The sequence below is a fragment of the Burkholderia sp. PU8-34 genome (assembly GCF_053427725.1).
The window spans coordinates 1-56,246 of the sequence record NZ_JBSAXC010000016.1; the positions used below are offsets into that span (position 1 = coordinate 1).

At 67.5% G+C, this 56,246-nt stretch carries 53 protein-coding genes and 1 tRNA gene (1 of these 54 running past the window's edge); 15 read left to right on the forward strand and 39 right to left on the reverse strand.

Annotated features, from left to right (window positions below; genetic code table 11):
* Positions 1–199: 199 nt before the first annotated feature.
* Both ACV22Z_RS28390 and ACV22Z_RS28395 read right to left on the reverse strand, forming a co-directional pair.
* Positions 200–724, reverse strand: a complete 525-nt coding sequence (locus ACV22Z_RS28390) for a cytochrome b (RefSeq protein WP_448079574.1) — start codon at positions 722–724, stop codon at positions 200–202.
* On the reverse strand, positions 724–1,806 hold the full coding sequence (locus ACV22Z_RS28395) for a catalase family peroxidase (protein ID WP_448079575.1): 1,083 nt from the start codon (positions 1,804–1,806) through the stop codon (positions 724–726). The genes ACV22Z_RS28390 and ACV22Z_RS28395 overlap by 1 nt, the downstream gene beginning before the upstream one ends.
* A gap of 160 nt (positions 1,807–1,966) precedes the next feature.
* On the opposite strand from ACV22Z_RS28395, the gene ACV22Z_RS28400 reads away from it, so the two are divergent.
* Positions 1,967–2,482 (forward strand): sigma-70 family RNA polymerase sigma factor, encoded by a 516-nt coding sequence (locus ACV22Z_RS28400; RefSeq protein WP_448079576.1) that lies wholly within the window; start codon positions 1,967–1,969, stop codon positions 2,480–2,482.
* Here the strand turns inward: ACV22Z_RS28400 and ACV22Z_RS28405 are convergent.
* The gene (locus ACV22Z_RS28405; RefSeq protein ID WP_448079577.1) at positions 2,436–3,545 is read right to left on the reverse strand and encodes an RNA-guided endonuclease InsQ/TnpB family protein; all 1,110 of its coding nucleotides are present in this window, start codon (positions 3,543–3,545) and stop codon (positions 2,436–2,438) included. The genes ACV22Z_RS28400 and ACV22Z_RS28405 overlap by 47 nt on opposite strands.
* Positions 3,546–3,634: 89 nt before the next feature.
* Here ACV22Z_RS28405 and ACV22Z_RS28410 point away from each other — a divergent pair, with 89 nt between their 5' ends.
* Complete coding sequence (locus tag ACV22Z_RS28410; RefSeq protein ID WP_448079578.1) at positions 3,635–4,390, forward strand: anti-sigma factor family protein; 756 nt, start codon at positions 3,635–3,637, stop codon at positions 4,388–4,390.
* 1,140 nt (positions 4,391–5,530) lie between these two features.
* Here ACV22Z_RS28410 and ACV22Z_RS28415 read toward each other — a convergent pair.
* Positions 5,531–5,992, reverse strand: a complete 462-nt coding sequence (locus tag ACV22Z_RS28415; protein ID WP_448079579.1) for a GNAT family N-acetyltransferase — start codon at positions 5,990–5,992, stop codon at positions 5,531–5,533.
* A 68-nt stretch (positions 5,993–6,060) separates the two neighbouring features.
* Complete coding sequence (locus ACV22Z_RS28420; RefSeq protein ID WP_448079580.1) at positions 6,061–6,309, reverse strand: hypothetical protein; 249 nt, start codon at positions 6,307–6,309, stop codon at positions 6,061–6,063.
* Between the two features lie 739 nt (positions 6,310–7,048).
* On the opposite strand from ACV22Z_RS28420, the gene ACV22Z_RS28425 reads away from it, so the two are divergent.
* Positions 7,049–7,125, forward strand: a tRNA-Val gene (locus ACV22Z_RS28425).
* Positions 7,126–7,226: 101 nt separating this feature from the next.
* Here ACV22Z_RS28425 and wecB read toward each other — a convergent pair.
* A complete protein-coding gene (gene wecB, locus ACV22Z_RS28430; RefSeq protein ID WP_448079581.1) occupies positions 7,227–8,441 on the reverse strand; it encodes a non-hydrolyzing UDP-N-acetylglucosamine 2-epimerase in 1,215 nt (404 codons plus the stop codon).
* A 1,189-nt stretch (positions 8,442–9,630) separates the two neighbouring features.
* On the opposite strand from wecB, the gene ACV22Z_RS28435 reads away from it, so the two are divergent.
* The 6 genes from ACV22Z_RS28435 (at position 9,631) to ACV22Z_RS28460 (ending at position 15,729) form a co-directional block, all read left to right on the forward strand.
* Positions 9,631–10,386: a hypothetical protein gene (locus tag ACV22Z_RS28435; protein ID WP_448079582.1), complete on the forward strand. Its 756-nt coding sequence runs from the start codon at positions 9,631–9,633 to the stop codon at positions 10,384–10,386.
* A 6-nt stretch (positions 10,387–10,392) separates the two neighbouring features.
* Positions 10,393–12,210: a glutamine--fructose-6-phosphate transaminase (isomerizing) gene (gene glmS / locus ACV22Z_RS28440; RefSeq protein WP_448079583.1), complete on the forward strand. Its 1,818-nt coding sequence runs from the start codon at positions 10,393–10,395 to the stop codon at positions 12,208–12,210.
* A 377-nt stretch (positions 12,211–12,587) separates the two neighbouring features.
* Positions 12,588–13,823: an ergothioneine biosynthesis protein EgtB gene (gene egtB / locus ACV22Z_RS28445; protein WP_448079584.1), complete on the forward strand. Its 1,236-nt coding sequence runs from the start codon at positions 12,588–12,590 to the stop codon at positions 13,821–13,823.
* On the forward strand, positions 13,807–14,811 hold the full coding sequence (egtD, locus tag ACV22Z_RS28450) for an L-histidine N(alpha)-methyltransferase (protein ID WP_448079585.1): 1,005 nt from the start codon (positions 13,807–13,809) through the stop codon (positions 14,809–14,811). The genes egtB and egtD overlap by 17 nt, the downstream gene beginning before the upstream one ends.
* 312 nt (positions 14,812–15,123) lie before the next feature.
* Entirely contained in the window at positions 15,124–15,423 is a 300-nt protein-coding gene (locus ACV22Z_RS28455; protein WP_448079586.1) for a hypothetical protein, read from the forward strand.
* A gap of 51 nt (positions 15,424–15,474) precedes the next feature.
* Positions 15,475–15,729 carry a hypothetical protein gene (locus ACV22Z_RS28460; RefSeq protein ID WP_448079587.1) on the forward strand — a complete coding sequence of 85 codons (255 nt, stop codon included), beginning with the start codon at positions 15,475–15,477 and terminating at the stop codon, positions 15,727–15,729.
* Between the two features lie 200 nt (positions 15,730–15,929).
* Here the strand turns inward: ACV22Z_RS28460 and ACV22Z_RS28465 are convergent, their stop codons facing one another.
* Positions 15,930–17,144: an MFS transporter gene (locus ACV22Z_RS28465; protein ID WP_448079588.1), complete on the reverse strand. Its 1,215-nt coding sequence runs from the start codon at positions 17,142–17,144 to the stop codon at positions 15,930–15,932.
* Positions 17,145–17,417: 273 nt separating this feature from the next.
* On the opposite strand from ACV22Z_RS28465, the gene ACV22Z_RS28470 reads away from it, so the two are divergent.
* Positions 17,418–17,795 (forward strand): hypothetical protein, encoded by a 378-nt coding sequence (locus tag ACV22Z_RS28470; RefSeq protein WP_448079589.1) that lies wholly within the window; start codon positions 17,418–17,420, stop codon positions 17,793–17,795.
* Positions 17,796–17,877: 82 nt separating this feature from the next.
* On the opposite strand, the gene ACV22Z_RS28475 is transcribed toward ACV22Z_RS28470, so the two are convergent.
* The 10 genes from ACV22Z_RS28475 to ACV22Z_RS28520 all read right to left on the reverse strand — a co-directional run bounded on the left by ACV22Z_RS28475 (position 17,878) and on the right by ACV22Z_RS28520 (position 31,439).
* Positions 17,878–18,039 (reverse strand): hypothetical protein, encoded by a 162-nt coding sequence (locus tag ACV22Z_RS28475; RefSeq protein WP_448079590.1) that lies wholly within the window; start codon positions 18,037–18,039, stop codon positions 17,878–17,880.
* Between the two features lie 87 nt (positions 18,040–18,126).
* Positions 18,127–19,290 carry a DUF4382 domain-containing protein gene (locus tag ACV22Z_RS28480; RefSeq protein WP_448079591.1) on the reverse strand — a complete coding sequence of 388 codons (1,164 nt, stop codon included), beginning with the start codon at positions 19,288–19,290 and terminating at the stop codon, positions 18,127–18,129.
* A gap of 305 nt (positions 19,291–19,595) precedes the next feature.
* Positions 19,596–22,631 (reverse strand): type III restriction-modification system endonuclease, encoded by a 3,036-nt coding sequence (locus ACV22Z_RS28485; RefSeq protein WP_448079592.1) that lies wholly within the window; start codon positions 22,629–22,631, stop codon positions 19,596–19,598.
* Complete coding sequence (locus ACV22Z_RS28490) at positions 22,631–24,637, reverse strand: site-specific DNA-methyltransferase (protein WP_448079593.1); 2,007 nt, start codon at positions 24,635–24,637, stop codon at positions 22,631–22,633. The genes ACV22Z_RS28485 and ACV22Z_RS28490 overlap by 1 nt, the downstream gene beginning before the upstream one ends.
* Before the next feature lie 342 nt (positions 24,638–24,979).
* Positions 24,980–26,107, reverse strand: a complete 1,128-nt coding sequence (locus tag ACV22Z_RS28495) for a porin (protein WP_448079594.1) — start codon at positions 26,105–26,107, stop codon at positions 24,980–24,982.
* 367 nt (positions 26,108–26,474) lie between these two features.
* Positions 26,475–27,152, reverse strand: a complete 678-nt coding sequence (locus ACV22Z_RS28500; RefSeq protein WP_448079595.1) for a response regulator — start codon at positions 27,150–27,152, stop codon at positions 26,475–26,477.
* Between the two features lie 12 nt (positions 27,153–27,164).
* Positions 27,165–28,532 (reverse strand): sensor histidine kinase, encoded by a 1,368-nt coding sequence (locus tag ACV22Z_RS28505; RefSeq protein ID WP_448079596.1) that lies wholly within the window; start codon positions 28,530–28,532, stop codon positions 27,165–27,167.
* 97 nt (positions 28,533–28,629) lie between these two features.
* Positions 28,630–29,487 (reverse strand): ABC transporter permease, encoded by an 858-nt coding sequence (locus ACV22Z_RS28510; RefSeq protein WP_448079597.1) that lies wholly within the window; start codon positions 29,485–29,487, stop codon positions 28,630–28,632.
* A gap of 30 nt (positions 29,488–29,517) precedes the next feature.
* Positions 29,518–30,315, reverse strand: a complete 798-nt coding sequence (locus ACV22Z_RS28515) for an ABC transporter ATP-binding protein (RefSeq protein WP_010090260.1) — start codon at positions 30,313–30,315, stop codon at positions 29,518–29,520.
* Positions 30,316–30,431: 116 nt separating this feature from the next.
* Positions 30,432–31,439, reverse strand: coding sequence for an ABC transporter substrate-binding protein (locus ACV22Z_RS28520; RefSeq protein ID WP_448079598.1), 1,008 nt, complete (start codon positions 31,437–31,439; stop codon positions 30,432–30,434).
* 402 nt (positions 31,440–31,841) lie between these two features.
* Here ACV22Z_RS28520 and ACV22Z_RS28525 point away from each other — a divergent pair, with 402 nt between their 5' ends.
* A complete protein-coding gene (locus tag ACV22Z_RS28525) occupies positions 31,842–32,486 on the forward strand; it encodes a response regulator (protein WP_448079599.1) in 645 nt (214 codons plus the stop codon).
* 197 nt (positions 32,487–32,683) lie between these two features.
* Positions 32,684–33,103 carry a hypothetical protein gene (locus tag ACV22Z_RS28530; RefSeq protein WP_448079600.1) on the forward strand — a complete coding sequence of 140 codons (420 nt, stop codon included), beginning with the start codon at positions 32,684–32,686 and terminating at the stop codon, positions 33,101–33,103.
* Positions 33,104–33,178: 75 nt separating this feature from the next.
* Here ACV22Z_RS28530 and fliR read toward each other — a convergent pair whose 3' ends face one another.
* From fliR to ACV22Z_RS28575, 9 genes are all read right to left on the reverse strand, one after another.
* Positions 33,179–33,961, reverse strand: coding sequence for a flagellar biosynthetic protein FliR (gene fliR / locus ACV22Z_RS28535; RefSeq protein ID WP_448079601.1), 783 nt, complete (start codon positions 33,959–33,961; stop codon positions 33,179–33,181).
* A 26-nt stretch (positions 33,962–33,987) separates the two neighbouring features.
* Complete coding sequence (fliQ, locus tag ACV22Z_RS28540) at positions 33,988–34,260, reverse strand: flagellar biosynthesis protein FliQ (RefSeq protein ID WP_448079602.1); 273 nt, start codon at positions 34,258–34,260, stop codon at positions 33,988–33,990.
* Positions 34,261–34,276: 16 nt separating this feature from the next.
* Positions 34,277–35,038 (reverse strand): flagellar type III secretion system pore protein FliP, encoded by a 762-nt coding sequence (fliP, locus tag ACV22Z_RS28545; protein ID WP_448079603.1) that lies wholly within the window; start codon positions 35,036–35,038, stop codon positions 34,277–34,279.
* 144 nt (positions 35,039–35,182) lie between these two features.
* Positions 35,183–35,803, reverse strand: a complete 621-nt coding sequence (fliO, locus tag ACV22Z_RS28550) for a flagellar biosynthetic protein FliO (RefSeq protein ID WP_448079604.1) — start codon at positions 35,801–35,803, stop codon at positions 35,183–35,185.
* Positions 35,800–36,273 (reverse strand): flagellar motor switch protein FliN, encoded by a 474-nt coding sequence (gene fliN / locus ACV22Z_RS28555; protein WP_448079605.1) that lies wholly within the window; start codon positions 36,271–36,273, stop codon positions 35,800–35,802. The genes fliO and fliN overlap by 4 nt, the downstream gene beginning before the upstream one ends.
* On the reverse strand, positions 36,266–37,264 hold the full coding sequence (fliM, locus tag ACV22Z_RS28560; RefSeq protein ID WP_448079606.1) for a flagellar motor switch protein FliM: 999 nt from the start codon (positions 37,262–37,264) through the stop codon (positions 36,266–36,268). Before fliM ends, fliN begins: the two co-directional genes overlap by 8 nt.
* A gap of 22 nt (positions 37,265–37,286) precedes the next feature.
* A complete protein-coding gene (gene fliL / locus ACV22Z_RS28565) occupies positions 37,287–37,823 on the reverse strand; it encodes a flagellar basal body-associated protein FliL (RefSeq protein ID WP_448079607.1) in 537 nt (178 codons plus the stop codon).
* Between the two features lie 320 nt (positions 37,824–38,143).
* Positions 38,144–38,866 carry an LrgB family protein gene (locus tag ACV22Z_RS28570; protein ID WP_448079608.1) on the reverse strand — a complete coding sequence of 241 codons (723 nt, stop codon included), beginning with the start codon at positions 38,864–38,866 and terminating at the stop codon, positions 38,144–38,146.
* 104 nt (positions 38,867–38,970) lie between these two features.
* Complete coding sequence (locus tag ACV22Z_RS28575) at positions 38,971–39,438, reverse strand: CidA/LrgA family protein (protein WP_448079609.1); 468 nt, start codon at positions 39,436–39,438, stop codon at positions 38,971–38,973.
* A 136-nt stretch (positions 39,439–39,574) separates the two neighbouring features.
* Between ACV22Z_RS28575 and ACV22Z_RS28580 the strand changes: the two genes are divergently transcribed.
* Positions 39,575–40,501: a LysR substrate-binding domain-containing protein gene (locus tag ACV22Z_RS28580; RefSeq protein WP_448079610.1), complete on the forward strand. Its 927-nt coding sequence runs from the start codon at positions 39,575–39,577 to the stop codon at positions 40,499–40,501.
* A 21-nt stretch (positions 40,502–40,522) separates the two neighbouring features.
* Here the strand turns inward: ACV22Z_RS28580 and ACV22Z_RS28585 are convergent, their stop codons facing one another.
* Together ACV22Z_RS28585 and ACV22Z_RS28590 are read right to left on the reverse strand one after the other, a co-directional pair.
* Positions 40,523–42,094, reverse strand: coding sequence for a DHA2 family efflux MFS transporter permease subunit (locus tag ACV22Z_RS28585; protein WP_448079611.1), 1,572 nt, complete (start codon positions 42,092–42,094; stop codon positions 40,523–40,525).
* 201 nt (positions 42,095–42,295) lie between these two features.
* A complete protein-coding gene (locus tag ACV22Z_RS28590; RefSeq protein WP_448079612.1) occupies positions 42,296–42,784 on the reverse strand; it encodes a MarR family winged helix-turn-helix transcriptional regulator in 489 nt (162 codons plus the stop codon).
* A 342-nt stretch (positions 42,785–43,126) separates the two neighbouring features.
* On the opposite strand from ACV22Z_RS28590, the gene ACV22Z_RS28595 reads away from it, so the two are divergent.
* Complete coding sequence (locus tag ACV22Z_RS28595; protein ID WP_448079613.1) at positions 43,127–44,698, forward strand: efflux transporter outer membrane subunit; 1,572 nt, start codon at positions 43,127–43,129, stop codon at positions 44,696–44,698.
* Between the two features lie 85 nt (positions 44,699–44,783).
* On the opposite strand, the gene gspN is transcribed toward ACV22Z_RS28595, so the two are convergent.
* From gspN to gspG, 8 genes are all read right to left on the reverse strand, one after another.
* Complete coding sequence (gspN, locus tag ACV22Z_RS28600) at positions 44,784–45,575, reverse strand: type II secretion system protein N (protein ID WP_448079614.1); 792 nt, start codon at positions 45,573–45,575, stop codon at positions 44,784–44,786.
* 43 nt (positions 45,576–45,618) lie between these two features.
* The gene (gspM, locus tag ACV22Z_RS28605) at positions 45,619–46,122 is read right to left on the reverse strand and encodes a type II secretion system protein GspM (protein ID WP_448079615.1); all 504 of its coding nucleotides are present in this window, start codon (positions 46,120–46,122) and stop codon (positions 45,619–45,621) included.
* On the reverse strand, positions 46,119–47,510 hold the full coding sequence (gene gspL / locus ACV22Z_RS28610; RefSeq protein ID WP_448079616.1) for a type II secretion system protein GspL: 1,392 nt from the start codon (positions 47,508–47,510) through the stop codon (positions 46,119–46,121). Before gspL ends, gspM begins: the two co-directional genes overlap by 4 nt.
* A gap of 24 nt (positions 47,511–47,534) precedes the next feature.
* On the reverse strand, positions 47,535–48,599 hold the full coding sequence (gspK, locus tag ACV22Z_RS28615) for a type II secretion system minor pseudopilin GspK (protein ID WP_448079617.1): 1,065 nt from the start codon (positions 48,597–48,599) through the stop codon (positions 47,535–47,537).
* 98 nt (positions 48,600–48,697) lie between these two features.
* Positions 48,698–49,477 carry a PulJ/GspJ family protein gene (locus ACV22Z_RS28620; protein WP_448079618.1) on the reverse strand — a complete coding sequence of 260 codons (780 nt, stop codon included), beginning with the start codon at positions 49,475–49,477 and terminating at the stop codon, positions 48,698–48,700.
* Entirely contained in the window at positions 49,455–49,856 is a 402-nt protein-coding gene (gspI, locus tag ACV22Z_RS28625) for a type II secretion system minor pseudopilin GspI (protein ID WP_448079700.1), read from the reverse strand. Before gspI ends, ACV22Z_RS28620 begins: the two co-directional genes overlap by 23 nt.
* 2 nt (positions 49,857–49,858) lie before the next feature.
* Entirely contained in the window at positions 49,859–50,506 is a 648-nt protein-coding gene (locus ACV22Z_RS28630; protein WP_448079619.1) for a GspH/FimT family pseudopilin, read from the reverse strand.
* Positions 50,507–50,540: 34 nt separating this feature from the next.
* Positions 50,541–50,993: a type II secretion system major pseudopilin GspG gene (gene gspG, locus ACV22Z_RS28635; RefSeq protein ID WP_448079620.1), complete on the reverse strand. Its 453-nt coding sequence runs from the start codon at positions 50,991–50,993 to the stop codon at positions 50,541–50,543.
* Between the two features lie 177 nt (positions 50,994–51,170).
* On the opposite strand from gspG, the gene ACV22Z_RS28640 reads away from it, so the two are divergent.
* Positions 51,171–51,581 (forward strand): hypothetical protein, encoded by a 411-nt coding sequence (locus ACV22Z_RS28640; protein ID WP_448079621.1) that lies wholly within the window; start codon positions 51,171–51,173, stop codon positions 51,579–51,581.
* A gap of 32 nt (positions 51,582–51,613) precedes the next feature.
* On the opposite strand, the gene gspF is transcribed toward ACV22Z_RS28640, so the two are convergent.
* The 3 genes in view from gspF to gspD are tightly spaced (at most 4 nt apart) and all read right to left on the reverse strand, a layout consistent with a single transcriptional unit that may run on beyond the window.
* The gene (gene gspF / locus ACV22Z_RS28645) at positions 51,614–52,831 is read right to left on the reverse strand and encodes a type II secretion system inner membrane protein GspF (RefSeq protein WP_448079622.1); all 1,218 of its coding nucleotides are present in this window, start codon (positions 52,829–52,831) and stop codon (positions 51,614–51,616) included.
* A gap of 4 nt (positions 52,832–52,835) precedes the next feature.
* Positions 52,836–54,332 (reverse strand): type II secretion system ATPase GspE, encoded by a 1,497-nt coding sequence (gene gspE / locus ACV22Z_RS28650; protein ID WP_448079623.1) that lies wholly within the window; start codon positions 54,330–54,332, stop codon positions 52,836–52,838.
* Positions 54,329–56,246, reverse strand: partial view of a type II secretion system secretin GspD gene (gspD, locus tag ACV22Z_RS28655; RefSeq protein WP_448079624.1) — the 3' portion only. 419 nt of this gene lie beyond the right edge of the window; 1,918 of the gene's 2,337 nt are visible here — the last part of the coding sequence; its start codon lies off the right edge, out of view; its stop codon occupies positions 54,329–54,331. The genes gspE and gspD overlap by 4 nt, the downstream gene beginning before the upstream one ends.

Here is a 56,246-nt window from a genome sequence, read left to right on the forward strand (position 1 = left end):
ACGTTGCCGTCAGCGCGAAAGAGGCGTGATTCTAGGCAGCTCCCGCGCCAAGCGCAAGGGGTTTGTGAAATAAATTTTACAGCCCCCGTGCGCTGCCGCGCACGGGAGCTTTTAGCAAACTGTGACGGACCTGAGGTCAGGCTGCATGGCAGTCGAGGACACCGCGAGGAACACGCGGCTTCAGAAACGGCGACCGTCCTTACCTCCCCACCATCGCCCTCATGACCCCATCTCTCCGAATCAACCCGTGATAGAGGGCAGCAGCAAAGTGCGCGAGAAACGTCGCAAAGAAGACATAAGCCAACAATCGATGCGCGACCCTGAGCCACGCAAACGCCACAGGATCAGCCGACATGATCGCCGGCAACTGCACCCCACCCCCGAGCGTCACCGGATACCCACCGGCCGATAGCATCGCCCACCCGATCAACGGCATCGCCATCATCAGCGCGTACAGCACGAGATGCGATCCATGCGCGGCGACCTTCTGCCACCATGGCAAATCCTCAGGCAACGCCGGCGGCCGAGAACTCAACCGCACGACAACCCGCACACAAACCAGCACCAGCACCGCAACCCCAAGCGGCTTATGAATCGAAACAAGCACCGCATGCCGCTCGGAAACCGAAGCCACCATCCCCACCCCGATAAACAGCATCGCGACAATCATCGCGGCCATGCCCCAATGCAGCACCCTCGCCGGCAGACTAAAAGTCGTCTTCATCACCTTCCCTCCGATTTCACACGCCCGGCCCCAGGTACCCTGGCCTCTTCACTCGTCCTTCGCAGATACGAATCCGCATAAGCCGCCGACCTGGCCGCCAGCAACGGATCCCCCGAAGCTTGAATCCCGTCAGGCAGCACCGTCGGGTCGTAATTCACATCCCTGCACGGCCCGCTGTCCTGCGCCGCCACGTGATCGAGCACCAGCGTCCCCGCATCGATCGTCGTCCGCTGCGCGGGCCAGACCTTCGTCGCGTCGTCCACCGAATCCCCCGGCTCCGCGAGCGTGAGCAGCAACTTCCACCGCTGCGCACCGCCGGCGATCCGCCGCGTCAGGTCTTCCTGCAACACATTCGGATCCCCGGCCGTCGCGACATCCCCCGCGCCTGTCATCTGCTCCGGCACCACCCGCCACCTCACCGCCTGCTTCTTCCCCGCCGCATCCACGAGATAAAACGCATTCAACGCGTAATAAGCCTCGGTGACATAACTCGCACTCGGCTTCGCCCCTTTCACCCATTCCCGAAACGCCGCCGTCTCCGGATGCGCCCCGAAAAACGCCTTGAGCTTCGCCGGATCCGGCTTCCCGGTCTTCGGATCGGGCGTTCCCGCCTGCGTCAGCGCATAAAACGCTTCCGGCGTCGCCACAGGAAACACGGGCATCGCGTTCATCCCGGTCCGCCATTGCTCTCCATCCGGCGCGGTAAGCCGCAATGCGAGGCTGCGGATCGGCACGCTGCTGTCCGGCGCATACGGATTCCCGCCCGGCAACGCGAAGCGCCCCACCACCGGCGTCCTGACCGCCTTGAAAAAGGGCGCGGTCGAATACGCAGCCGCCGCGCCGTTTCCTTCGAAGTAACCGCTCACACAGACGCCTTTCGCGTGATTCCTTCGATACCCCGGATGCATGCCGCCATTCGTCTGCAGCGCATCGACGAGCCGGTGCGGCGTCAACCGCCCCGGCGCGAGCCACCCGCCGACATACCCGAACGCCGCCGCCACGCCCACCACGGCCCCGCCGATCGCTGCCCAGCGCCATAACCCTCGCCCCGGCTCGCGTTGTGAAGAAGAAGATCGTTCCATGAGATGCACTCCCGACCACCACGGTCTTGTGTCGAACCGCCGTAGGACGCCGCTCGGCCCGCCTTATTCCATCGAGAAATTTTTCATAAGCTGGTGGAATAACCCCGCGCGACCGACGTCCTACGCGATGAACCCACGCCGCCTCGGCATCTGACCCGCCATGCGCCCGACCGACCTAGACGACCAATTGCGCGAATTGCTCCCGCGGCTGCGCCGCTTCGCGCTCTGGCTGACCCGCGACGTCCACGCGGCCGACGATCTCGTCCAGTCGGCGCTCGAGCGCGCGCTGTCGCGCTGGTCGAGCCGCCGCGACGACGCGTCGCTGCGCAGCTGGCTCTTCACGATCCTGTACCGGCGCTTCCTCGACACCAGGCGCAGCGCGAAACGCTACGCGTGGCTGCTCGGCCGCCTGCAGGAACCTGAGGAGCCGCACTGGCCGTCCGCCGAACGCGAGTTCGCCGCGCGCGCGACGCTCGAAGCGTTCGGCCGCCTCTCCGACGAGCAGCGCAGCCTGCTGCTGCTCGTCGCGGTCGAGGGCTTCAGCTACCAGGAAGTCGCCGATCTGCTCGACGTGCCGATCGGCACCGTGATGTCGCGGCTCTCCCGCGCGCGGCAGGCGCTGCGCCAGCTCAGCGACGGCGAAATCCCCGCTCCTTCCCTGCGGTTGATGAATTGACATTCTCTCCAGCCCAAAGGCAGAAGATTCCCACCACTGGCGATCGATGCCCCGATCGGGCAAGGATATTTCGAGCAGCGTTCACATCACGGTCATGACCAGCACCGCATCCACTGCATACCCAATGCCTTATTCCAAGAGCGGCCCTACCTCTCGGACTGCCGGGCGAAATAGCGCCACAGCGCGAGCACGCTTGGGATGTGAATCGTTCGTCCACTTCCTCGTACCATGCGCCATGCTTAACAGCCTTGTACGCAAGCATCCGTCGGAAGGACGACCAGCCTGCATCGAAAACCGACTTCGCCATGCTGGTCCTAGCGAGATCGGATGCATTCACGTTTCCTACTACGATGTAATCAAACTCCCGAACGATGCCGGTCGAGAGTTTGTGCAGAAAATCGTTCCTCGCATTTGCAATGCGAGCGTGAATATTGGTCGTCCTGCGCTTCTTGCGAGCACGCTGCGCGGTGGCGAGTTTCATTTCGAGCTGCCGCAAAAGACGCGGGTTCTCGATCTTCTCTCCGGTCGAAAACGTTGCGAAGTCTTTCAAGCCGAGGTCGATACCGACACCGCAAAGTGGGGTGCGCGCAGGCGCATCGGCGACTTCAATCACTACATTGAGGAACCAATTGCCGCGTCGGTCACGCGAAAAATTCGTACCGTCCTTGATTTTCCCGTCAGGAAGCGGGCGCGAGTGGAACACACGAAACGTGTTGCCTGCAAAACGAAATGCGTCACCTTCCCGCTTCAGGTCACGCCCTTTGAGCGGGACCCAACCGAGTGCCTTCTTCCCTCGATAGCGAAGGTAAGGACGCTTGTGTTGTTTGCGGGAGCTTGCGTACTGCTCGCACACGGCATTCACCGTACCCGAATGGATGCCAAGCACTTTGCTGCTACCGGTCGTCAGGACATTCAGATCGAAACCCGTAGGCCAACGCTTGCCCCATTTGAGCGCGTGCTTCTGCGTATCGTTGCAGAAATTCCAGATGAAATTCACCGCGCGGCTTTGCTGATTCAGCAAGCCACTCAGCGATTTCACCCGATATCGGTAGACGACGATCATGTCGATGATCTTATCTTGAGGCTGTTGCCCGATGGCGGGACGTCATTCACCTATCGCCACGAAGAGCGACGTTTCTCGGAGCAATTCTGATGAACATCCCACCCAACGAACACGACCTCCACGCCTACGTCGACGGCCAGCTCGACGACGACGCGCGCGCCACGGTCGAGCGCTTTCTCGCGATGCATCCGGAACGCGCGGAACAGGTACGGCGCTGGCAGCAGGACGCGCAGCGGCTGCGGGCCGCGCTCGCGAGCGTGCCGCCGCCTTACGACAACCCGGCGCTCGATCCGGCGGCGATCCGCGCGCGCCGAAACGAACGCACGCGGGTGCGGTTCGCGATGGCCGCGTCCTTCGTGCTCTGCATCAGCCTCGGCACGTTCGGCGGCTGGCAGGCGCGCGGGTGGAACGCGCCGGCGGCCGCCGCGCCGATGAGCGATGCGGTCGAGGCATACAAGCTGATGGTCGTCGATCGCAGCGCGCGCGTGGATGTCACGCCGACGAGTGCGGGCGAGTTGCAGACGTGGCTCACCAAGGGCGTCGGTCCGGGCGCGAAGCTGCCGGATTTGAGCGCGGCGGGCTTCCGGCCGGTTGGCGGGCGTCTGTTTGCGACCGAGCGCGGCGCCGCGGCGATGGTGCTGTATGAAGACGATGCGGGGCGCACGCTGAGCTTCTACGTGCGGCCGCCTGAATCCGCGCATCGGCTGCTCGCGGCCGGCGAGCGTGTCGACGGCGAGCTGCTCGCGCGCTATGGGTCACGGCACGGGCTCAACTATGCGGTGGTGGGGAAAGCGGATAGCCTCGGCGAAAAGGCGGTCGCGCGGGCGCTCGACGAGCAGACTTGATCGGCGCGATACGTTCGTCGCCGGCGGCCCGACGCGACCGCTTAAACGCCGGAAAACGCCGTGGGCTGGGCCGGAGCGGCGCACGCGCACCTTTCGATTGCACAGCGTTTCGAGTCGCTTGAAGGGCAGATATCCATAACCGAAACGACCGTGTGATGCACCCAATCTAGGGCGTCCGTCTCACCTTCGAAGCACACAGCGTTTTGAGTCCGTTTGGAGTCAGATATCCACACCGGGGCGGCGATCCATCACCTTCAACCGAAGGCGCGCATCCTCACCATCAAAATGCACAGCGTTTCGAGTTGTTTTGGGGATCGGATATCCACAACGAGCGCGGCGGCTCGGCGTCTTCAAACGAAGCCACTCACCCTCTCCTTCGGGATGCACAGAATTCCGAGTGATTTCGAGAGCAGGATATCCACAACAAGCACGACACCCTCACTAACCGCTTACGCTTCAATCGAAACACCCTGTCCGTCTGCGCAAAACGCCCGTGCGACGGGCGATTGACGCGATGCGTTCACTCGCAAGCATCGCTCCCACCTTTCCGATTCACAGCGTTTCAAGTGGTCTTGGCGAACTGTTATCCACAATGAAACCAACAGCGCGGTCAGACACTTGCGCTTGAATTGCCTGGGTCTCTACGAGAAAAACCCGGTACCGCCAATCTCGCAGACACCTGCTCCCGTTCGGCCGCATCGCAGATTGCACATCGCTTGCCCGATGCGCGCGGCCGCGCACGATACCACACACAGCATTTCCGACTGCTTTCGAGGTCGATGTCCACACGTCGATCGCTGTGCCGCGAGCTGGACGCACGTGAAGGATGTCGGGCTGCCGCTCGCGATCGATGGGGCGACCGAATCGCTGCTGTCGGCATCGACGCACGACTGGACCGAACCGTCGACGACTCGCGCACACGCGCTCGGCAAATGAGCATGACGCGTCGGCATACCGAATGCGGGATGCCGGGAACGGCGGGAAACGCGATCGAACGCGAATCTCCTGACATCGACATGGGGTCGCTCCGCGCTTGCGCACAGCACTTCGACTCCCTGGGCAGTCGGATATCCACAAACCGAATCAGCCCTCTGCTTCTTCAGCTATCGGTATCCGTATCGATCTCGCCACTGCGCTTCATCACCGGCGCCCGTCGTCTTCGCCGCGAGCATGCCAGACGAGCTTCGCGTCCACCGAAGTTTCGGCGACGAGCCTGAAGCCAAGCCGCTCATAGAGGCAACGCGCCGGATTACCGTGAAGAACACTCAGCGAAACCGACGCACCTTCACGCGTGGCCTCCGCCAGCACGGCGTGCAGAACACCGTTGCCGATGCCTCGGCCTTGATAAGCAGGCATGACCTGGACCTGATGCAAATGCCACTCACTGCCCGTCCGACTCAATTTGAGCAGCCCGATGCTTTCGGTCCCAGCGCAGATGACCTTCGCGTCCTCGAAGTGCGACCCGATGCGCTGCCAATGCGTGTCGTCGTCGGTCGGCATCGCGACCCGCTGCAGATGCTCGGTCATCGTGAGCTTGCGGAGTCTCAGCAGAAACGGCAAGTCTGCCGGGGATGCTGCGCGCAAGGTGATGTTCTGGCTCATGGTTGATTCACGTTCCGTTTTGCGCATCCGGCCGCTTTGATCCATTGTCAGATCGTCCGTCTATCACTTCAAGCGGTGAGCCATCGGACGATGGCAGCCATGTCGTCATCGGTCAGTGCACCGATCCTGTCGACGAACACCCCGTAGTCGAGGTCGAATTTCACGTTGAATCGCTCACCTTTGTAGCGGCAGCACAGGATGTCGGCTTCGGGTATCGATACGCGCTGTTCGAAAACGATGTCGCCAGAATGCTGCTGCAGGCGACGCGTGACGACGTCGATATCGAGTGCGTCCAGTTGTTTCGCTTGGTTCGTCATCGGCTCGCCTTGTGTGGATGTCCGATCGCGGGTCAAAGGAAAACCCGGCTTCATCCCACGAACACGTGTTGAGCCGAACCGACGTCGGATGCGGGCTCACGACGAAAGGCTTCCGCAGCGTCGATGTGCGCGATTCTACAGAGGAATTTCTGTGCCAACGCTGTGCTGGCCGCACAGCATTTCACGTCGTCCGTGCACAGGTCACAGTCGCCGCCCTGTGCTTATCCAATGGTTTTGACTTCTTGTGTATATATACGTAGTGATAGTTAACAAGCCACGCGCCAAGCTGTGGATAACTGCCAAAACACACTGAAGAATCAACGCGATGCGGAATTCATAACCGCACTCGACTCGCGTGCAAAGTTCTGTGGAGCACAGAACAACTTTTGAGCCGATTCACAGACGTCACAGATATCCTCAATCGTTCCACTGTGAATCCAGAGGCTTGCGAAGCGGTTATCCAGAAGCGAGTGTGGATAACTTCACGGCAAGGATGCGTTTCGCTGTGCCTCACAGCGCGTCGCATCCAAGTCGTGCATGACCCACACGTGCTCCGCGCGATACGCCTTCACGTAACGACACGCAAACCGCCTGCGTCCTTGCCTTGCATGGGACATCACACGATGAGCAACGCGCAGCGGCACACCGCCTCCTCACCGCGCCCACACCCCGCTTCAAAAAATTTTCATCAAAATGCTTGCGCCCCCCACCAACCCTCTCTATAATTCGCCGCTTCACTAGGCTCGTAGCTCAGTTGGTTAGAGCACCACCTTGACATGGTGGGGGTCGTTGGTTCGAATCCAATCGAGCCTACCAACGAACAATCGAAGGGGTCCGGCAGCGCGCATTGCCCTCAGGCAAAGCGGCTCGCCAATAGAACAGACGCCGCGCGGCAAAACCGCGCGGCGTTTTTCTTTTCAGGCCGAACGCAGCGCATGCAGTCCCAGCGCCAGCGCGTTATACGGCATCTCTCCCGCACCCATCCCGAAGTTCACGACATTCGGCAACCCATGCCGCCGGCTCAGCAGCGCGGGCACGATCCGCTCGCACGCATGACCGTCGCCGTACGGATTGCTCGCATGCGCCATCTCGCCATACGCGCTGTCGCTGGTAATCAGGCGTGACGCTTCATCCACGAGGCGCTCCGCATCCATCCCGACAAGCCGCACGTTGCCGGCCTGGACTGCCTCAGGGCGCTCGCACGTGTCGCGCGTGACGAGCACCGGCTTGCCGAGCGCCGGCGCCTCTTCCTGGATCCCGCACGAATCGGTGATGATGAAGTGCGCACGCGACATCAGGAACACGAACGACAGATACGCCGGCGGCTCGATCACGTGCAGGTTTGCAATGCCCTCGAGCAACGCTTGCATCGGCTCGTCGACGGCCGATTCGCCGTGCAGCGCATAGACGAACTGCACGTCGCGATGATGGCTCGCGAGGACGCGCAGCGCATGCCCGAAACACGCGCGCACGTCGCTGCTGTAGAAGCGGTGGCCGGACATCAGCACGATGCGGCCATCGCCGGCGACGAACGGATAGCGCTCGACGATCGTGCGGGCGAATGCCTCGTCGCGTTCCAGGATGCGTCGCACGCCCTGCAGCGCGTCGATCAGCGTGTCGCCGCTCAGCACGACGCTGTCGGCCGGCACGCCCTCGCTGAACAGGTTGCGCCGTGCGCGCTCGGTCGGCGCGAAATGCCACGTCGATACCGCATCGGTGATGCGGCGGTTCAGCTCCTCGGGCCATGGCGACCAGATGTCGCCGCTACGCAGGCCGGCCTCGACATGCGCGACCGGCAGATACCGGTAGAACGCCGCGAGGCTGACCATCAGCGTCGTGATCGTGTCGCCGTAGACCACCACCGTATCAGGATGCAGACGGTCGAGCAGCCCGCCAACCGCATTCAGCAGGCCGGACGTCGCGTCCGCGTGTCCGTGGCCCGCGTCCGTCAGGTTGAGCGCATAGTCGGGCGTGATGTCGAACAGCGTGAGCAGCGGGTCGAACGTCTCGCGCCGCCGCACGGTCACGCACACCTTCGCGTCGATGTTGCCGTGAGCCCTCAGCGCACGCACGAGCGGCGCCATCCCGACCGCCTCCTGACGCGTGCCGAGCACAAACAAGAATTTCTGCATGTCGAACCTCGAATCGCTCCCTGATTCCGTTCGTCCAGGCGCGCGAGGCAGCCCCGCGCGCATGCACGGGGGATGGGCGGCGCAATACGGCCGCCGGCCGCCGGGCCGATCCGCACCGGCAGGCATTCGGCCGCGTTGCGTGAAGGCCGGGGATGTTTCGTCGTGGGGGCATGCGCCGGCGAAGCGTCCTCGTACCCGCCATCTCGTTGCGAGTGGCAAGTCATGTCATCTGTCGTACCTCTTCAAACCGCTGGTCTCCCCGGCCGAATTCGTTGAATTGCCGCTTCTGCGTGCACGCGCGTCGGCATCCCGGATGCTGCAATTTTCAAACCAGCCTCGACATGTCCGGGCAGCGCGTCACCTGGCGTGCGCATCGGCGCGCCCGGCCCAGCCTGAACGTTTCACCCGTGATACGGGATTGGGCGCGCCACCGGCGCGTGGGGCTCGTCGGTGGCGGCAAGCGGCCCGGCTGCATTTCGCAGGATCACGAAGCATGCGGCACACGAGCGGAAATGGCGCGCTGGCCACCGTCTTCCGTGCATGTCGATACGGCATCCAGGTGTCGGCGAACGTCATCGCACGCACTGCGCTGAAGATTGCGTGCGCATGCGGATTTTCCCGAAGCGCACGTGCGCGGCGTAACCGTCACGACCCGCTGCACTGAAACGTTGCGTTCATGAAACGAGCGTCCGCCGCCCTTCGTCAGGCTCCATCGGTGAGCCAGTGACTCGCGCATATCGAACCGCCAGACACCTCCACCTGCGCATGCTGCACCGCGAATATTCCCGTCCGGGTCGCCCGCGATGCGTGTCCGTGCCCCGCTGCGCGGTGTCCGGCACGCTCCGCACCTTGCGCCGGCGGCTGATACGTCGATGAATCAAAAAACCTCCGGCCGCCCCGCCCGGCGGCCTTTCACGACGGCCGCTCACCTTGCCGGACGGGCCGCGCCGACCGATGGCTCAACCCTTGCTTCGATCGCAGTGAACACCGTCCGCGATCCGTGAACGACAAGCCGGAAACAGCGAGACGGTAACGGCAACTGAAACGAGGCCGGGAGACGGCACGAGGGATCGGCATCGACGGTACCGCTGGCAGGAAGCGGCGCCGCACATCGATGCACGCTCCGCCGGCTCCTTTTGCATCCTGTCTGCGTCCGACCACACCCTCGGCGCAGACGCGGGGACGAGCGATGACGGACTGGCGGGCGGTGTCGGACTGCGTCGAAGACGTGCTGCTGCTCGCGTTTGCGTGCGCGCTGGCCGCGTACGATGCGGCGCTGTCGCTGCGGTCATACGCCGCGGTCTCGTTCGCGCTGTGGCCGACGATGATGCCGGGCTGCGCGCGCCATGGGCGCCGCCGTTCTCCTTGCCCGGTTCGACACGCCGAATCGCTTGGCCCGTTGCGGCTCCGTCCGCCTGAGCCAGACACCACATCCGATCCACTGCGCCGCGAGCGACCGTCACGCGCCGGCGTTCCGGCGGCACGATGCGCCGTTGCGACACTGTCCGCCACGTCCACGCCATGCGTCGACGATGACCGCAATCCCGGCGACGCGCCCTCGCCGCTTCGCCGCGCCACCGGCCCGTCCGGCTGCGCCGCCCCGCATCGCGTCGCGCCGCGTCTGCCGGCCGGTTGCCGTCGCGCGCAATTGCACCCGGCGCACGCGTGCGGCCGCGCCCGCATCGACCGCCCGCGAGGATCGCGCGGCACGCCGAGCCGGCCGGCGCCGTGCCGGGCGCTTGCGCACCGGGTGTCGCTGCATCCGGCCCTGCCCGCATCGCCGTGCGCGGCCATCGGCATTCCGGCCGGCTCGTTCACGCGCGCCATGCGCGTGCACCGCGCCGCCCTGCGCCTGCATCACGACGGCCGCGGCCGTCATTCCGAATTGTCCCGCCCGCGCGCCGGCCGTTCGTGCGCGTGGCACCGGGCATGTCACTGGAGGTAACGCGTCATGTGTGGGATCGTCGGCGCGGTCGCGCAACGGAACATCGTTCCGATCCTGATCGAAGGCTTACGCCGCCTCGAATATCGCGGCTATGACTCGTGCGGCGTCGCGACCGTCGTCGACGGCGCGGCGCGGCGCGAACGCAGCGTGTCGCGCGTCGCGGATCTCGAAGCGCACGTCGCGAGCGCCGGGCTCTCCGGCAGCACGGGCATCGCGCATACGCGCTGGGCGACGCACGGCGCGCCCGCGACCTGCAACGCGCACCCGATCTTCTCGTGCGACGAGATCGCGCTCGTGCACAACGGCATCATCGAGAATCACGAAACGTTGCGCACGCAACTATCAGATCAACACTATGAATTCGACGGGCAGACCGATACCGAAGTTGTCGCGCACCTGATCCACAGCAAGTACCAGGGCGACCTGCTCGCGGCCGTGCGCGACGCGACCGCGCAATTGCACGGCGCGTATGCGATCGCGGTGTTCAGCAAGTCCGAGCCGCAGCGGCTCGTCGGTGCGCGGGTCGGTTCACCGCTCGTCGTCGGGCTGAAGGACGGCGAGTGCTTCGTCGCGTCGGATGCGCTCGCGCTCGCGGGCATCACCGACCGCTTCATCTTTCTCGAGGAAGGCGACATCGTCGAGCTGACGGCCGGCCAGGCGCGAATCTTCGATCGCAACGGCCACGAGGTCGAGCGGCCGGTGCAGACTGTCGCGACGGGCGAAGGCGTGGTCGAGCTCGGTCCGTATCGCCATTTCATGCAGAAGGAAATCTTCGAGCAGCCGCACGCGGTGGCGGCGACGATTCCCGACGCGGGGCTGTTCGATCCCGCGGTGTTCGGGCCGGACGCGCGCCACGTGTTCGAGCAGATCGACAACGTGCTGATCCTCGCGTGCGGCACGAGCCATTACTCGGGGCTCACCGCGCGCCGCTGGCTGGAGACGATCGCGCGGATGCCTTCGCAGGTCGAGATCGCGAGCGAATACCGCTACAGCGATGCGCTCGCGATGCCGAACACGCTGGTCGTCGTCGTGTCGCAGTCGGGCGAGACGGCCGATACGCTCGCGGCGCTCAAGTACGCGCAATCGCTCGGCCATCCGGACACGCTCGCGATCTGCAACGTGCCGACGAGCGCGATGGTGCGGCAGACGGGCCTGCGTTTTCTCACGCGTGCGGGCCCGGAGATCGGCGTCGCGTCGACGAAGGCGTTCACGACGCAGCTCGTCGCGCTGTTCATCCTCGCGGTCACGCTCGGGCGGCTGCGCGGCTTCGTCGACGACGCGCAGCTCGCGCGCTACACGACACAATTGCGGCGGCTGCCGGAGGCGCTCGCCGACGTGCTCGCGCTGGAGCCGAAGATCGAGCGCTGGTCGGCCGAGTTCGCGCGCCACGAGAACGCGCTGTTCCTCGGCCGCGGGCTGCATTATCCGATCGCGCTCGAGGGGGCGCTGAAGCTGAAGGAGATCTCGTATATCCACGCGGAAGCGTATCCGGCGGGTGAGCTGAAGCACGGGCCGCTCGCGCTCGTCACGCACACGATGCCGGTCGCGACGATCGCGCCGAACGACATGCTGCTCGAGAAGCTGAAATCGAACATGCAGGAGGTGAGGGCGCGCGGCGGGCAACTGTACGTGTTCGCCGACGCCGATACGCGGATCGACAACGGCGACGGCATCTCGGTATTGAGGATGCCGGATTATTACGGGCTGCTGTCGCCGATCCTGCACGTCGTGCCGTTGCAGCTGCTCGCGTATCACGCGGCGTGCATTCGCGGCGCGGATATCGACAAGCCGAGGAATCTCGCGAAATCGGTGACGGTCGAGTAAGGGAGGGCGGGGCGCCACCCGGTCGGCATTTGCGGGGATGCGGGCCGGCCGGGTGAGCGCGTCGTCAACCGTCATGGTTCCCTCTCCTTGTGTGGGTTCCAATGACATGACGAGCGAGCCCCCGCGCGTGTGACCTCCCCACAAGAAATTTTTCTTTCATTTTTCTTGCATCGCCGTTTCATTCCGATCGGCCCGCACGACGTTCACATTTCTGGTCCATACTCCTCTGCACGGGCAGACGAAGCGCCGCCGCATCGGCAGGCCGACGCCGCGCCGCACGCCCGTCGCAGCATCGAAGTTCGCACGTCAGTCGCGCGCATCGAGCGCGGGCTTTCGTTTCCGGCAACGCAGCTAGTCGCGACGTGGACGGTAAATCGATGAGCCTCCTTGCATCCCAGCTTCAACGCCGCTACCGGGACGTTCGCGCGCAGAGCGTCGAGCTGACGGCGACGCTGTCCGCCGAGGACCAGGCCGTGCAGTCGATGCCCGACGCGAGTCCCGTCAAGTGGCATCTCGCGCATACGACCTGGTTCTTCGAGACGGTCGTGCTGATGTGCCGCGTGGCGGGCTATACGCCGTACGACGACGCGTTCCAGTTCCTCTTCAACTCCTATTACGAATCGCTGGGCCCGCGCCATCCACGCCCGCAACGCGGGCTGCTGACGCGTCCGTCACTCGACGAAGTGCGCGCGTACCGGCATTACGTCGACGACGCGATGCTGCACGCGCTTGCGCAAGCCGATGCGTCGCTGCTTGACACGATCGCGCCAGAGCTTGAGCTCGGGCTGCATCATGAGCAGCAGCATCAGGAGCTGATCGTCACCGACATGCTGCATGCGTTCTCATGCAATCCGTTGCTGCCGGCGTTCCGGTCGCGCGATGGCCGCGGCGAGGGCGATGGCGGCACGCACGCCGCGGGCGCGCTGCGCTGGCTGCGCCAGCCGGGCGGGCTCGTCGAGATCGGGCACGACGGCGACGGCTTCTCGTTCGACAACGAGCGGCCGCGGCACGCGGCGCTGCTGCGGCCGTACGAGATCGCGGATCGTCTGGTGACCAACGCGGAGTTCGCCGCGTTCATCGCCGACGGTGGCTATGCGCGCCCGGAATTCTGGCTGTCGGACGGCTGGGCCACGGTGCAGCGCGAAGGCTGGCGCGGCCCCGCTTACTGGATTGACTCCGGCGAGCCGGCGGCACCGCACGCGTCGCACGATGTGCCGCATCGCGCGTTCGGCCTGCACGGCGCGGAACCGCTCGCGCCGGATGCACCGGTGCGCCACTTGAGCTTCTACGAAGCGGCCGCGTATGCGGAATGGGCGGGTGCGCGGCTGCCGACCGAATTCGAATGGGAAGCCGCGTACGGCGCGGACGGGATCCGGCAGATGACGGGCTGCGCGTGGCAGTGGACGCGTTCGTCGTACGAGCCGTATCCGGGCTTCCGGCCGCTCGCGGGCGTCGCGACCGAGTACAACGGCAAGTTCATGGTCGGCCAGCAGGTCCTGCGCGGCAGCAGCATCGCGACACCGCCCGGGCACGCGCGGCCGACGTACCGCAATTTCTTTCCGCCGGCCGCGCGCTGGCAATTCACGGGAGTGCGACTTGCGAGAGACCTCTGACCTGGCCGCGCACGGTGGCCTGCAGGCAGCCCGCGACCCGCGGCCGAGCGCGTTCGAGCGCGACCTGATCGACGGGCTGTCGCGCCGCCCGCGCAGCATTCCACCGAAGTATTTCTACGACGCGGCCGGCTCCGCGCTGTTCGACCGGATCTGCGCGCTGCCGGAGTACTACCCGACGCGCACCGAGCTCGGGATCCTGCGCGCGCACGCGGCCGACATCGTGCGGCGCGTCGGCCCGCACGCGGACATCGTCGAATTCGGCGCAGGCTCGCTCGAGAAGATCCGCATCCTGCTCGACGCATTCGCGGCCGAGCAGGCGCCCGCGCGCTACGTGCCGGTCGACATCTCGGCCGACTACCTGCACGACGCGGCCGCGCGGCTGCGCGCCGCGTATCCGTGGCTCGACGTCGCGCCGCTCGCCGCCGACTACACGAAGGCCGACGAGCTTGCCGCGCTGGCGGAATCGCCGCGGCGGCGCATCGGTTTCTTTCCCGGCTCGACGATCGGCAACTTCTCGCCGGACGAAGCCGATGCGTTCCTGCGCGACGCCGCGCGGCTGCTGCGGGGCGGGGGGCTGCTGGTCGGCGCGGACCTCGTGAAGGATGTCGACACGTTGCATCGCGCATACAACGACGCACAGCGCGTGACCGCGCAATTCAACCTGAACCTGCTTGCGCGCGCGAACGCCGAGCTCGGTGCGGATTTCGATCTCGACGGGTTCACGCATTGCGCGTTCTACGATCCGCAGCTTCAGCGGATCGAAATGCATCTCGTCAGCGCGCGCGCGCAGACCGTCCACGTAGGCGGCCGCACGTTCCGCTTCGAGACCGGCGAGCGCATCCATACCGAGAACTCGTACAAGTTCACCGTCGAAGGTTTCCAGGCGATCGCGCGGCGCGCGCGCTTCGTGCCCGATACCGTGTGGACCGACGACGCGCAGCTGTTCAGCGTGCACTGGCTGCGCAGCCCGGGCGACATTCGCGCGTGATGCGTGGTGCCCAGGGCAGGGCGGCGCACGGGACTGCGCGTGATTGGCAGTGTGACACTCGCGCGTGACCTTCGGCGCGACACGTGCTCCCGCCGCGATACGTGTCGCGCAGCCGCTTCATGCATGCTTGCAACCTCCTCGCAACACTTTCCTGACTCCCGCTTTCCCCGCTTTTCCTTGTCCCGCAGGGCTTTGCGGCATCCGTAAACACCCGTTACCAGTCTCGCAGACCCGTTGCACCTGTGTCGGGGCCCCGCGCCTACACTCCGAACCGTATTCACTGGACGCACATCATGTGCAGGGAGTCTGGAGATGAACAAGAAACTTCTCGGTGCAGTTCTCGGTATCGCAGTGCTCGCGGCGTCGGGCGCCGCATCGGCCCACGTCGACGTGGCGGTCGGCATCGGCGTGCCGGGCGTGTATGCGGCGCCGGCGCCCGTCTATGTCGCGCCGCCGGTCGCTTATGCGCCGCCCGTCACGTACGCGCCGGTCGGTTATCGCTATGATGACTGGCGTGCGCGCGAATGGCGCGAGCACGAGTGGCGTCGCCATGAATGGCGCGAGCATGAGTGGCGTGATCGCGAGTGGCACGATCGCGGCCGCTGGGACTGAACCCGATAACCGGCACGCATGCCGGATCACGACAACGAGGAGGGTGATCGCATGATCCCCATTCGACACTTGAGGAAATGGGCGCTCGCCGCCGGCGTCGCGCTCGCGACGATCGGCAGCGCGCACGCGGCGGGCTGCATGAAGGGCGCGGTCGTGGGCGGCGTCGCCGGCCACTATGCGGGCCACCATGCGGTGGTGGGCGCGGTCGGCGGCTGCATCGTCGGCCACCACATGGCGAAGAAGCACGCCGAGGAAGTCGCCGCGCAACGCAAGGCGGCTCAGCAGGGCGTTCAGCCGGCGCAGTAAAACGCGCGAGCGGGCGCACGGCTGCGTGCCGTGCCTGCCGCCGGTGCTACGCCACGCCACGCTACGGCGCGGCACTGCACCGGCGGCGCCCCCCGCGTCGCCGAACCTTCCCAACCCGTTTCACGTCATCGGCAGCCGCCCGGATCGCGTCATCCGCTGTGGCGCGGACCGTTTTTCTGCATTTGTCCGCGTGAAATCGATCAGCGCGGCACCCGTCCCGGCGCAAACGCACACATCGCCAACGGCACGATCACGATCGCCGCACCCGTAAAGAACATCGCAGGCGCGCCGAAGCGCTGCCAGATCCATCCGGCGATCGCGCTCGCCAGCAGCATCGCGACGCCGCTCGCGAGATTGAACAGTCCGTACGCGGTGCCGCGCCATTCGGCCGGCGCGGTCTCGGCGACCATCGCCGCGAGAATCCCCTGCGTGAACCCCATGTGCAGCCCCCAGATGGCCACGCCCGTCAGCACCGTCGCGACGTCGGCGTGCGTGCCGAGCAGCAGGTCGGCGGCGATCAGAAGCGCCATGCCGATCGCGAGCAGCGCGCGGCGGTCGAGCCGGTCCGACACGACACCGGCCGGATACGCGGACAGCGCATACGCGCCGCTCATCACGACCATCACCGACGGAATCCACGCGACGTCCATTCCGGTCTGCTGCGCGCGCAGCACGAGGAACGCCTCGCTGAAGCGCGCGAGCGTGAACGTCGCGCCGATCGCGACGACGAACCAGTAGCCGCCGGAAAACGCACGCAGCGCGCGGCGGTCGAACGGTGCGCGGAAGGGGCGGCCCACGCCAGGGCGGCCGGCGTGCGCGGTCGCCGGTTCGCGTACGCCGAACAGCAGCACGGCGAACGTCGCGAGCGCCGGCAACACCGCGAACCACAGCACCGCGCGGATGTGATCCGCGAACGCGAACATCAGCGCAATCGCGAGCAGCGGGCCGCCGATTGCGCCCGCGGTATCCATCGACTGGCGCAGCCCAAAGCATGCACCGCGAATCTCGGCCGGGGCGATGTCGGCGACGAGCGCGTCGCGCGGCGCGCCGCGGATGCCCTTGCCGACGCGGTCGACGAGCCGCGCGACGATCACGAGGCCGGGCCCCTGCGCGAGCGGGAACAGCGGCTTGGTGAGCGCGGCGAGCCCGTAGCCCGCGAGCAGCAGCACCTTGCGGCGGCCGAGCCAGTCGCTGATCGCGCCGGAGAAGATCCGCACGATCAGCGCGGTCGATTCGGCTGCGCCTTCGAGCACGCCGAGCGCGGCGACGCTCATCCCCATCGTCGATACGAGGTAGATCGGCAGCAGCGCGTGCACGAGTTCCGACGACAGGTCCATCAGCAGGCTGACGAAACCCAGCGCCCACACGGTGGACGGAATCGCGGGACGGGACGAGACGGCGGTATGCGGCTCCATCGGGCCTCCGGTGCGCCGCGCGGCACGCGTGACGGACGCGGCCATCGCCGGCGCAGGGTCAATGCCGGGATACAGCGCGAGTGTCGCGCCGGGCGCGCGTCGTTTCAACTGCCGGTGTCACGGTACGGTGGCCGCCAGGCGCGCGAATGCCGCACGAAATGATCTGATCAATGGATGCGGGACGCCCCGTTACGAATATTTACAACGTGCGATGGCGCCGATTCGGCGCATTCGTACAATTCAATCATCTCAATGCGCTCCAAGGAGCAAAAGATGAAACAACGACGCTTCCTGTCTGCGCTCGCAGCGGCACTCCTCGCGCTCGGCGCGGTTTCGGCACACGCGGCGGCAGGCGGGAATGGTGGCGGTAACGGCGGTGGCCATGGCGCGGGCGGTATGGGTGGTATGGGTGGCGCCGGCGGCATGTCGGGCGGCCACATGAGCGGCGAAGCGATGTCCCACTCGAACGGCTTCAAGTCCGGCGATCGCGACAAGGGGCTGTCGCGCGCAGCGGACCGCTCCGACACGATCTCCGATCGCGCGGGCGAGCAACCGGGCCGCGGTCACGTGCACGGCCATACCGCGCACACCACGCATACCGCGCATACGACGCACCACTCGAAGCACCACGCGTTGAGCCGCACGCTGTAAGCGCGCTGCGCAGCAGCGAAGTACCAAGGAAAAGGGCGCCCGAGGGCGCCCTTTGTCATGGCTGCATGGCTGCGCGAAACGCTCAGCAGTTGCCTTTCTTCGCCTGCCCGGGCGGACAGAAGCCGTTGCCCGGCCCGCCTTGCGGCGCGACCACGACCGGTGCGCCCGGCACGTACACCGCACAACCGCTCAGCACGCTCAGCAGTCCGGCTGCGGTCAGCAGCGCGATAACCCCTTTATTCACTTCGTTTTCTCCGTTCTTTTCGTTCGAAAGGGAGAGGGCCGCACGCGGCCCTCTCCGGTCAAGCCATCAACACACGTCTCGCCTTAGTCAGAACGTGAAATTGACGTTCGTCTGGCTCGTCGTCGCATTGACGTTCGTCGATTGCGTGGCGCCCGACGCGGCGTCTGCCTCGATCGTGTATTGGCCCGCGGAGGCCGGCACCGCAGCCAGCGCGACCGGCAGCGAACCCGTATACGTGCCGGCGATCGGCGCGGCCGTCGGCACCGACAGCGCGTAGAAGCCGGTGTCCAGGTTCGCGTTCACGGACGTGATCTCGTAGGCGTTCGGACCGATCGGCTGCAGCGCGCGCACCAGCGCGTTCGCGCTCGGCGTAACCGTGCCGCTGACCGTGCTCATCGTCGACGCGGGCAGCGCGATCGGCACGTTCGACGTCGACACGGCCGTGGTCGTGTTCACGACCACCGGCACCGAGCGGACGACGCCCGACGCGACGTTGTTCTGCACGATCACGACGTCATAGTTGCCCTGCGTCGAGCTCTGGATCAGCGGCGACAGCACGAACTTGCCGCTGGCATCGGCCACGGTGCCGCGAACCACCTGGCCATTCTGTTCGGCGTACACGGTTGCGCCCGCTTCGGCCTGCGCGACGTAGCCGGAAATCGCGCCGCTGACGACGGTCGGCGTGGCGGTCACGACAGGCTTCAGTGCGTACGAGCCGTTGCCGTGCTGCACGATCGACTTGCACGCGTTGAAGTCGAGCACGAGGTCGACGAGCGTGTTCGGCTGCACCGTGAACGGGCTGATGATCTTGATCCCGCTTTGCGCCGCGCTGGGCGTCGCGAGCGCCTGCTCGTTGCCGCCCGTCGGCACGACCGAGTTCGCGAGCGTGTTGCCCTGGTTTTGCGCGAGCACGAGGCGCACCTGCTGGTACTGGCCGGCCGGCAGCGCGGTCTGGCCGAGATCGGCGAGGGCGCCGTTGGTGAGCGACAGCAGGTCGATCTTCTGCGTCGCCGGCAGCGTGATCGTCGACCAGCCGGCGTCGTTGTCGCCGGCGTTCGAGTTCATGTTGACGCGCACCTGCGACACGGTGACAAAGACGTGATCGAAGCCGCACGACGGCGCATCGGTCATCGCGACGTGCAGCGTGCCGGTCTGCGTGCTGGGGCTGCCGCCGCCATCGCCGCCGCCGCAGCCGACGAGCGCAAGCGACACGACGGACGCGCATGCGAGTGCCTTGAACAGGGTTTTCATGGAGACCCCTCCTTCGGTTTCTTGTGTGGGTGCCCGGAGCATAGTGCCGGCCAGTCGTTGCATCCCTTTAAATTTGCAACGAGGCGTAACCGCCCGGTCAAACCGCTTGCGGCCGCAAGCTTTCAGGCAACTCACAATGTGCGCGGCGCGCAGCGGAAAAGCAACGAAAGGACGGGGGCGCAACGTTGTTGCGATGCGTCATGACGACGCGATGGCAGGCGTGGCCGGCGGACGCCGCCGCCGGCCCGGTGGCATGGGGTATGCGGTACGGCGCGAGCGTCGGCCCGCGCCGCGACTGACCCGCGTCAGCCCGCGTCGACCGCCTGCACCGCGCGCCCGAACAGTGCATCGACGCCGCGCGCGCGCACATACCGCACGCCGTCGCCGCCATTGCCGCCATCGGCGAGCGCACGGAAATGCGCTTCGCCGCACGCGAGCTTCGCGCGTGCGTGTTCGCGCAGCGGGCCGTCGTCGGCGTCGCCCGGCGTATCGACGACGAAGTACAACCGCGCGTCGCCGTCCTGCCCGGCCAGCACCGCCCAGTCCGGGTGATAGCTGCCGAGCGGCGTCGCCACCTTGAACCACGCGGGCAGCTTCGCATACAGCGCCACGTCGTCGTGCGCCTCGAGCGCGTCGGCGAATGTGCGTTCGGCGTCCGTCTCGCAGACCACCGCCTCGTGGATCGCCTTGCGCGCGTCCAGCCGCAGGTTGCGCAGGTAGCCCGTCAGCGCCTCGCTCTCGAACGATTCGAGCGCGTGCACGTGCCGGTCGCCGAGCGTGCGGTACGAGATGCCGTCGACGAGCGCGAACCGCTTGCAGCGGTTGATCGCATCGGCCGCGAGCGCGATGAACTGCTGCGGATTGACGCGGAAGTCGTCGAGCCGGCCGCTGTCCGCGAGGATCGTCGCGAGCGAGCGGCGCGTGAGTTGCGTGCGGTCCTGCAGCTCGGTGAGCAGGTCGGGCAGCAGCAGCTCGCCTTCGTCGATCAGCACGGTGCCGGCGCCCGCGACCTCGATCGCCTCGACGCCCGACTGGCCGATGTCGATCTCCGCCTTGCGCCACTGCAGCCGCGCACGCGCGACGTCGGGCGCGTCGCGCAGCGCGGCCGCGCAGTCCTGCACGAGCTTCGCGTTGTCGAACTGCACGCGATACACGGTGCGGTGCTTGATGCGGTCCCACAGCGCACGGAACTCGTTGCCGAGCACGACTGCCTTGCCCGACGCGTCGCGGCGCAGCGCGATCTCGCGGCGTTCGTCCGCGTTGCGCACCGCGAAGCGGCCCGACAGCTTGCGCAGCGTCGCGACGATCGCCGAACGCAGCGTCTCGAACGCGCCCGGCAGCACGAGCGCGCTTTGCCGCAGCGCATCCTTCAGCCGGTCGAGCACCTTGCCCTGCGCGTCGATATAGCCGCATTCGTGCAGGTGTGTCCACAGCACGCGCGACAGCTCGATGCCGAGCGCATGCGCGGGCCCGTCGCCTTCCTGCACCGGAAGCGCCGCGAACTGGTGTTCGCCGACGATGCCGAAGCGGATGCCCGTATCGGCCTCGATTTCCTTCTGCAGGTTCTCCGCGAAGCTCTCGTAGCGCTCGGTCGCGATCACGGTGAGCGTGTTGACGCCCGGATCGCGCACCCGTTCGCCGTCCTGGTCGACGGCGAGCCGCAGCCCGCGGCCGAGCGTCTGGCGGCGCTCGCGTTCGGTCTGGATGTCGCGCAGCGTGCAGATCTGGAACACGTTCGGGTTGTCCCAGCCTTCCTTCAGCGCCGAGTGCGAGAAGATGAACTTCAGCGGCGTGTCGAACGACAGCAGCGCTTCCTTCTCGCGCATGATGAGCCCGTATGCGCGTTCCGCGTTCTCGCGGCTCGCGGCGCTGCTCTCGCTCGTGTCGGTCCAGCCGCCCTTGCGGTCGATCGAGAAGTAGCCGTTGTGCGCGGCTTCCACTTCGCGCGCGATGTCGACGCCGTCGAACAGTGCGCGATACGCGGGCACGCGTGCCGCACGCGCATATTCCTCTTCGAAGATCCGCGCGTAGTCGCCTTTCACGGGCGCGCCGTTCGCGTCGTATTTCCGATAGCGTTCGACCGAATCGACGAAGAACAGCGACAGCACCTTCACGCCGCGCTCGGACAGCCGCAGCTCCTTGTCGAGATGCTCGCGGATCGTGCGGCGGATCATCTCGCGCTGCACGGCGAGCGTGTCGATGTCGCCGTACGCTTCGCCGAGCGACAGGAACGACTCGCCTTCGGCATTGCGCAGCTCGATGTATTCGGCGCCTTTCGCCGCATGCACCTCGCCGATCCGCAGCCCCGCATACAGGTCGCGCTTCGTCACGCGCTCGAGGTCATCGCCGTCGGTCACGGACACGATCTGGCGCTTCACGCCGGTCGCCATCGCGACATCGAGCTCGACGCGTGCGGCAATCGCGCCGCGCCGGTTCGACACGCCGACGAGCCGCACGTACGGCTTGTTGTGCGCATCCTCGACGATGGCCGACGCGATCTCGATCTGCTTGACGAGCTTGCGCTCGTACGCGTCGACGGCATCGAGCCGGTACACCATGTGGTGCCGGTCGACGTGCGTCGCCGAGTAGCGCAGCGTGCACAGCGGGTCCATCGCGGCGAGCGCCTCGCGGCCGCGCCCCTCGAGGCCGCCGTCGACGCTCTGCGGCTCGTCGACGATCACGATCGGCCGGGTCGCGCGGATCAGGTCGATCGGCTTCTCGCCGCCGGTCTTCTCGCTGTCCTTGTAGAGGTTGTTGATGTCCTTCTTGTTGATCGCGGCAACCGTCATCACCATGATCTGGATCGCCGCGCTCGCCGCGAAGTGGCGCACCTGGCCGAGCTTCGCGGAGTCGTACAGGAAGTAGTCGTACGGCACACCCGCATACAGCCCGCGGAAGTGATCCTCGGTGATCAGGAGCGTCTTGTGCACGCCTTCCTTGATCGCGACCGACGGCACGACGATCACGAACTTCGTGAAGCCGTAACGGCGATTCAGCTCGAAGATCGTGCGCAGGTACACGTAAGTCTTGCCGGTGCCAGTCTCCATCTCGACCGTGAAGTCGCGCGAGGCCGGATCGCCGGACGGCGGCAGCCCGCCGCGCAGCTGCACGTCGGCGAGGTTGCGCGCGAGCGCGTCGTCGGTGATCGACATGTGGTTGCCGACGCCGCGTTCCGACAGCGCGAAGCCGAGCGCCGCCTGCGCGCTCGCCGACGTGCCGGGCGCCGCGTTCGCGAGCACGCTGAAGTCGCCCTGGCACGCTTCCTGGCCGCGAAACAGGTCGCAGACGGCGTCGATCGCGTCGTGCTGGTAGTCGAGGTCCGCTTCGAAATGCAGCCGCATCACAGGCTCCGCACGCGCTTCACGCCGTGCTGCTCGAGCAGTGCGGCGAGATTGAGCTTCGCGACGTCGTCGACGAAGCCGCTGTCGCGGAACAGGCACGTGACGTCGCGCGTCGCGCCGTGCGCGTCCAGCAGCGCGACGATCCCGTCGGCGAGCGGCTCGGCGTCGTCGCGCGACACGCGCGCGTCGAAGCACGCGACGATCGTCTGGCCGATCAGGTGCACCGTCTTGCCGGCGATCGCGTGATGCGTGACCGGCGTGCACAGGTCGAGGCCGAGCTTCAGCGTCAGCTCGGCGAGCAGGTCGTCGTCGGTGCGGCCCGTCTTCACATGCTCGACGGATGCGAACAACGCGTGGTCGAAGTCGTTGCGGCGCGGGTCCCACTCGATCACGTTGGTCGTGTCGAGCCGGTACACGCGAAAACCCAGATCGCCATAGCTTTCCGGATAGTCGCGCGCGACCTGCTGCGCAGCGCGGCGCAGGCGCTCCTTCGTCACCTCGGCGAGCGTCGCGGGCTTCTTCAGCTTCGCGCAGAACTCGGCCGCGGCCTGCTGCGTCTTGTCATGTTTGTCGAGCGGCTCGGGGAGCTGCACGAGCACGTAGCGGCGCGCGCCGCCGTCGGTCGCGTTCAGCTGCATCACCGCGTGGCCGGTCGAGCCGGAGCCCGCGAAGCAGTCGACGACGATGTCGTCGCCGCGCGTGCACCAGCCGATCACCGCCGCCGCGAAATCCACCGGCTTCGGCTGCTCGAACGGCACGCCGAGCGCCTTCAGCAGCGCGTCGTCGGAGCCGGCGAACGGCAGCACCGACGGCACGTTCTCGTACATGTTCTCGTCGAGGTAGTAGATCCGCTGCGGCTGCGTGGTCTCGTCCGTGCCGAACTCGATCAGCCCGCGCTCGAGCAGCGCCTGCATCGTCGCGGGCGGATTGCGCCAGCCGCGCTCGGGCATCGCGCACGGCTTGCCGGTGACGGGGTGGACGAGCGGCACGAAATATTCGTCCGGTGCCTTCTTCTTGTTCGGCCACGCCATCGACACGAGGCGGTACACGCGCCCGCTTTCCGACAGCCGGTCGTACATCACTTCGCCGCCGGACAGGTTGGTTTGCGCCTTGACCCACGCGCGGTACGTTTGCGCAGCGTCGGCGGGGGTGCCGCTGCGGCGCATCGCGTCGTACGCGGCGTCGAGCATCCGCTGCGCGTTGCGCTTCGGCCGCTTGAGCGGCGTCGCCTCGTGCAGCGCTTCCGCGTTGCGCGCGAACAGCACGAGCGATTCGTGCTGGTACGCGACGCCGCGCGCGTCGCCCTTCGGGTTGCGCTTGTCCCACACGGCGACGCCGAGCTCGTTCTCCTCGCCGAAGATCTCGCGCAGCATCAGCACGAGCGCATGCACCTCGTGCTCGTCGATGTGCACGGCGATCACGCCGGCGTCGGACAGCAGCGCGTGCGCGAGCTTCAGGCGCGGGTACATCATGTTCAGCCAGTCGGTGTGGAACCGGCCGTTCGCCTCGGTGTTGGTGCTGCGCTTCACGCCGCCGTCCGTCTGGCCCGTGACCGCGAGGTAGTGGCGCAGGCTGTCGCTGAAGTCGTCCGGATAGACGAAATCGCTGCCGGTGTTGTACGGCGGGTCGATGTAGACCAGCTTGACCTTGCCCGCATAGCTCTTGTGCAGCAGCTTCATCACGTCGAGGTTGTCGCCCTCGATCACGAGGTGGCGCGTGTCGTCCCACGCGACGCTGTCGGCCGGGCAGGGCCGCAGCGTGCCGGTCGACGGCGTGAGCGCGGCCTGCCGCGCACGGCGCTTGCCGTGCCAGTGGAAGCCATATCGTTCGTCGGCGTCGCCGACCGTGCGATCGCCGACCAGCGCCTTCAGCGCGTCGACGTCGACCGATGCGCCGTCAGGGCCCTCGGTCACGAGTTCGGGGAACAGCGCCTTCAGGCGCGCGACGTTGTCGGCGGTGAAATCCGTCGACATCGCCTGCGGGCTCGCCGCATCGAGTTTCTGCATCGTCCTTTTCCATCCTGGGCCCGGCCGCGCCGCGCCCGGAGGTCGGGCGCCGCGGCGGGCGAACCCGAAACGCTAGCGAGTCGGTCGGCCGAGGTCAAGCGCCGGCGTGCACCGGAAACCGGCGGATCGGCCGGATCGCCCGCCGGACGGACGGTGCGCGGGGGTGGGCCGGTTGCCGCAGCGCGCGGCGCGCCCGACGGAAACGGGGAGAAAAAGGCGAAAAGGCGGCCCCAAAAAAAGGGGCACGGTCGGCGCGAAGCGCCACCGTGCCCTGCATGGAGAATGTGTGAGCGAGGCTTGCGCGAGGGCGCGCGAAGCGCCCTCACGGGGTCAGACCGGAGATCAGAAACGGGTACGGATGCCGGTCGTCAACTCGAGCTGGTTGCTCGCGCCGAACGTCGACGATACCTTGTAGCCGCCATGCAGCTTCATGTAGTCGCCGGCGAAGTAGAGCTCGGTGCGCTTGCTCAGGTGATAGAACACCGACCCGTAGATCGTTTCCTTGAAGCCGCTGCCGACACCGTTCGTCAGGCTGAACGCGCCGAGGTTCGCGTTCGGCGTGAAGCCGTCCGCGTTGTATGCGGCGTTCTTGATGCGCATCTGCTGGTAGCCGAGCTCGTAGTCGAGCGGGCCCTTCGGCGCGACCTTCAGCGACACGGTCCACGAATCGTCGTGACGCTGGCCGAGCGGGCCCTGGTCGCCGTTGTAGCGGAAGTAGCCGGCGTTCAGGCGCACGATGCTGAACGTGTAGTTGCCGCCGACCGAGAACGTCTGGTTCCTGAAGCCGCCGTTGTTCACGTGGTTGTAGAAGCCCGACACGTTGAACGGGCCGCCGTTGTAGCCGAGCGCGGCCTGGTACGCGGAGCCGGTCGCGAACGCCGTCGAGTTGCTGAACTGGTAGCCCGCGCTCGCGAAGATGCCGTTGCTGAACAGCTTCTTCCACGCGATGCCGTTGTTGTAGCGCGTGCCGGTCGGGCCGGCCGCGTAGAAGATCATCTGCTTGAAGTTGTTCGAATTGGTCCAGCCGCCTTCCTCGGTCGTCAGCTGCGCGGTGCCGTACGGGTCGCCGTAGATCGCCGCGGCGTCGCGCGCGATCGTGTTCTGGAAACCGGCCGTCACCTTGCCGAAGCGATCGTCCTGGATGCCGACCCACGAGTCGCGGTCGAAGATCTGGCCCGGGTCTTCCATCTGGCCGTTCGCGACCACGAATTCGCTTTCGAGGCGGAAGATGATCTTCGTGCCGCCGCCGATGTCCTCGGCGCCGCGCAGGCCCCAGCGGCTGCCGCTGAACCACGGCTCGCCTTCGTTGCCCATGCCGATCACGTGATTGCCGTTCGCGTCGGCGTGCGTCCGGTAGGTCGGGAAGCTCAGGTCCATCAGGCCATAGAGCTGCACGCTCGATTGCGCGTGTGCCTGCGTCGCGCCGCACAGCCCCGCTGCGATGGAAAGGGCAAGGTATTTTCGTTTCAAGATCGTCTCCTCCGAGCTGCCGCATTGAAATTCGGTTGTTGGCAGTACGTGATGTATGCCGTCTCCTGCCGGCCTTAGCGAGAGGACCGACGCATAGCATCGTAGGTCGGACAACCCTTCGCGCCGCTTTCGCGGGCTTGCGGATCGGATCAGTGAAAACACCGAACGACCGCGGCGCACCGGAGTCCTGATCGACGCCGAGGGCCGCGGGACGGGGCAGAGCGGGATCTTCGCGCCGCACCGCAGACTGCGCGGCATGTGCGCAAATACAACAGTTGTCGAGCCGCGCTCCGGCGGGGTGGGCCCGCGACCTGCGGGCGTGCGCAAGCGCTGCCGCGTGTGCGGCAGGCCGTGGGGACGCGCGGCGTCAGCCTTGCGCGGTCTTCGCGCGCAGGATGTAGCCGAGCCCGCGCAGCGTGATGATCTCCGCCGTGCTGAGCGCGAGATGCTTGCGCAGCCGGTGGATGTAGATGTCGATCGCGTCCGCGCTCGGCTCGTCGTCGAGCGCGAACACGCTGTCCATCAGCCGGGCCTTCGACACGGTCTTGTTCTGCTGCAGCATCAGCGTCTCGAGGATCGCGTGTTCGCGGCGGCGCAGCACGAGCGGCACGTCGTTGCAGCGGAATTCGCGCGTGCCGAATGCGTAGACGAGATCGCCGCACACGAGCTGTGTCGCGCCGACGCCCGCCTGGCGGCGGATCAGCGCGCGGATCCGGGCGACCAGCTCGCGCGATTCGAACGGTTTCACGACGTAGTCGTCGGCACCCGCGCCGAAGCAGTCGACCTTGTCGTCGACCGAGCCGTGCGCGGTCAGCATCAGCACCGGCACGTTGTCGTTGCGGCGCCGCAGCCGCGCGAGCACTTCCTTGCCGCTGATGCCGGGCAGCCGCATGTCGAGCAGCACCGCGTCGTAGCGCTCGGTCTTCAGCACCGCGTCCGCACCTTCGCCGTCGCCGACGCTGTCGACCGCGAAATCCTCGCCGCGCAGCAGGTTGACGATCCAGTGCGCGAGTTCGGCGTTGTCTTCGACCAGCAGGAGTTTCATTGCAGCATCTCTTCAAACATAGGCGGGCAGCCGCACCGTCACGACGACCCCGCGGTTGCCGGGCCCCGGCGCGAGCGACGCCATGCCGCCGTGCGCCTGCGCGATCTCGCGCACGATCGCGAGCCCGAGCCCCGAACCTTCAGTATCGCTCGACACGCGGTAGAAGCGCTTGAACACGTGCGGGCGCGCTTCCGCCGGAATGCCGGGGCCGTTGTCGATCACGTCGAGCACGACCGTGTCGCCGTCGCGGCGTGCGGCGACCGTCACGCAGCCGCCCGGCTGCGTGTAGCGCACGGCATTGTCGACGAGGTTCATCACGAGCGCGGTCAGCAGGCTGTCGCTGCCCGTCACGTCGAGATGCTCGCCGAGATCGGCGCCGAGGTCGATGTTGCGCCGCTGCGCGAGCACGATCGTCTCCTCGAACACGCTCGATACGACCGCGGCCAGATCGACGCGATGCGTGAGCAGCGTCGACGGCGTCGCCTCCGCATGCGCGAGCAGCAGCAGCTTGTCGGTCACGTCGGCCATCTTGCGGCTGCTGCGCTGCATGCTGTCGAGCATCGCGGTCAGCTCCGGATCGTCGCGCTCGCGCTGCTGCGCGTACTGGATCTGCGTGTCGAGCACCGCGATCGGCGTGCGCAGCTGGTGCGCGGCGTCGGCGATGAAGCGCCGCTGCGTCGCCGTATGCGTGTTCAGCCGCGCGATGCACTGGTTGATCGCGTCGACGATCGGCCGCAGCTCGTGCTGCAGCCGCTCGGGGCGGATCGGCTCCAGCTCCATCGGCCCGCGGTCGGCCACGTCGTCCTTCAGCTTCATCAGCGGCCGCAGCTCGAAGGTCAGGCCGAGATATACGAGCACGACGGCGAGCATCAGCATCAGCGACAGGCGCGCGAGCTGCGGCCGCCAGATCGTGTCGACCATCGCGCCGCGCGAACGCGTCGTCTTCGCGACGGCCACCGTTACCGTCTCGACCTGGCCTTCGTTGTACAGCTGGCGGTCGTACGCGACCGCGCGCAGCGCGATGCCGTCGAGTGCGGTGTCGTACAGCGACGGATCGGCGCCGTGCTGCGCGGGCACCTCGAGATCGGGATTGCCCGCGAGCAGACGGCCGTGGCCGTCGATCACCTTGTAGAACACCGAATCGCGCGACGGCGACTCGAAGATTTCCAGCGCGGCGGGCGGCACGTCGGCCGCCAAGTATCCGTTGCGCCACTCGACGTCCTCGCCGATCGTGCGCGCGGACGCGACGAGCGCGCTGTCCTGCACGAGGTCGGCGGTGCGGCGCGCGGTGTCGTACGACATCGCGCCCGCGATCAGCACGAACACCGCGAGCGGCAGCAGCAGCCACCAGAGCAGCCGCCCACGCAGGCTGTGCGTCATCCGTTCTCGCTCCTTCTCCTCAATGCCGAACCGCGCCGGGGCCGGTAGGGCCTCAGGCGCGGTCGGGTCCATCTTTATCGTGCGGCTCGTGCGGCGCTCAGAACTGCGCCGGACGCCACTTCAAGAGCCGCTTCTCCAGCCAGGTCAGCAGGTAGTCGGCGGCGAGCGCGACCACGGCCAGCACGATCATCGCCGCGAACACGCCGCTCGCGTTGAACGCGCCCTGGGCCGTGGAGATTAGCAGGCCGATACCCTGCTTGGAACCCAGGAATTCGCCGACGACCGCACCGACCAGCGCGAAGCCGAAGCTCACGTGCAGGCTCGCGAGAATCCAGCTCAGCGCGGACGGAATCACGACCGACGTGGTGATCTGCCGGCGCGATGCGCCGAGGATCTGCGCGTTCGCGATCAGGTAGCGGTCAGCTTCGCGCACGCCCTGGAACGCGTTGCCGAACACGACGAAGAACACCATCACGACGGCGAGCGCGATCTTCGACGCCATCCCGAGGCCGAGCGCGATCACGAAGATCGAGCCGAGCACGACGCGCGGGATCGAGTTCGCGATCTGGATGTAGAGGCCGAACACGTCGGACATCAGCTTGTTGCGGCCGAGCACGATCCCGCAGAGCACGCCGGCGACCGAGCCGATCAGGAAGCCGATCGTGGTTTCCTCGAGCGTCACCCAGACTTGCGTGAGCAGCGGCCCTTGCGACGTGCCGTTGACGAACCAGTCCTGGATCTGCGCGAAGATCAGCGTCGGCTGCGAGAAAAAGAACGGATCGATCCACTTGAGCCGCGCGGCGAGTTCCCAGCCGCCCAGCACGACGACGAGCACGGCGATCCGCAGGCCGATGATCAATTGCCGGCGGCGGCGCAGCCGGGCCTGTGCGACGCGCGACTCTTCCTCGAGCGTCGTCGTCGGAATGGCGGTGGGGGGAAGCGTCATGTCAGTCATGCTCCTGTCCTTGCTTTGTCCTTGCATGCGTCAGCCGATCTGCACTTCTTCGCGCAGGTCGTGCCAGATGTCCTTGGAAATCTCGATGAAGTGCGGGTGATAGCGAATCTCCGACGTGACGCGCGGGCGCGGCAGGTCGATCGGGTACACGCGCTTCAGCGTCGCCGGGCGCGCGGTCAGCACGAACACGCGGTCCGCGAGCGCGATCGCTTCCTCGAGGTCGTGCGTGACGAACACGACGGAACCCTTGTTCGCGGACCAGAGCTGCAGCAGCTCGTCCTGCATCAGCGTGCGGGTCTGCATGTCGAGCGCGGAGAACGGCTCGTCCATCAGCAGGATTTCCGGCTGGTTGATGAAGGTCTGCGCGAGCGCGACGCGCTTGCGCATCCCGCCCGACAGTTGATGCGGGTAGTGCTTCGTGAACTTGTCGAGGCCGACCTTGCGGATCCATTCCTCTGCCTGCGCGTATGCGACGTCCTTCGAGCGGCCGCGGAACAGCGGGCCGGCGGCGACGTTGTCGATCACGTTGCGCCACGGGAACACGGCGTCCGCCTGGAACACGAAGCCGATGCGCGGATCGATCCCGTCGACCGGGCGGCCCATCACGCGCACCTCGCCCGAGGCGGGCTTCAGCAGCCCCGTGATCAGGTTCAGCGTCGTCGATTTGCCGCAGCCGGTCGGCCCGACGATCGCGATGAATTCGCCGCGCGCGACGCTCATGCTGAAGTCGCGCAGCGCGACGGTTGCCTTGCCTTCCGGCGAAATGAAGCGGCACGACACGTTGCGAAACTCGATCGCCGGTGTGCTCGGTGAAACTGCCTGGTTCATCGCATGTTGTCCTGCGTGTGGCGCGCCGCCTTGGCCGGCGGCGCCGGGGCCGGTCAGCCGGGCCGGAACGGGGGGCCGGGGCGGCGGGATCGTCCGCCGCCTTCCGTGTTTCGCGCTTACTTCGCGCTCACGTACTCGTTGGTGTAGGTACGCGACAGGTCGATGTGCTTGCCCTTCACCGACGGGTTGAACGCCGACAGCACCTTCAGCACGGTTGCCGGGCCGTCGGCCGGCATCTTCGCGTCGGACGTGTACATCGGCAGCGACGCCTTCAGCGCGGTCACGTACATCGCCTTGTCCTTCTGGTAGTCCGCCGGCATCTTCGCGGCGATGTCCTCGGCGCTGTGCGTATGGATGAACTGCATCGTCTTCGCGAACGCATGCGCGAGCTTGATCGCCTGCGCCTTGTGCGAATCGGCCCACGCGGACTGCACGTACAGGCTCGCGGCCGGATACGTGCCGCCGAGCGCCGCGCGCGTGCCTTCGACGGTGCGCATGTCTACCAGCACCTTCGCGTCGCCCATCTTCTCGAGCGCGGACACGGTCGGCTCGGTCGTCATCCCGGCGTCGATCCGGCCCTGCTTGATTGCGGCGATGAAGCTCGCGTCGGCGCCGACCGGCAGCATCGTGAACTGCGTCGACTGCACGCCGTGCGCGAGCGCGAGGTATTGCGTGAGGAAGCTCGTCGACGAGCCGAGGCCCGTCACGCCGAGCGTCTTGCCCTTCGCGTCGGCCATCGACTTGAACGTCGGCGCGGCCTTCGTCGACACCATCTCGACTTCGCCCGGCACCTGGCCGAACACGGCGATCGCCTTCACGTCCTTGCCCTTGCTCTGCAGGTCGATCGTGTGGTCGTAGAAGCCGACGACGCCCTGCACGGCGCCCGCGAGCAGCTCGTTCTCGGCGTCGACGCCGGCCGGCTGCGACAGCAGCTCGACGTCGAGCCCTTCGTCCTTGAAATAGCCGAGTTCCTGAGTCAGGCGCGCGGGCAGGTAGATCAGCTTCGCGATCCCGCCGACCATGATCGTGACCTTGCCGCCGTCGTCGGCGGCGAAAGCGGGGTGCGCGGCGAACGCGCAGGTGAGGCTGGCTGCAACGGCGAGGTGGCGCAGGATGGGTCGCATCGGGTTGTCTCCGTTCGTTATCCGTATGGCGCGATGCTTCTTGCATCGTTGAAACGAGTATAGAGACGCGAAACCTTCTGCAACCTTTCGCGGACCGGCGGTTCCTTTAGGGGTTTTCCACGAATCCGGCGCACATGCACGGATGCGCGTACCTCCAGCCGGATCGCGTCGCGACGTGGAATGGCGACAGTCCTACCGATGCCGATTTCCCGCCATTACGCTTTGGCTGGTACGACGGACGACAGGAATCATCCGTTGCGTCCGAACCAATCGCGGAAACGAGACATCACCATAGAAATCATTGGCCGACGGGGAGGCATGGCGTTGCGCAGCGTGCCGACCCGGATTTTTCTTAATCGATTCGGGTAGCTTTTTGACTCGATATTGCGTGTGGACGATTCAATGAGTACAACCACCGTCGCCATTGCCGACGACCATCCGATCGTGATCGAAATGCTGAGGCGCCTACCGCAATGGGCACCGGATTTCCGAATCGTGCATTGTTGCAACAGTGGAGCGGCGCTGATCGACGCCTTGAAGCGGTCTCCAGTCAATCTCGTCGTCGTCGACTATTCGATGAATCGGGGCGACAAACCGATCGACGGCCTGAGGCTGCTGCGCAAGCTGCGCGACGTCGCGCCGGACGCGCAATCCGTCGTGCTTACCGCACAAAAGAATCCGAGCATCTTCGCAACTGCGCTGCGACTGGGTGTGAAAGCCATCGTCAGCAAGGAAGACGGGATCGACGAGATCGTTCGTGCATGTCGGCACGTGCGCGCTGGCCGCACGCGGTATTTTTCGCCGACGGTCCGCGCGATCGTCGAGCAAGCCGGCGCGAGCGGCAGCGACGGATACCCAAGGCTGACGCAGAGAGAGCTTGACGTTGTGCGCCTGTTCGCATTGGGTCACTCGCTCGCGAGCATTGCAAAAATGCTCGGTCGCTCGGTCAGTACTGTGTCGACGCAGAAATACACAGCGATGAAAAAGCTGCAGGCTGATACGAATATCGACCTGATCCAATACGCGTACGAAAGCGGGTTGGTCTAACGCGTGCGGTGCGGCGCCGCCGACGGGTGCCCATATCGAACATCAGAAAAATAAAGTTTTTACGATATCGATTCTTCGATCGAGTCAGTAACCTGCATGCCTGTGGTATGCGTTGAAATCGATCCCGCTAATTCGGAGAAATCTGTGAGTCGTTTCGCTCTTGTTTTTGTTGTCAGGATATTGAATGCGATTTTCTCGTGCATTGCCGTCCATTTCATCAATATCAAATTCGCGATCCTGCCGGCTGGGACGGCCTCTACGCTATTCACCACGGCAATAGGTGTCGCATTAAGCGAGACTTTTTTTTATATTTTGAAAAAAAGGAGTTGACCGAAGTGACATATGCTACCAGTCATAAAAACATGATGTTCACGTGTGATTCGCTCGATACGTCCGATACTCTTCGTGTGCTATCAGACGACGAGCGCCTGCTGGTCTCGGGGGCCGCCAATCCTTGGGCCGCTGTCATCGGCGGGCTGCAAGGCTCGGTCGCGGGCGGGATCGCCGGCGCTGTCACAGGACCGATGCTCGGCGTCCCCTGGGCTGCCAGCGGTCTGGCGGGTATGGCGAGCGGCGCTATCCAGGGTGCATTTGGCGGGTGGTTCAGTCCTCGCTGATTAACACCGTGTGAGAACCGGCTGCCGAACGCATCGGGGAATAATGCGCCGGCAGCCGGCCTGAAGCGGACCGCGTCAGCGCCAGCCGAGCAGCACCCGCCCCATCGCATCGAGCCCGATATCGAACAGCTTGCCGAAGAACGGCACCATGTTCGGCACCATCAGCTGCACGAGCAGCAGGCCGACCAGCATCGTGACCGGAAAGCCGACCTGGAAGATGCCGATCTGCGGCGCCGCGCGGTTCAGGATGCCGAGCGCGAGGTTCGCGATCAGCAGCGCTGCGACGACCGGCAGCGCGAGCAGCAGCCCCATCTGGAACACCGTCGCGCCGAACGCGGCGAGCGTGCGCCAGCCGGGCGCGTGCAGCAGGTCGGCCGACACCGGCAGCGACTGGAACGACGCGGCGAGCGCGGCCAGCACCTGCAGGTGGCCGTCGAACGCGAGGAACGCGAGCACAGCGACCGCGTTCAGGAAACGTCCCATCACCGGCGTCGCGCCGCTCGCGTGCGGATCGAAGAAGGTCGCGAAGCCGAGGCCCATCGACAGGCCGATCGCGTCGCCGGCGGCTTCGACCGCGGCGAACACGACCTGCATCGTGAAGCCCATCGCCGCGCCGATCAGGAACTGCGTGACGACGATCCAGATCCCCTGCGCGGAAAACACGGTGACGGCCGGCATCGCGCCGAGCGTCGGCGCGACGATCAGCGCCATGAACGCCGCAACGCCGATCTTCACGCGCACGGGTACCGACGCGTGGCCCGTTACCGGCGCTGTCGCAACCAGCGCGAGCATCCGCACGAACGGCCACAGGAATGCCGTGAGCCACGCGTTGAGCTGCGCGTAAGTGACCGAGAACATCGTCCGAGTCGTGAGGCGCGCGCCGCTCAGCCCGCGCCGAGCGTCGCGACGTGCAGCAGCGTCTGCCGCAGGTAGTCGAGCATCGTCGTCAGCATCCACGGCCCCGCGATCACGAGGGTCGCGACGACCGCGAGCAGCTTCGGGATGAACGACAGCGTCGTTTCGTTGATCTGCGTCGCGGCCTGGAACAGGCTCACGACGAGGCCGACCGCGAGCGCGACCAGCAACAGCGGCGCGGCGAGCAGCAGGCCGACCATCATCGCCTGGTGGGCGAGCGACATCACTTGTTCGGGGGTCATCGGCTACTCCGCGGAATCAGGTGAAGCTCTGCGCGAGCGAGCCGATCAAGAGCTGCCAGCCGTCGACCAGCACGAACAGCATCAGCTTGAACGGCAGCGACACGGTGGACGGCGACACCATCATCATCCCCATCGACATCAGCACGCTCGCGACGACCATGTCGATGATCAGGAACGGGATGAAGATCGTGAAGCCGATCTGGAAGCCCGTCTTCAGCTCGCTCGTGACGAACGCGGGCACGAGCAGCGACAGCGGCACGTCTTCCGGGCCCTGCATCGGCGCGGCCTTCGAGATCTTCGCGAACAGCGCGAGATCGGTCTCGCGGGTCTGCTTCAGCATGAAGGTCTTGAACGGCGCGACGCCGCGCTGCACGGCCTGCTCCATCGCCACGCTGCCGTCGGAGAACGGCTTGTAGCCGTCGGAATACGCCTTGTCGAGCACCGGCGACATCACGAAGAAGGTGAGGAACATCGCGAGGCCGACGAGCACCTGGTTCGGCGGCGTCGACGTCGTGCCGAGCGCCTGCCGCAGCAGCGACAGCACGATGATGATGCGCGTGAAGCTCGTCATCATCAGCAGCATCGCCGGCAGGAACGACAGCATCGTGAGCAGCAGCATCGTCTGCACGCTCAGCGAATAGGTCGTGCCGCCGTTCGGGCCGGGGGCCGCGTTGAATGCGGGCAGGCCCGCCGCCTGCGCGCACGCGAGCGCGGGGACGAGGCCGAGGATCAGCGCGGGCGCGATGCGCGCCGCGCGGCGCAGGAAAACGTGTTTCATCGGAATGCGGTGAGTGGAAGAGGGCGCGCCGGCCCACGCGGGTCGACGCCGTCGCGGCTCAGGCACGGTACGAGGCGGCCGGCCGCGATGTGTCCCGCAGCGGGACTTCCGTTGCGGCGAGCGGCCCGACGGCGCGGCGGCATCTCAGCGGTCCTTGCCGCGCCCGAGGCGTTTCGCGGCCTCGCCCGCAAGCGCGTCGCGAAAACGCGTCCCGAAGGAAGTGCCCGGCGCCGAAGGAAGTCCCCCCGGGGGATTGGGGTGCTGGCCGAACGTGCCGGGCAGCCCGCCGCCGGTGGATGGCGTGGGCACGACAGGCCCGTCGGCCGCGGTGGCTGCGGCACTGCCCGCCGGCAGCGCATGCAGCAGCCGCACGTTGCCGGGCGCGACGCCGAGCACGAGCCACGTGTCGCCGATCTCGACGATCGTCGCGCTTTCCTTCGCGCCGACCGCGACGCTCGACACGACCTTCAGCGGGCCGCCGCGCCGTGCCGGCTGGAAGCCGAAACGGCGCGCGAGCCAGGCGCAGCCGAACACGAGGCCGATTACCACCGCAAGCCCGACGAGCGTCTGCAGCACCGCGCCGACGCCGAGCGACGGCGCGGCCGATCCGACGACGACACCCGACGCGATCGCGTCCGCGTGATTCACCGCGTTCATGTCGGCGGCCGCCGCCACGCCGGCGTGAAGCGACGCAGCGGCCAGCGCGGCCGCCGATGCGACGGCGGCCATACGCCCGGGCCGCCGGCCCGGCACCACGAATCTCATCGGTTCAGCTTCCGGATGCGCTCGGACGGCGTGATGATGTCCGTCAGGCGGATGCCGAACTTGTCGTTGACGACCACCACCTCGCCCTGCGCGATCAGGCAGCCGTTGACGAGCACGTCCATCGGCTCGCCCGCGAGGCCGTCGAGCTCGACGACCGAGCCCTGCGCGAGCTGCAGCAGGTTGCGGATCGCGATCTTCGTGCGGCCGAGCTCCACGGTCATCTTGACCGGGATGTCGAGGATCATCTCGATGTCGTTGTGCGTCGAGCTCGCCGCGGCCTTCGACAGCGGCTGGAACACGCCGGCGCCCGTCGCGCCCGCCTGCACCGGCTGCTGGTTCTGCTCGGCGAGCGCCGCGGCCCAGTCGTCCATGCCGGGGTCGGTCCCGGCCTGCGCTGCAGCCGTTTCCGCCAGCGCGGCGTCGGCAAGCGCCTGTGCGTCGAGTTCGGCCGTCTGATTCAGCTCACTCATATCCACCTTCCTTCATCGTGTCGCTCGCGCTAATCATCTTCTGCACGCGCAACGCATATTGACCATTGAAAATCCCGTAACCGCATTCCATCACCGGCACGCCGTCGACCTTCGCGGTGATCGTGTCGCCGATCTCGAGCGGCAGCACGTCGCCCGCGCGCAGGTTGAGCAGCTTCTCGAAGGTCGTCGGGACCTCGGCGAGATCCGCGGTCAGCTCGACCTCGGCCGCCTGCACCTGCTGCGACAGCACGCGCACCCAGCGGCGGTCGACTTCGAGCGCCTCGCCCTGGATCGGCGAGCTCAGCACGTCGCGGATCGGCTCGATCATCGAGTACGGCATGCAGATGTGCAGCGTGCCGCCCGTCGGCCCGAACTCGATCGAGAACTGCGTGACGATCACGATCTCGTTCGGCGTTGCGACGTTCGCGAACTGCGTGTGCATCTCCGAGCGCACGAACTCGAACTGCAGCGGCCGCACGCTCTTCCACGCGGTCGTGTAGTGCTCGAACACGAGGTTCAGCAGCTTGCCGATGATGCGCTGCTCGGTCGCGGTGAAGTCGCGGCCCTCGACGCGCGTGTGGAAGCGCCCGTCGCCGCCGAACAGGTTGTCGACGACGAAGAACACGAGGTTCGGATCGAACACGAACAGCGACGTGCCGCGCAGCGGCTTCACGTGCACGAGGTTCAGGTTCGTCGGGATCGGCAGGTTGCGGGTGAACTCGCTGTACTTCTGCACCTTCACCTGGCTCACGGAGATTTCCGCCGTGCGCCGCATGAAGTTGAAGATGCCGATCCTGAGCAGGCGCGCGAAGCGGTCGTTGATGATCTCGAGGCCGGGCATCCGGCCGCGGACGATCCGCTCCTGCGTCGCGATGTTGTAGGGGCGGACGCCCGACGGGTCGCGCTGCTCGTCGACCGAATCGGTTTCGCCCGTGACGCCCTTGAGGAGGGCATCGACCTCCTCCTGGGACATGAATTCTTCGTGGCCCATGCGCGCTCCTTTCGCGGCCGCGTTACTGGACGACGAACTCGGTAAACAGCACGTCGTCGACCTTCGCGCGCTGGTTGCCCGGCTGGGTCGGCTGCTCGATCAGGCCCTTCAGCTCGTCGGCGAGCGCGCGCTTGCCGTCGGGCGTCGCGAGTTCCTCGGGATGCTTGTTCGACAGCGCGAGCAGGATCCGGCTGCGGATTTCCGGCATCCGCGCGGTCAGCTGCTCCTGTGCCTTCGGATCGGTGAGCTTCAGCGACAGCCCGACGCGCAGGTAGTGCTGGATGCCGTCGTCCGACTGCAGGTTCACGGTGAGCGGCTCGAGCGGGAAGAACACCGGCGCGGCGAGCGGCGCCGGCTCGCTGCTGGCGGCCACGTGGCCGACGCCTTGCTTGCTCAGGAACTCGTACATGCCGCCCGCGGCGGCGGCCGCCGCGCCGAGCGCGATGACGGCAAACAGCGCGATGCGCTTGAGCTTGCCGGACGAGGCCGGTTTGTCGGCGGGCGGATTTGCGGTCGTGGAGGCCATGTGAATGCGTGCGTGATGTCTCGTAGCATGCATTGTTCGGCATCCGGCCCGACGCCGATGGGCGGAAAAGAGGGGGGATTTGCGGCTATCTCAGCCGATTGTCGGGTGGGTGGAGGCGGGATGAAGGGAACGGGGCGCGCGGGGCGGTCCGCGGCGGCGGATTCGGGGTGGTCCCGAGCGGACTGGAGTGGCCCGTGGTCTCGGCCGGCGCCGGTCGGCCGGACGATCCAGCGCCGCGGCGGGCGAATCGCTCCCGGGCGCCGCTTGCCGCTGCGGGCGGAAGGTCTGCATGGCGAGCGCCCCCGCGCGGACGCCCGCCGTGGCGCGCACCGCTCGCGTGCGCCGGTTGCCGCTCAGATCGGCAGCAGCGTCAGCAGCGGCGCGAGCAGCACCATCGCGACGCCCGCGATCATCATCGTAAGGCTCGACACGACGCCTTCCTCGCTGCCGATTTCGCGCGCCTTCGCGGTGCCGACGCCGTGCGCGGCCGCGCCGAACAGCGCGCCGCGCGCGAGCCGCGTGCGCATCGGCACGATTGCGAGCACGATCTCGCCGAGCAGCATCCCGCAGATGCCGGTCGCGATCACGAACAGCGCGGTCAGGTCCTTCGGCGCGTGGATCTTGTCGGACACCGCAAGCGCAAACGGCGTCGACACCGAACGCGTCATCAGCGAACGCTGCAGCTCCGGCGACAGGTGCAGCAGCTTCGCGAGCAGCAGCGACCCGCAGACCCCGGCGGCAATCCCGACCGCGACGCCGACCGACAGCGACAGCCAGTGGCGGCGGATCAGGTCGCGGTAGTCGTAGATCGGCACCGCGAACGCGATCGTCGCCGGGCCGAGCAGCCACATCAGCCAGCGCGTGTCGCGGAAGTAGACCGAATACGGGATGCCCGTCAGCGCGACGAGCGCAACCAGCACGCCGGGCACGAACACGAGCGGCGAGAACAGCAGTGTCTTCTTGTACGCATAGAGCCGCTTCGACGCGAAATACAGCGCGACCGTCAGCACGAAGCAGCCGACGGAGATCGCGGCATTCGTCTGATCGGCGGACAGGTTCGACAGCGGGGCAAACATGACGGGCTCCAGGCAGGCGGTTCCGGAAACGGGCGGGTTAGGGCCTGTTCACGCTAATTGCGGCCAGCCCCACGAATGATTCTTTTCAAAACAGGGGAACGTGCCTAACCGCGCACGCGGCGGCGTTCGGCGGCCACGCGCTGCACGGCGACGCGGCGCTCGAGCTTCGCGGCGAGATCGACGGCGACGGCCACCGCGACCATCACGAATGCGGTGCCCGCGACGACGACGAGCGCGAGCCGCCAGCCGTCCTCGCGGAACAGCCCGCCATACTGGACGGCGGCCACCGCGGCCGGCACGAAGAACAGCAGCATGTCGGACAGCAGCCAGTTCGCGCCGTCCTTCACCCACGCGGGCGCGACGCCGCCGGAGAACAGCAGCACGAGCAGCACCGCGAGGCCGATCACGCCGGACGGAATCGGCAGCCCGACCGCGCGCACGGCCCAGTCGACGGCCATCCACAGCGCGCCGAGCGCGGCGGCCTGCAGCGCGATCCGACCGGTGTGCGCGACACCGGCGGGGACAGCAGGGACGGCGGGCCGGGCGGCGGCAACGGCGATCGACTTGTTCATGGCGGGCTCCAATACAGATATTTCTTCAATGACGCAAGTATAGAATTCCCTTATCCATAAATAAAATGACTTGTCTCTATCCTTGCCATTCCATATCGGAATTCACTGACCGTTGCACCAATTTGGGGAGGCGCCGATGGAATTGCGCGCGCTGCGGTATTTCGTCGAGGTGGTCCGCCAGCAGAGCTTCACCGCGGCGGCCGACCGGCTGTTCGTGACCCAGCCGACCATCAGCAAGATGGTGAAGGCGCTCGAGGACGAGATCGGCTCGCCGCTGTTGCTGCGCGACGGCCGGCAGATGGTGCTGACCGACGCCGGGCGGATCGTGTTCCAGCGCGGGCAGGAGGTGCTCGCCGCGCAGGCGCAGCTGCAGTCGGAGCTGAACGACCTCGGCACGCTCGGCCGCGGCGAGCTGACGATCGGCATCCCGCCGCTCGGCGGTTCGCTGTTCACGCCGATCATCGCCGCGTACAAGCAGCGCTATCCGAACATCGAGCTGAAGCTGTTCGAGCAGGGCGCGCGGATGATCGAGGCGGCGCTGATGTCGGGCGAGCTGGAGCTCGGCGGGTTGCTGGAGCCGGTCGATCCCGCCGTGTTCGACCGGCTGCCGATGGTGCGCGCGCCGCTATGGCTCGTCGCGCCGCGCGAGTCGCGCTGGGAGGACCATGCGGCCGTGCCGCTCGCGGACCTCGCGCGCGAGTCGTTCGTGTTCTACGCGGAGAGCCTCGCGCTGCACGACGCGGTGCTCGACGCATGCCGGCAAGTCGGCTTCACGCCGTCGATCGTGAGCCGCAGCGGCCACTGGGATTTCATGGCCGCGCTCGTGCATGCGGGCGTCGGCATCGCGCTCTTGCCCGAGCCGTACTGCCGGCGCCTCGACGCGGGGCAGTTCACGTGCCGGCCGATCGTCGAGCCGGAAATCACGTGGGCGATCGCGCTCGGGTGGCTGAAGAAGGGCTACCTGTCGCACGCGGCGCGCGCGTGGCTCGAGGTCGCACGCGCGACGCTGCCGATCGCGCCCGGCGACGATCTCGCGTTCGGCGGGTTGCGGGCGCGCGAGTGACGCGCCACCCCCGCCGCGCGCTCAGTGCCCCATCGCCGGCCCCGCGCCCTTCCTCGGCTTGGTGATCCACACGAGCGCCGCGAGCGCGACGAACATGGCCGCCGACAGGTAGAAGAAGTCGTTGGTCGCCATCATGAAGCCTTGCTGCGTGACGATCTGGTTGAGCTGCGCGTTCGACATCTGGCCCGCGACGCCGAGCTGCGCGAGCGCGCTCTGGTAGTCGACCGTGCTCTGCGCATAAACGCTCACCGATTCCGACAGCCGCGCGTGGTGGTAGATCGCGTCGTTCTCCCAGAACGTCGAGCTGGCCGCGGTGCCGATCGCGCCGGACAGCGTGCGCAGGAAATTCGACAGCCCGGACGCGCTCGCGAGCCGCTCGTCGGGAATGCTCGACAGCGTGATCGTCGTCATCGGCACGAAGAAGCACGCGACGCCGATCCCCTGCACGAGCCGCGGCAGGATCACGTGGCTGAACGGCACGTCGAGCGTGAACGTCGAGTTCCAGATCGACACGCCCGCGAACACGCAGAACGCGAAGCTCGCGACCATCCGCAGGTCGAGCCGGTGCATGTTGCGGCCGATCAGCGGCGACAGCACGAGCGCGAGCAGCCCGACCGGCGCGGTCGCGAGGCCGGCCTTGCCGGCCGTGTAGCCCATCACCGTCTGCAGCCACAGCGGGAAGATCACGACCGAGCCGAAGAACGCCATGAAGCCGAACGAGATGATCATCGCGCCGAGCGCGAAGTTGCGGTCCCTGAACAGCGTGAGGTCGACTACCGGCTCCTTCTCGGTCGCCTCCCACACGAGCATGAACGCGATCGACACGACCGCGATGATCGCGAGCGCGACGATGAAGCTCGAGTTGAACCAGTCGCGGTCCTTGCCGAGGTCGAGCATCATCTGCAGGCACGACACGCCGATCACGAGCAGCGCGAGGCCGATCGCGTCGATCCGCTGCTTCGTCGTCTTCGTCTCGCGGCCGCGCAGCAGGACGAACGCGCAGGCCGCCGAAAACACGCCGATCGGCAGGTTGATGTAGAAGATCCACGGCCACGTGTAGTTGTCGCTGATCCAGCCGCCCAGCAACGGGCCGAAGATAGGCGCTACGATCACCGTCATCGCCCATAGCCCGAGCGCGAGCCCGCGCTTCGCGGGCGGATAACTGCGCATCAGGATCGTCTGCGACAGCGGCACCATCGGCCCCGACACGAGGCCCTGCAGCAGCCGGAACGCGATCAGCGTCTCGAAATTCTCCGCGAGGCCGCACAGCGCGGACGCGATCGTGAACGCGAGCACCGACAGCGTGAACAGCCGCACCTCGCCGACCCGCCGCGCGAGCCAGCCGGTGAGCGGCACCGCGATCGCGGACGCGACCGAGTACGACGAAATCACCCAGGTGCCTTCGCTCGTCGCAACGCCGAGGCTGCCCGAAATGGTCGGCACCGCGACGTTCGCGATCGACGTGTCGAGCACTTCCATGAAGGTGCCGAGCGCGAGCCCGACGGTGAGCAGCGCGAGGGCGCCGCCGGTCAGCGGCGCCGGTTCGGCGGCGGGGGAGGCGGGCGAGCCCGCGGAAGCCGTGGTGGCAGACATCGGAATCTCCTAGGTGCGACGGCGCACACAACGCGCGCGCACGGCGTGCCGGATCGCGATGCAGCACGATCCGGCCAGGGGCAGCGGGAAACACGGGGTGGTGAGCGTATGACGCGTCATCTTCTGCCCAGACAGATAAATAAGTGAACGCTTAATCGAAACATGCGCTGAACATGGGTGCCTCGCGCGGGGTCAGCGGGATCAGCAGTCCGGCGCGCCGGACGATTCGCACGCAAGCGTGCCGGGGCCGTTCGCGATGAAGCGCTGCAGCAGGCTGGTGAGCATCGCGAGCTCGTCGGCCGAGAAGCCTTCGAGCTGCGTGTTCAGCGCGGTCGCGATCACCGACGGCAGCGCGCGGGCGGCTTCGGCGCCGCGCTCGGTCAGCGACAGCTCGATCACGCGGCGGTCCTGCTCGCTGCGTGCCCGCGCGATGAAGCCCTTGCGCTCGAGACGGTCGAGCAGCCTCGTCATCGAGCCGCTGTCGTACGACATCTTGCGCGACAGCTCGAACGGCGTGCGCGCGTAGCCGCGCGACAGCAGCAGGATCACGCCGATCTGCTGCGCGGTCAGGTCGAGCGGCTCGAGCGCACGGTCCATCCGCTCGACGAGCGCCTGGCGTGCCTTCGTCAGGTAGTAGCCGAGACTCGTTTCCAGCTCGATGTTGTCGGGATCGTAAAGGCCGCCGTTCATTCGATTGTGCGCACAGCAACAGTGCTTTGACGGAAAAACGCGCCCAGTATCTTGAAAATTGATTGCATAGTCAATATTATTTCAGGCAATCAGTTACGACGCGCGACTTGCACTGCCAGTGCGCTGCCACTGACCCAGCCGATCCCCCGCACCTGTCTGCCGCAAGCGATCCGTAATGCCCGGTAACCCGGCGCCCCGCGCCGGTAACACATTCCCGCCACCGCGCGCCGTACCCTAATGGGTGCGCAGCTTTCCCGCCGTCAGTTACCATTTGTCCGCCTGCGGCATCCCGGCCGCATCGCGCGCCCGTCCGCCGCAGCGCGCCCAGACAGGAATCACGCCATGCCGTACGCCCCATCCCCGCGCGCCCGTCGGCCGCTCGCCGCCGCCGTCGCCTTCGCGACGGCCGTGCTGCTTGCCGGTTGCGCCGTCGGGCCCGACTATCATCGCCCGGACACGCCGATGCCCGCCGCGTTCAAGGAAGCGCCCGCCGGCTGGAAGGTCGCGCAGCCGGCCGATCATGCGGACCGCGGCGCGTGGTGGACCGTCTACAACGATCCGCAATTGAATGCGCTGATCGACAAGCTCAACGCGTCGAACCAGACCATCGCGCAATCGGCGGCCGCCTACCGGCAGGCGCGCGCGCTCGTCACCGAGGCGCGCGCCGCGTATTTCCCGACCGTCGGGCTGACCGCGTCCGCATCGCGCGCCCGCACGCCGCGCGCGTCGCTGTCGTCCGGCTCGTCGTCGAGCTTCAGCAGCGGCAGTTCCGGATCCATCAACAACAGCTACAGCGTCGGCCTCGACGCATCGTGGGAGCCCGACCTGTGGGGCAAGGTGAGCCGCAACGTCAGCGCGCAGCGCGCGGGGCAGGCGGCGGCCGCCGCCGATCTCGCGAACGCGCGGCTGTCGCAGCAGGCGACACTTGCGCAGACCTACTTCCAGCTCCGCGAGTCCGACGCACTGCAAAAGCTGCTGGACGAGACCGTCGCATCGTACGTGCGCTCGCTGCAACTCACGCAGAACCAGTATGCGCAGGGCGTCGCCGCGCGCGCGGACGTGATCCAGGCGCAGACGCAGCTGCAAAGCGCGCAGGCCGCCGCGATCGAAAACGGTGTCGCGCGCGCGCAGTTCGAGCACGCGATCGCGACGCTGATCGGCGAACCGGCGTCGACGTTCTCGCTGCCGGCCATGCCGCTCACCGCCGAGCCGCCCATCACGCCGGTCGACGTGCCGTCGACGCTGCTCGAGCGGCGGCCCGACATCGCAGCGGCCGAACGCCGCGCGGCGGCGGCCAACGAGCAGATCGGCGTCGCGATCTCGGCGTTCTTCCCGACGCTCACGCTGTCCGCGACGGGCGGCGTCGAAAGCTCGGTGTGGTCGCAGCTGTTCACGCTGCCGGCGCGCTTCTGGACGGTCGGCCCGCAGCTCGCGGCGACGCTGTTCGACGCCGGCCTGCGCGCCGCGCAGACGGATGCCGCGCGCGCGACCTACGACCAGGACGTCGCCGCGTACCGGCTCGCCGTGCTGACCGCATTCCAGGACGTCGAGGACAACCTCGCATCGCAGCGCATCCTCGCACAGGAAATCGACGTGCAGCGGCAGGCGGTCGACAGCGCCGAGCACGCGCTCGCGATCGTCACGAACCAGTACAAGGCCGGCACGGTCGGCTACCTGAACGTGCTGACCGCGCAGACGACCGCGTTCACCGCGCAGCAGAAGCTCGCGACGATCTCGGGGCAGCGGATGGTGTCGTCGGTCGGGCTCGTGAAGGCGCTCGGCGGCGGCTGGAACGTATCGCAGATGGCGCGCGAGACGGGCAGCGTGGCCGCGCCCGCGCCGGCGAGCGGAGCCTCGGCCGTGCCGGCCGGCGGCGCACCCGGCACGGCGGCCGCGCCGCTCGCGCAGAAGTGACCAGAAGCCCGTGCGGCATGCGCGGCGTGTGCGGAAGTGACCGATACACGCGCAGAAGTGCGACCTGACGCACGCGCAGCGCGCGTCAGCGCGCCGCGTCGCCGCCGAAGATCAGCGACACCTCACCGTTGCCGATCGGGTGGCCGAGCAGGTTCAGCAGCCCCGCGAGGTTCGCCTGCTGCTCGGGCGCCGCATGCGCGGTGCCGCGGAACGATCCGCCGGCCGCACCGAACGCGCCGTGGCCGTCGAGGAAGAGCGGCCCCTTCGTCGTCGCAAGGTCGAGATCCGCGCCCGCGCCCTTCGCCTGCAGCACCGCGCGGTACGAGCCGAGCGGCTTCACGCGCGACACGCGCGAACTCATTTCATCGATCGTCACCGTCAGCTGGCCGAACGTGTTGCTGCCGATGAGCCGCCAGTCGGTCCAGCCGAGCCGCACGTCGCCCTGCAGGTCGAGCGTGTTGAACGGCGTGCCGAGCCCCGCGAGCAGCGACGCGGGCACCGCCATCGCGCCCGCGGACAGCACCGCGCCGCGCCACGTCGCATCGAGCGTGACCGGCTCGGGCATCGCCTCCGTCTGCCGCATCCGCATCTGCACGCGCCCGGTCAGCAGCGGCCAGAAGCGCGTCGTCCATTCGACCCGGCCCGGCAGCAGCGTCGCCGCGCTGCGATCGGCGCCCGGCGCGAGCATCAGCGTGCCCGAGCCGTGCCACACCGAGCCGTCCGGATCGACGAGATTCACGTGCCCGCCCGTCGCGCGCGCGAACTGCGGCGCGATCCACGCGGCCGGCGCGAGCGCGACCAGCGTGATCGCGCATGCGAACCCGCCCGCCGCGAGCCACGGCAATGCGGCGACCAACCGCTTCGGCCACGGCCTCATCGACCGGCCACCGCTTGCATCGTCTGCTGCATCGTCCGCTGCGTCATTTCTGCGTCGCCGGTTGCATCACGGCCGTCAGGTCGACCTGGCCGTCTTCCTTCAGCGCGGTCACGTGCGCCTCGCCGACCTGCACCTTGAACTGCTTGCGCGCGTCGTCGAGCCATTGGGTCCACGCCGGGAATGCCACGTTCTTCATCTGGATCTGCACGCCGCTGCCGATCACCTGGGTTTGCGGCGCCGGCAGCCCGTGGTCGGACAGCGACGCCGTCAGCGCATCCTTCAGCGCCGCGCCGGTCGGCGCAACGCCTTGCGCGGCGGCCGTGAGCGACCGCGCCTCGTTCGCCTGCGAGGTCATCTTCGCGAGCTCGGCGCGCATCGCCGGCAGCGCGCGCGTGATCCGCGCGCGGCCTTCCTGCGCGGGCGACCACAACACCGAATACGCGATCGCGACGGCCAGCACGGCGCCGCCCCAGCCGAGCATCGACCTTTCCCGCGGCGTGCGCTCGCCCCAGAATTGCGCGAGGGTCTGGTTCAGTTCTGCCTTCATGAGCGGCTCCGGATCGTCCATTTGCCCGTGCTGCTGTCGACTTCGCCGGCGAGCCCGTTGCGCGCGAGGCGCTGCGTGAAGTCCGGATCGACCGTCACGCCTTGCTTGAAGCCGACGTCGAGCCGCCGGTCGTGATAATCGAGCGACGCAATGCCGTTCAGCGGCAGCGCGCCCATCGAGCGCGACAGGCCGCTGGCGAGCGCGAGGAAGTCGTTCGGCGACAGCTCGCCCGCCGCGAGCCGCAGCTGGTCGAGCTGGCGCTGCATCTGCGCGGCCGGATCGAGCACCGTCGTGGTCTTCGGGAACGCGGTCAGCAGCGTTTCGGTGATCTGCGCGGATAGCGCATCGCGCTCGCGCGAGAGCTTCCACCAGTGCAGGTTGATCCCGACCAACGCGACCGCGAGCGTTGCCGCCGCAAGCGCGATCGGCACGCGCAGGCGCTTCAGCGTCGCACGGTCGAAGCGCCACGGCTGCGATTCGAATTCGAACTGGCACAGATCGAAGCGCTCGGCGAGCGCGCGGCGCGCGAACGCGTCGAACGGCAGCGGCGCCGCGCCCGGCAGCAGCGTGGCCGTGCCCGCAGCGCCCGTTGCATCGGCATCCGACCGCCTGACCGACGCGAGCCGAGGCTCCGCGCCCGGCTCGCCGAGTTCGTACAGCTCCACCGGGGCGCCGCCTGAGAGCGCGGCGAGCGTGCCGGACGCGCGCTGCGCGGGAGCGGCAAAGCCTTCGCCGAGCGGGCCGCGCGCCACCGCGAGTTCGAGACGCGGCGCGGTGGCCGCGCCCGGTTGCGCGCCCGCCTCGACGAGCACGGGCTCGACCGACGTCGCGACGCCAAGCACCGCGGCCACCGCGGTCGGGCGCGCCGGCGGCACCGGATCGGCCGCATCGGCCGCGCCGCTTTCACCGCCGGCCGCCGGCGCGGGATCGGCCGTGGCCGACGCGAGCGGTGACGGCAGGCAGCGCATCGCGGGCACCGCACGCAAATGGCGATGGCCGGCCGCGGTGAACGCGTCGCAGATCGTGCGGAACCACGCGCGATCGACGACCGCGAGCACGCGGCGCCCGTCGGGCAGCGCGGCCGGGTCGACCGCGATGTGGCAGCCCTGCGGATCCTGGATCAGCTGATCCTCGACGATGTTGGGCAGCGCCTGGCGCAGCTTCGGCCCCTTGAGCGGCGGCATGGTCGTGGCCAGCAGCAGCACGTCGCGCGCGGCGACGATCAGCACCGTCGCGGCCGCGCGCGGCAGCAGCGTGAGCGCGGCACGGCCGGCGCGCTGCGTCTGGCCGGCCTTGTCGACGAGCATGAACGGCAGCTCGGGCCATTGCCATTCCTGCAACGGCACGGCGGGCTCGCGCGGCGGCAGTAAAACAATCAGCGTGCTCAAGGGCTCCTCTCCCGAATGGCGTCGTTATAGCTGGTCGCGAATGCGCACGACCCGCGTCGAGTGCGTGGTCGGATCACGATACACGAGCGAGGTGCGATCGACCTCGGCGCGATCGTGCTGGATCCGGCCATGCACGATGAAATAGTTCGAATTGACGTCGATCTGGCTCGTGTCGGGCGTCACGTTCGGCGCGCCGGCGCCGCGCAGCGCGAGCGTCACGTCGCCGACGTTGCGGAAAAACACGGTCTCGCGGCGCGACACGAGCGCCTGCGCCGACGCGACGCTCATGCCCGGCACGAGCGCGGCGATCACCTCGGCGGGCGCGGTGTTCATGTTCACGGGCGTCGTCGTCGGCAGCACGGTGACGAACGGGCGCAGCCGCTCGACCATTTCCGGCGTCACGCCGTCGACGTCGAGCAGGCTGTCGACGCTCGTCATGATCAGCGGCGCGGGCCCGCGCTCGCTGTCGGCCATGCCCGGCTCGTCGGTGAACGTGGCGCCCTGCGTGCCCGTGCCCGCTTCCGGCACGACGGGCGCGCCCCCGGCGCCGGGCAGCGTCGGTATCTGGAAGCGCGACGCCGAGTGCATGAGGCCCGCACGCACCTGCATCGCGATCCGCTTCGCGAACGCGCCGTCGTACCCGAGCGTCGTCAGCAGGCGCTGGAACGCCTGGAGCTGCGCGGCGTTCAGCTGCAGCACGCCGGGTGCGGGCGTCGACACGAGGTTGCGCAGGTTGAATTTCGCCTGCGCGTCCTCGATCGAGCCGGAGATGTAGGTGTCGTCGCCGCCGCTGCCGTCGGTGATGCCGATCTTGCCCATGAAGTCCGACAGCTTCGTCTTCGCGATCGGCACGCCCCAGATGCCGCCGAGATACGTGATGCCGGGCGCCGTGTCGCCTTCGGAACGCAGCACCATCCGCGTCCAGTCGAGCGCGCCGCGCGCGACCCACTGCGCCTGCGCGAGCACGCGCTGGTTCTCGATGCGGCGCACCTGCACCTGCTGGCGCCACAGCATCCCCGACACAAGGATCGCCGACAGCGCGACGACGAGCAGCGCGGTGATGATCGCCGCGCCGCGCTGGCGGCGCATTGCGCGCCGGGCGCGCGCCGCGCTGGGAACGCCTGCGCGGCCCGTATCCGCCGCACGCGGGAAAGTGGGGGGTGAAGAACGGTGGGGCGCACGCATCGTCATTCCCCGACCAGGAAAATGCGCGTGACCGGCACGCGCAGCGACGTCGCGCCGATGCTGACCTGCAGGCCCGTCACCGCGCGCGGCGGCGGCGCGTTGCCGAGCTGCGGCACCTTCTGCGCGTCGTTGTTCTGCGCGAGCGCGTCGTCGGCCGCCTGCAGGTTGGTGGTCCACCCGACGCGCGGCACATAGAGCTTCGCGTCGATCGCGCCGACCCCGCCCATCAGCGCCACCGCGCTCCAGCCGTCGACGCTGACGTTCTTCAGCGCGTCGCGCAGCTGGTTCGCGTCGTCGAACGGCGGCGACGCGTAACGCACGACACGGCCGCCCGCGATCCGGTAGCGGATCACCTGCAGCCGCGGCGCGGCGCCCGGCACGTCCAGGTCGCGGACGATCTGCAGCGTGCTGCCGGCGACGCCGATCGCGGGCTGGCCCGCTTCGTCGTCGGTCGCCGCGCGGCGCGCGTCGATGCGCATCTGGTCGAACATCTGCGCAAAGATGCGCTCGTCCTCCATCGCGGACGCCACCTTGTCGCGGCCGCGCATGATCTGGTCGAGCCCGCGCCACGACAGCACGGCGACGACCGCGAGAATCGCGATCGCGATCATCAGCTCGATCAGCGTGAAGCCGCGCCCAGAAGGAAGTCCCCTTGGGGAGCGGGCAGAACGAAGTGCCGCCGGGCGGCGCGCACGGTGGGGCGCAGCCTGCGGGCGGTTCCCGGAGCACGTGGCGTCGGCGCAGGCGCGACGGACTGCGTCAGAGCGAGCGGCTGGTTTCATTCGCGACCACCGTGACCATCTGCGCGAGCACGCCGGAGCGTCCCGGCGAACTCACCGATACTTCGACGCGCCGGAACACCGGATTCGGTGTCGCGCTGACGCGCTGCGTGCAGACGAGCTGCACGTTGCCTTGCGAACAGTCGAAGCTTTGCTCGCCGATCTGCGGCCACGCATGCGCGAGACGCAGCTGCGCGAGCGCGTTGTCGGCGCTCCAGCCGGCCAGCATCCGGCGATGCAGGTCCGATGCGCCGGTCGCCATCGTGCCGACCGCGCGGATCGACGCGCCGAGCGCGATCGCGATGATCGCGAGCGCGACCAGCACCTCGATCATCGTGAACGCGCGCGCAGCGCGGGAAGGGGAGAGCGGCCGGCGACGCATCGTCACTGCACCTCGTAGCGGCCGTTGCCGGTGCCGACGATCGTCGCGATGCCGGCTGTCGAATGCAGCGTCACGCGCACCGGCGTGTCGATGCTCTCGATACCGAACACCACGCGCGATGCCTGCATGTCGGACCCCGGATGGCCGGCGCCCGGATAATCGATGTCGGCACCCGTGACGCCGCCGTCCCAGTCGCGCGGACGCAGCAGGTCGTCATGCAGCGTGCGCCAGCCGTCGGCAGTGCTCTCGTCGAAGCGGAAACCGTGCGCGGTCGGCTGCCACGCGATCGGCCGCGCGCGCACCTGCGCCTCGTCGCCGGCGGTCTCGAACAGCAGCGCGAGCCGCTGCGCTTCTTCGCGCAGGTCGGTGCGCGGATTGCGCGTCAGCGACAGCGACGCGAGGGATACAAGGAGCCCCGCGATCACGAGCACGACGAGCATTTCGAGCAGCGTGAAGCCGTCGGCACGGGGCGCCCGGAGGGGCGCAATGTAGCCTTGTGTCCCGGAGGAAGTGCTCTTGGGGTGCGCCCGAAGGGGCGCAATATCGTTTTGCGCCCCGGAAGAAGTGCCCCCGGGGTACGCCCGGCGGGCGCTCCCCCGGCACGCACCGGCGCGGCGCCCGAAGCGGAAGGTCGTGCGGCTGGCTTGCATGAACGGGCGTCGCGCGTGAGGGATCAGCGGCCGCTTACTGCCACGAGCCGATGTCGGAATCGCCGCCTTCGCCGCCTTCCTTGCCGTCCGCGCCGTAGCTGAACACGTCGATCTCGCCGTGCACGCCCGGGTTCAGGTACTTGTACGCGTTACCCCACGGATCGTTCGGCAGGCGTTCGAGGTAGCCGCCGTCCTTCCAGTTGTTCGGGATCGGATCGGTGGACGGCTTCTGGATCAGCGCGTTCAGGCCCTGGTCCTGCGACGGGTAGCGGCCGTTGTCGAGACGGTACAGCTTGAGCGCCTGCATGATCGTGCCGATGTCCTGCTTCGCGGCGATGCGGCGCGCTTCGTCCGGGCGGCTCATGATCTTCGGCACGATCAGCGCCGCGAGGATCCCGAGGATCGCGACCACCACCATGATCTCGATCAGCGTGAAACCGCGCTGACGGCGAACGGCCCCGTTGCGGCGAGTGATCCACGTTTGCATGACTGACTACCTCTTTCCAAAAAAAATCGTCGATTGAATGACGCATCCGGTATCGCAGGACAACGACCTTACGGCACACTTCCAGCAGACCCGCACGCGGAGCACGCATTGTAAGACGCGCATCGCCAAGGGCTTTCACTCAACGCAAATTTCACATACATCCGTACAATAGCCCGCATGAACGCGCTCTCGATCCGGATCCTTTCCCTCGCACTCTTCGCGGCGTTGTGCGCGACGGCCACCTACTGGGTCGTCACGCTGTCGGCCCGCGAAGCGCCGCTTCCCGCCGCCGCCGCGCGGCCGCCGATCCGCACCGAGGAGGCCGCAGCACTCTTCGGTGGCCAGCTCGAGCGCAATCCCGTGCAGGACATCCACCTGTTCGGCATCCTCTCGCTCGAGCGCGGCGCCGCCGCGATCGTCGGCGTCGGCGGCGAACCGCCGCGCGCGGTGTCGCTCGGCGCCGAGGTCGCGCCCGGCGCGAAGCTCGCCGAAGTCCGCGACCGCTCGATCGTCGTCGACCGCAACGGCGCCCGCGCCGAAATCCAGCTGCCGGCCAACACGCCGTCCCCCGCCATCTACGTGCGCTGAACGTGCAGTTCCGGTGACGGCCGGCACGGCCGTCACTGCACCATGTTGTTCAGCTCGATGATCGGCAGCATCACCGCCAGCACGATCACGAGCACGATCCCCCCCATCGCGAGAATCAACAGCGGCTCGAGCAGGCTCGTCAGGAACATCGTGCGTCGCTCGAGCTCGCGCGCCTCGCCGTCCGCCGCTCGGTCGAGCATCGTCGTCACGTCGCCCGTCGCCTCGCCCGAGCGGATCAGGTGCACGAGCACCGGCGGAAACGTCTTCACGTTGTTGAGCGCGCGCGACAGCGCCGAGCCTTCGCGCACGCGCACGATCGCATCCTCGATGTTCGCGCGCATCGCGCGGTTCGACAGCGTCTCGCCGGCCGCCTGCAGCGCGCGCAGGATCGGCACGCCGGCCGCGCTCAGGATGCCGAGCGTGCTCGCGAAGCGCACCGTGTTGTAGCCGCGCACGAGCTTGCCCGCGAGCGGCGCGGTGAGCAGCCACCGGTCGAACGCGAGGCGCGGGCCGTCGCGCGACAGCGTCGCCTTCACGAACCAGACCACCAGCGCCACCGCGATCAGCATCGCCCACCACCAGTGCCGCACGAATTCGGACAGCGCCATCATCACGACCGTCAGGATCGGCAGCTGCTGCTTCGTGCTCGCGAACACGTTGACGACCTGCGGCACCACGTAGCTCAGCAGGAACGTGACGATGCCGAACGCGATCAGCGTGACGATGGCCGGGTAGGTGAACGCGAGCAGGATCTTCTGCTTCAGCGCGTTGCGCTGCTCGATGTAGTCTGCGAGCCGCGACAGCACGATGCCGAGCTTGCCCGTGTGCTCGCCGGCCGACACCAGCGCGCGGTAGATCTCCGGAAAATCGCGCGGATGCTGCGCGAGCGCATTCGCGAGCGAATGGCCGCCGAGCACCTCGGCGCGGATTGCGGCCATCAGTTCGCGGATATAGTCGCGCTCGGCCTGCTCGGTCAGAACAGAAAGGGCCTCGTCGAGCGGCAGCCCGGCGATCAGCAGGCTCGCAAGCTGCCGCGTGAGGATCGCCTGTTCGCGCTGCGACAGCTTGCGGCCGAGCGCGAGGCGCTGGCTGCGCGCGCCGCGGGTCGCGCTGGCCGCCGGCTCGACGACGAGCGGCGTCAGCCCCTGCGTGCGCAGCTGGCCGCGCGCGCCGCGCGCGCTGTCGGCTTCGACGACGCCCTTTTGCGCATGACCCGCCGCATCGATCGCTTCGAAACGGAATGCCGGCATCGCGCTATGCGCCTCCTGTCACGCGCAGCACTTCCTCGAGCGACGTCGCGCCGGCCGCGAGCCAGCGTTCGGCGTCGTCGCGCAGCGTGCGCATCCCTTGTGCGCGGCCCGTCGACAGGATCTCCGCGTCGGCCGCATTGCGGTGGATCAGCGAACGAATGGCGTCGTCGATGACCAGCAGTTCGTAGACGCCGCGCCGGCCCGTATAGCCCGAATTCCCGCATTTGTCGCAGCCGACCGGATGCCAGACCGTGCGGCCTTCTTCATGCCGCTCTTCCTTGCAGACGGGGCAGAGCTGCCGCACGAGGCGCTGCGCGAGCACGCCGAGCAGCGACGATGCGAGCAGGTACGGCTCGACGCCCATGTCGGTCAGGCGCGTGACGGCCGATGCCGCATCGTTGGTGTGCAACGTCGCGAGCACGAGGTGGCCCGTCAGCGACGCCTGCACCGCGATCTGCGCGGTTTCGAGGTCGCGGATCTCGCCGATCATGATCACGTCCGGATCCTGGCGCAGGATCGAGCGCAACGCGCGCGCGAAGGTCATCCCGATCCGTTCGTTGACCTGCGTCTGGCCGATGCCGGACAGGTCGTACTCGATCGGATCCTCGACGGTCATGATGTTGGTCGTCGCGGTTTCCAGCCGCGACATCGACGCATACAGCGTCGTCGTCTTGCCCGAGCCGGTCGGGCCCGTCACGAGCACGATGCCGTGCGGGCGCGAGATCAGCTTGTCGAACTGGCCGAGCGTGTCGCGGCCCATGCCGAGCGCCTCGAGGTTCAGCCGCTGCGCGTCCTTCTCGAGCAGACGCAGCACCGCGCGCTCGCCGTGCCCGGTCGGCAGCGTCGACACCCGCACGTCGACCGGCCGGCCGCCGACCCGCAGCGTGATGCGGCCGTCTTGCGGCAAACGTTTCTCCGCGATGTCGAGCTGCGCCATGATCTTGATCCGCGAGATCAGCGCGCCATGCAGCGCCTTCTTCGGCCGCACGACGTCGCGCAGCGTGCCGTCGACGCGAAAGCGCACGACCGACGCGTTCTCGAACGGCTCGATGTGGATGTCCGACGCCTGTTCGCGCGCCGCTTGCGTGAGCAGCGCGTTGATCATCCGGATGATCGGCGCGTCGTCTTCCGATTCGAGCAGATCCTCGACTTCGGGAATGTCCTGCATCAAGCGGGACAGGTCGACTTCGCCTTCGACCTCACCGACCACCTGCGCGGCGCTGCCGTCCTGGCGTGCGTACGCCTGGTTGATCGCGTGCGCGAGTTCGTCGGCCGGCAAGCGATGCACGGAAATCGCGCCGAAGTTGCGCGCGATTTCCGCGAGCGCCGCGTCGCTCGTGCGTTCGCTGATCCACACTTCGAGCGTGTCGTCGTGCTGATGCGCGATCAGGACCTGTCCGTTTTTCGCGAAGCCGTACGGCAACAGGCGCGCGGCGAGCGGCGACGGCGCCTGCCGTTCGCCCGGCGCGCCTTCGTGGGTGGACGCGAGCGCCTCGGTCACTGCGATGCTCCCGGCGTGGCCGTCAGCGGCTGCTGCGGCACCGTCTGCGGCGGGACGCCCTGCGGCTGCGCGGCCGGCTGTTGTTGCGGCGCCGGCTGCTGCTGCGCGGGCGCCTGCGGGGCTTGCTGCTCGCGGCGCATCTTGCTGAGGTCGAACAGGTTCATCGCCGGCGAGCCGCCCTGGCTCGGGCCAAGCGGCATCGGCGGCACGACCGGGTCGTCCTTGTCGCGGATCACGTTGTTGTCCGAGCGGTACGCGCCCGTCACGCCCTGGATGTAGTCGTAGCGGTTCGCCGAGATCGCCTGCGCGGTGTCGCGGTCGTTGATGATCACGGGGCGCAGGAACACCATCAGGTTCGTCTTCTGCCGCTGCTTGCTCTCGGAGCGGAACAGCTGGCCGATCCACGGGATGTCGCCGAGCAGCGGCACCTTGCTGTTCGACACCTGGTAGTTGTCCTGCATCAGGCCGCCGAGCACGATGATCTCGCCGTTGTCCGCAAGCACCGTCGACTGGATCGAGCGCTTGTTGAACGTCGGGCCCGCCGGGTTCGTCGTCGTGTTCTGGGTGCCGCTGACGACCGACGAGTCTTCCGTATACAACTGCAGCTTCAGGATCCCGCCGTCGGTGATCTGCGGCTTCACGTGCAGCGTGAGGCCGACGTCGCGGCGATCGTACGTGTTGAACGCATTGCTCGTCGTGCCGCTCGTCAGGTTCGAATACGAACCCGTCGCGATCGGCACGTTCTGGCCGACGACGATCTTCGCTTCCTCGTTGTCGAGCGTGATCAGGTTCGGCGTCGACAGCACGTTTGCATCGCTGACGCCCGCGAAGTACTGCAGCAGCGCGCCGAGCCCCTGCACGCCGAACATGTTGTGCAGCCAGCCGACGTTGAGGCCCTGGTTGAGGTTGGTCGCGAGGTTGGCCAGCCCCGTGGCGCCGCCCGTCGCGATCGCCGCGCTGATCCCGAGGATGCTGTTGCCGGACACGTTGCCGGCCGTGGCCGCGAGGTTCGTGCCGCCCAGGAAGTTGCCGCTGCCGACCTGCCACTGGATCCCGAGGTTGCCGGCCGTCGTCGAGTTCAGCTCGACGATCAGCGCCTCGATGTAGACCTGCGCGCGCCGCGCGTCGAGCTGGTCGATCACCGCGCGCAGGTTGCGATACACGGGATCGGGCGCGGTGATGATCAGCGAGTTGGTGGCCGAGTCGGCCTGGATCATGCCGCCCGGCTGGTTGTCGTCGCTGCTCTTTTCCTTGTCGCCGCCGAGCAGGCCGCCGGTGCCGAGCCCGCCGCCCGACGACGAGCCGCCGCCGTAGCCCGACGAAGACGAGCCGCTCATCGACGACGGCAGCGGCGGGGTGCCCGAGGTGCCGGTCGAGAAGTTGCCGCTCGACGACGTGCCGCCCTGGTTGAACGCGTTCGCGTCGTTCGACGTCGCGGACGCGCCGCTTTCGGTGCCGCCCTTGCCCATCATGCCGCGCAGCGTCTTCGCGAGCTTCACCGCATCGGCATTCCGCAGCGGCACCACGTGCATGTTGCCGGGCACCGAGCTCGGCGCGTCGAGTTGCTGCGCGAGGCGCTTCGCGGCCGCGAGGCGCGACGTGTTCGACGCGCGCAGCATCAGCGAGTTGGTGCGCGGGTCGGCCGTCACCGACACCTTCAGCGTCGCGTCGCTGTTGCCGATCGCGCCGGGGTCGAGCAGCTTGCCGAGCTGCGCGGCGACGTCGATCGCATTCGCATTCCTGAGCGGCACGACCTGCACCTGCGCGCCGGCCGCGTTGTCGACGCCGGCGATGATCTGCGCGATGCGGCGCACGTTGTCCGCATAGTCGGTGACGACGATCGTGTTGTTTGCCGGATAGGCGGTGACCGTATTGTTCGGCGAGATCAGCGGCCGCAGCACCGGCAGCAGGTTG

Bases quoted from the DNA above. Each gene is read 5' to 3' on its own strand.
- gspK (WP_448079617.1), bottom strand. From the start codon at position 48,599: ATGCGCCGCCAGCGCGGCGCGGCGATCATCACCGCGCTGCTCGTCGTC.
- fliP (WP_448079603.1), bottom strand. From the start codon at position 35,038: ATGAAACACGTTTTCCTGCGCCGCGCGGCGCGCATCGCGCCCGCGCTG.
- gspG (WP_448079620.1), bottom strand. From the start codon at position 50,993: ATGCAAACGTGGATCACTCGCCGCAACGGGGCCGTTCGCCGTCAGCGC.
- ACV22Z_RS28395 (WP_448079575.1), bottom strand. From the start codon at position 1,806: ATGGAACGATCTTCTTCTTCACAACGCGAGCCGGGGCGAGGGTTATGG.
- ACV22Z_RS28620 (WP_448079618.1), bottom strand. From the start codon at position 49,477: ATGAAACCAGCCGCTCGCTCTGACGCAGTCCGTCGCGCCTGCGCCGAC.
- ACV22Z_RS28590 (WP_448079612.1), bottom strand. From the start codon at position 42,784: ATGAACGGCGGCCTTTACGATCCCGACAACATCGAGCTGGAAACGAGT.
- ACV22Z_RS28505 (WP_448079596.1), bottom strand. From the start codon at position 28,532: ATGACGCACAGCCTGCGTGGGCGGCTGCTCTGGTGGCTGCTGCTGCCG.
- gspN (WP_448079614.1), bottom strand. From the start codon at position 45,575: ATGAGGCCGTGGCCGAAGCGGTTGGTCGCCGCATTGCCGTGGCTCGCG.
- ACV22Z_RS28510 (WP_448079597.1), bottom strand. From the start codon at position 29,487: ATGACTGACATGACGCTTCCCCCCACCGCCATTCCGACGACGACGCTC.
- ACV22Z_RS28500 (WP_448079595.1), bottom strand. From the start codon at position 27,152: ATGAAACTCCTGCTGGTCGAAGACAACGCCGAACTCGCGCACTGGATC.
- ACV22Z_RS28630 (WP_448079619.1), bottom strand. From the start codon at position 50,506: ATGCAAGCCAGCCGCACGACCTTCCGCTTCGGGCGCCGCGCCGGTGCG.
- fliQ (WP_448079602.1), bottom strand. From the start codon at position 34,260: ATGACCCCCGAACAAGTGATGTCGCTCGCCCACCAGGCGATGATGGTC.
- ACV22Z_RS28595 (WP_448079613.1), top strand. From the start codon at position 43,127: ATGCCGTACGCCCCATCCCCGCGCGCCCGTCGGCCGCTCGCCGCCGCC.
- fliN (WP_448079605.1), bottom strand. From the start codon at position 36,273: ATGAGTGAGCTGAATCAGACGGCCGAACTCGACGCACAGGCGCTTGCC.
- fliR (WP_448079601.1), bottom strand. From the start codon at position 33,961: ATGTTCTCGGTCACTTACGCGCAGCTCAACGCGTGGCTCACGGCATTC.
- ACV22Z_RS28415 (WP_448079579.1), bottom strand. From the start codon at position 5,992: ATGAGCCAGAACATCACCTTGCGCGCAGCATCCCCGGCAGACTTGCCG.
- fliO (WP_448079604.1), bottom strand. From the start codon at position 35,803: ATGAGATTCGTGGTGCCGGGCCGGCGGCCCGGGCGTATGGCCGCCGTC.
- egtB (WP_448079584.1), top strand. From the start codon at position 12,588: ATGAGCCTCCTTGCATCCCAGCTTCAACGCCGCTACCGGGACGTTCGC.
- ACV22Z_RS28465 (WP_448079588.1), bottom strand. From the start codon at position 17,144: ATGGAGCCGCATACCGCCGTCTCGTCCCGTCCCGCGATTCCGTCCACC.
- gspF (WP_448079622.1), bottom strand. From the start codon at position 52,831: ATGCCGGCATTCCGTTTCGAAGCGATCGATGCGGCGGGTCATGCGCAA.
- ACV22Z_RS28435 (WP_448079582.1), top strand. From the start codon at position 9,631: ATGACGGACTGGCGGGCGGTGTCGGACTGCGTCGAAGACGTGCTGCTG.
- glmS (WP_448079583.1), top strand. From the start codon at position 10,393: ATGTGTGGGATCGTCGGCGCGGTCGCGCAACGGAACATCGTTCCGATC.
- ACV22Z_RS28405 (WP_448079577.1), bottom strand. From the start codon at position 3,545: ATGATCGTCGTCTACCGATATCGGGTGAAATCGCTGAGTGGCTTGCTG.
- ACV22Z_RS28485 (WP_448079592.1), bottom strand. From the start codon at position 22,631: ATGCGGCTGCATTTCGAAGCGGACCTCGACTACCAGCACGACGCGATC.
- ACV22Z_RS28570 (WP_448079608.1), bottom strand. From the start codon at position 38,866: ATGTTTGCCCCGCTGTCGAACCTGTCCGCCGATCAGACGAATGCCGCG.
- ACV22Z_RS28520 (WP_448079598.1), bottom strand. From the start codon at position 31,439: ATGCGACCCATCCTGCGCCACCTCGCCGTTGCAGCCAGCCTCACCTGC.
- fliM (WP_448079606.1), bottom strand. From the start codon at position 37,264: ATGGGCCACGAAGAATTCATGTCCCAGGAGGAGGTCGATGCCCTCCTC.
- gspM (WP_448079615.1), bottom strand. From the start codon at position 46,122: ATGAAGGCAGAACTGAACCAGACCCTCGCGCAATTCTGGGGCGAGCGC.
- ACV22Z_RS28455 (WP_448079586.1), top strand. From the start codon at position 15,124: ATGAACAAGAAACTTCTCGGTGCAGTTCTCGGTATCGCAGTGCTCGCG.
- gspI (WP_448079700.1), bottom strand. From the start codon at position 49,856: ATGCGTCGCCGGCCGCTCTCCCCTTCCCGCGCTGCGCGCGCGTTCACG.
- ACV22Z_RS28470 (WP_448079589.1), top strand. From the start codon at position 17,418: ATGAAACAACGACGCTTCCTGTCTGCGCTCGCAGCGGCACTCCTCGCG.
- ACV22Z_RS28640 (WP_448079621.1), top strand. From the start codon at position 51,171: ATGAACGCGCTCTCGATCCGGATCCTTTCCCTCGCACTCTTCGCGGCG.
- ACV22Z_RS28390 (WP_448079574.1), bottom strand. From the start codon at position 724: ATGAAGACGACTTTTAGTCTGCCGGCGAGGGTGCTGCATTGGGGCATG.
- ACV22Z_RS28460 (WP_448079587.1), top strand. From the start codon at position 15,475: ATGATCCCCATTCGACACTTGAGGAAATGGGCGCTCGCCGCCGGCGTC.
- ACV22Z_RS28580 (WP_448079610.1), top strand. From the start codon at position 39,575: ATGGAATTGCGCGCGCTGCGGTATTTCGTCGAGGTGGTCCGCCAGCAG.
- ACV22Z_RS28575 (WP_448079609.1), bottom strand. From the start codon at position 39,438: ATGAACAAGTCGATCGCCGTTGCCGCCGCCCGGCCCGCCGTCCCTGCT.
- ACV22Z_RS28410 (WP_448079578.1), top strand. From the start codon at position 3,635: ATGAACATCCCACCCAACGAACACGACCTCCACGCCTACGTCGACGGC.
- ACV22Z_RS28585 (WP_448079611.1), bottom strand. From the start codon at position 42,094: ATGTCTGCCACCACGGCTTCCGCGGGCTCGCCCGCCTCCCCCGCCGCC.
- wecB (WP_448079581.1), bottom strand. From the start codon at position 8,441: ATGCAGAAATTCTTGTTTGTGCTCGGCACGCGTCAGGAGGCGGTCGGG.
- ACV22Z_RS28400 (WP_448079576.1), top strand. From the start codon at position 1,967: ATGCGCCCGACCGACCTAGACGACCAATTGCGCGAATTGCTCCCGCGG.
- ACV22Z_RS28420 (WP_448079580.1), bottom strand. From the start codon at position 6,309: ATGACGAACCAAGCGAAACAACTGGACGCACTCGATATCGACGTCGTC.
- fliL (WP_448079607.1), bottom strand. From the start codon at position 37,823: ATGCATGCTACGAGACATCACGCACGCATTCACATGGCCTCCACGACC.
- ACV22Z_RS28480 (WP_448079591.1), bottom strand. From the start codon at position 19,290: ATGAAAACCCTGTTCAAGGCACTCGCATGCGCGTCCGTCGTGTCGCTT.
- ACV22Z_RS28515 (WP_010090260.1), bottom strand. From the start codon at position 30,315: ATGAACCAGGCAGTTTCACCGAGCACACCGGCGATCGAGTTTCGCAAC.
- ACV22Z_RS28490 (WP_448079593.1), bottom strand. From the start codon at position 24,637: ATGCAGAAACTCGATGCGGCGAGCCCGCAGGCGATGTCGACGGATTTC.
- ACV22Z_RS28525 (WP_448079599.1), top strand. From the start codon at position 31,842: ATGAGTACAACCACCGTCGCCATTGCCGACGACCATCCGATCGTGATC.